The organism is Massilia sp. GER05 (genome assembly GCF_052056005.1).
GTDB classification, from domain to species: domain Bacteria; phylum Pseudomonadota; class Gammaproteobacteria; order Burkholderiales; family Burkholderiaceae_D; genus Telluria; species Telluria orientalis.
Map to the genome: position 1 here is coordinate 6,067,491 of NZ_CP178858.1, position 57,671 is coordinate 6,125,161.

Sequence of the window (57,671 nt, forward strand, 5' to 3'; positions counted from 1 at the left end):
ACCCGAACCCGAGACCCCGCCGCCGCAACCCGCGCCGAAAGCCGTGGAGCCGCCGCCCGTCGTCGAAAAGCCGCAGCCGAAGGCGCCGGACATCGCCCTCGAGCGCGAGAAGAAACGCAAGGAAGAATTGAAGCGCAAGCAGATCGAGGAAGAGCGCGAACGCAAGCTTGAGGAACAGAAGCGCGCGGAACAGCAGCGCGCGGAAGAAAAGAAAGCGAAGGCGCTTGCCGAGAAAAAGGAACGCGAACTCGAAGAGAAGAAAGCCAAGGCCGACGCTGAAAAGAAAGAAGCCGAGCAGAAGAAAAAAGAAGAAGCGGAAAAGAAAAAGAAAGAGGAAGCCGAGAAGAAGAAAAAGGCGGCCGCCGAACAGAAGAAACTGGAAGCCGCCCGCGCCGAGGAAATGCGCCGCATCACGGGCGCGGCCGGCAATCCGACCAGCACCGGCACGGCCGAGAAATCGACGGCGCCGCGCATCGACAAGGGCTATACCGCGGCCATTACGGCCAAGGTAAAGGGCAATACGTCGTATGCGGGCAGCCTCGACGAACCGGGCAATCCGACGGCGACGTTCCGCGTCGAGCAGTTACCGACCGGCGAGATCATTTCGGTCAGGAAGATCAAGAGCAGCGGTGTGCCTTCATTCGACGATGCCGTCGAAAAAGGCATCACCAAATCGTCCCCACTGCCAAAGAAGAAAGATGGTACGGTAGAGCGTTCCCTCGTGATCGAGTTCCATATGAAGGATCTGCAGTGATCGCGTTCCGACCTTAACCATTGCTGAGAGAAACATGAAGAAACTACATACCCTGCTGTTTTCGGCCACCCTCCTGATGGGCGTGGCTGCACATGCCCAGCTGAAAGTCGAAATCGCCGGCGTGGGCAGCAACCAGATCCCGGTCGCAGTCGCGGCATTCGCCGACGAATCGGTGGCACCCGAACAGGTGTCCGCCATCATCCGCGCCGACCTCGAACGCAGCGGCGTGTTCAAGGTCATCGACGCGCGCCAGACCATTTCCGACACCGCCAACATCGACCTGGCCGCCTTCAAGGCCAGCGGTGCCGACGCGCTCGTCGTGGGCTCCGTGCAGCGTCTCGCGGACGGCCGCTTCCAGGTGCGTTATAAACTGCTCGACACCGTCAAGCAGTCGCAGCTGTCGCAACTGTCCGATGCCGTCACGGCGCGCAATACGCGCCTGGAAGGCCACCGCATCGCCGACGACGTCTACGAAAAACTGACCGGCGTGCGCGGCATCTTCTCGACCCGCATCACGTACGTGAAGCAGGACCCGGCCGCGCGCGACTACAAGCTCGTCGTGGCCGACGCGGACGGCGAAGGCGAGCAAGTCGCCGCGCACGGCCGCGAGCCGATCATCTCGCCGTCGTGGTCGCCGGACGGCACGAAGGTCGCGTACGTCTCGTTCGAACTGCGCAAGCCCGTGATCTACGTGCAGAACCTGGTGACGGGCCAGCGTACCGTCGTCGCCAACGAGAAGGGCAACAACTCCGCACCGGCCTGGTCGCCGGACGGCACGAAGCTGGCCCTCGCCCTGTCGAAGACCGGCAATACGCAAATCTGGATCGTGAACGCGGACGGCAGCGGCCTGCGCCGCGTATCGAACAGCAACGGCATCGACACCGAGCCGCAGTTCTCGCATGACGGCCAGTCGATTTACTTCACCAGCGACCGCAGCGGCGGTCCGCAGATCTACAAGATGAGCGTGAACGGCGGGCAGGCAACCCGCGTCACGTTCAACGGCAACTACAATATCAGCCCTCGTGTATCCCCGGACGGCAAGACGCTGGCGTGGATTTCGCAACGCGATGGGGGTTTTTCCCTGTATGCGATGGACCTGGCTTCCGGTCAGGAACAACGCTTGGCCGATGGGGCCACCGAACCGAGTTTTTCGCCGAACGGCAAATACATCATGTATGCGACGAAGGGTGGCGGGCGTACCGCATTGGCCGTGGTGTCGGTCGACGGACGTGTCAAGCAGCGCCTGAGCACCCAAGCGGGAAACATTCGGGAGCCCAGCTGGGGCCCGTTTATGAAGTAAAAACTTTTGACCAGGAGAAAAACCATGCGTAATGTAAAAAGTGTAGCGTTCATCGTGGCTGCTGCCGCCCTGCTGTCGGCATGCTCGTCGACCAAGCTGCAGGAAGCCCCGAAAGTCGAAGAAAAGCCGGTCGCTCAGGCAACGCCGCCGGCCGAACCGGCACGTGAAATCAAGCCGGTCGAAACCGGCAGCGTCGATCCGCTGAATGACCCGAAAGGCGTTCTGGCGAACCGCAGCGTGTACTTCGACTTCGACAGCTACGTTGTCCGTGACGACGGCAAGCCGGTCGTCGAGAACCACTCGGCTTACCTGACCAAGAACAAGCAGCGCAAGGTCCTGATCCAGGGCAACACCGACGAGCGCGGCGGCACCGAATACAACCTGGCCCTGGGCCAGAAGCGCGCCGAAGCCGTGCGCAAGTCGATGGCTGCCCTGGGCGTGTCGGACAGCCAGATGGAAGCTGTTTCGCTGGGCAAGGAAAAGCCGAAGGCCACCGGCCACGACGAAGCTGCCTGGGCTGAAAACCGCCGCGCGGACATCGTCTACCAATAATCGGGACGCTGTCTTGCCTGCCTGAGAGCTGGCGCTCCCAGCAGATTTGACAGCGGGGCGGGATGCGGTGCAGACTGCATCCCGCCCCGTTTCCATTTGGATTCCCTGGGAGCGTCGACAAACCTGCTGCGCGTTGCACTGCCGTCCTGCGATGCTCGCTGTACTGCTCGTACAGCTGCGCTTCTCGGCCGACATTGCGGCCGCTCGCAACGGTTTTTCGAGGCTCCCTTTAAGTTTAGAAAGAGTCATGATGATCAAACTGTCCCAGTTCCGCCTCGCCGCCGTCGCCCTCGCCCTGACCGCCTGGCTGCCCCTGCAGGCAAACGCCGGCCTGCTCGACGACGATGAAGCCCGCAAGGCGATCCTCGACCTGCGCGCCAAGGTCGATGCACTGGCACGCGACATCAACGCCCGCGTCGACACGAAGGCCGACAAATCGATCGGCGTCGACATGCTGAACCAGCACGAACAGACCATGCAGGAAATCTCGCGCCTGCGCGGCCAGGTCGAAGTCCTCGCGAACGAGGTCGCCAACGCCCAGAAGAACCAGAAAGACCTGTACGCGGATCTCGACGCCCGCATCAAGAAACTCGAACCGCGCCAGGAAACGATCGACGGCCAGACCGCCGAAGTCCTGCCGAGCGAAAAGAGAACCTACGACGGCGCGATGGACCTGTTCAAATCGGGCGACTACAAGGCCGCCGCCGGCGCCCTGCAGGAATTCGTACGCCGCTTCCCCGACTCGGCCTATGCCGCCAACGCCCAGTACTGGCTCGGCAACGCCTATTACGCGCAGCGCGACTACAAGAACGCGATCGCCGCCCAGGAAGCCGTCGTCGCCAACTACGGCACGAGCGCGAAGGCCCCGGACGCCATGCTCAACATCGCCTCCAGCTATACCGAGCTGAAGGACAAGAAAAACGCCAAGAAGGCCCTGCAGCAGCTCGTGTCGAAGTTCCCGGACTCGGCCGCGGCGCAGGCAGCCAAGGACCGGCTGGCGGCGCTGAAGTAAGCCGTTTGACACGACCGCAGTTACCCCATATAATCTTGCTTCTTTCGGGTCGTTAGCTCAGTTGGTAGAGCAGCGGACTTTTAATCCGTTGGTCGCTGGTTCGAGCCCAGCACGGCCTACCAGAATTCAGCAGTAGCAAAGCAAGGCGTTACGAGTGATCGTGACGCCTTTTTTGTTTCTTCAGCAGTCTCTCTGTTACCACATCGTGATCCGTCATGTGCCGGCGCAGGCGCGCGTACCGCGGCACCGATACCTGCATCAGCAACGCGTCGTACAGAAGGGAGCACGATCCACTTCACGACCGACACCGGCCCGCCGCCGGGCTCCAGCCCTCGGCTAAGGCTTGGCGGCCTCCTCCTGCCACGTCGCCGGCAGCGTCTGCAGGTCCCCAACGCTCCGCTTCAATGCTTCGGCTGGCTGCTCCCGGTGGCAGCGAATGCGCGCATTGGCCACTTCGCGCGACCACGCAAAAACTTGTGTTTTGTCACTGTTTACTCGCAATTAAATAACTACAGTCAGGAAGTTCGTCGCAAGTTCAGACGCGCGCTAACAGCCACTTCGAGCACCTCGAATTCAACAATGCGCAGCTCAACGAATGAGTAACTACGATGACTGACCTGCAAGCACTGCTGGAAGTTCACCAAAGCACCCGCCTGTTGCGCTTGTCGTTCCCGAGGAACGACGGCCCGCGAGTCAAGTTGATGGTGAACCGGTTCGAAGGCACGGAATACCTATCGCGCGACTTCGAATTCAAGGTGGAACTCCTGAGCGACGACGGCAGGATAGAACTCGAGGCGATGCACGGCAAGCTGCTGTGCGTCTCACTAGTACAGGCGGACGGCAGCCTCCGTCCCTTCACCGGTTATGTCACGTCGTTCAAGCTGGTCAAAACCGATGGTGGCATCGCGTTCTACGAGGCCGTGCTGACGCCGTGGCTGGCGTACACGCGCCTGCGTCGTAACAATCGGCTGTTCCATGCCAAAAGCCTGCGCGAGCAGGCGGAGACGATCTTCGCTGGCTACAATGGACTACCCGCGTGGGAATGGGAAGTCACTGCCGAACAACCGCAGTTCACGATGACCACGCAATGGGACGAAACCGACCACAACTACCTGTGCCGGCGTTGGGAATCGGCGGGCTACAGCTATTGGTACGAACACAGCCGCGAAGGCCATACGCTCAGGATCTGCGACGACACCCGCGCCGCGCCGCCGATCGATGGGTCGTCGCCCGGTATTCGCTTTCACCGCGCCGGTGGCGCGGTCGAAGAGGATGCGATCGGCGAGTGGAGCCCGCTGCGCCAGTGGGCGTCCGGACAAACGGCGGTGAGCGGCTTCGACTTCAAGAATCCGCGCCCGATACATGCGGACACCGTCACCATCAACCAGCAAGGCGATATTCCGCAGCTGGAGGTGCATCGCTACGAGGGGCATTACGGATTCAAGCACCAGTCCGACGCCTACCGGCTTTCGCAATTGCGCATGGAAGAAATCGAAGCCCGCGGCAAGCTGCACGAAGCACAAGGCAACAACCGGCGCGTCGCCGCAGGCAGGTGGTTCAGGCTGCTCGACCATTTCAGCGAAAGCGAAGACAGCGAATTCCTGATCCTGGAAGTGCATCACGAAGCCAGCAACAATTACCTGCAAGGTAAGAATGCGCGCGCCGAGTACAAGAACCTCCTGCTCTGCCAGAGCAAGGCCTTGCCCTGGCGGCCGGGACGCGGCTTCAACAGCACGGATACCAGACTGCTGGCCTTGCAGACCGCCATCGTGGTCGGCCCGGAAGGCCAGGGCAGCCTGAACGTGGACCAGTACGGGCGCATCCAGGTCAAGTTTCACTGGGACCGGGACGAAAGCGGTAGCTGCTGGGTACGCGTAAGCAGCAACTGGGCCGGCGGCGAGAAAGGCTTGGCCAGTCACCCGCGGGTCGGCTCGGAAGTGATCGTGCAATGGCTCGACGGTAATCCCGACCATCCGATCGTGACCGGCTCGGTGTACAACCAGAGCTATATGCCGCCGTGGAAGCTGCCCGAACAGCGGGCGCTGACCGGGCTCAGAAGCCGTGAGCTGACGGCCATCGGCGGCAACGCGCCCGGAGGACGCAGCAACCACCTGGTGCTGGATGACACGCAAGGGCAGATCCAGGCGCAACTCAAGAGCGACCATCTTGCCAGCCAGCTCAGCCTCGGTCATATCAACCGCATCGAAGACACTGCTGGACGCAAAGGCGCGCGCGGCCAGGGCTTCGAGCTGCGCACCGACGGCCGCGGCGCGGTGCGCGCGCAGCAAGGCCTGCTGCTCAGCACCGAAGGGCGGCCGAACGCCCAGGCCCATATCACGGACATGGAGGAGACGCTGGAGCGCATGGCGCAGGGCCAGGCGTTGCACGACAGCCTGTCGCAGGTGGCACAACAGGCGCAGGCGCACCAGCCCGGCGACCAGGACCAGGTGACCGACGCGCTGCAGGCGCAGGTCGACGCCATCAAAGGTCAGGGAGGCACGCCGGCGCAAGGCGAGTTCCCGGAATTCCAGGCGCCCCACCTGACCCTGGCCAGCCCCGCCGGCATTGAAACCACCACGCAGGGCTCCACTCATCTGATGAGCGTGGAGCATTCTGCCCTGACCAGCGGCGGCCATATCAGCCTGAGCGCTGGAAAGAGCCTGCTGGCCAGCGTCAAGGAAGCGGTGCGCCTGTTTGCCTACAAGGCCGGCATGAAGCTGGTGGCGGCGAGCGCCGACATCGATATCACCTCCTTGAAGGACAGCGTCAACATCCTGGCCAAGCTCAACATCACCCATACCGCCAACCGGATCACGATCACGGCAAAGGAAGAGGTGGTGATCAACGGCGGCACCAGCTTCAGCCGCTGGAACGCATCGGGGATCGTTCATGGCACCAACGGCATCTGGCGCCAACACGCGGCGAACCATAGCTTCGACCCCGGCAAGAGCGAAGGCACGCCGGGCTTGCCGCAGACCGTAAAGCTACCGCCGGGGCAGCTCGACCTGTATCACCAGTACGTGAATCAGGAAGGCGGCAGGAAGCAAGGCGTCCAGCAAGGCGACTACACCGTCATCGACGCCGAAGGCGGCGTCCACCGCGGAACGCTCGACGGCAACGGCTTTGCCAGCGTGGCCGGCCTGCCGATGGGAATGGCCACGGTCAGCTACGGCAAGGATCCGCGCGATCCGTGGGATGAAGGCAGCTACTTCGGCCGGGGAACCGAATGGCCGGCCGTCGCGCTGTCCGAGGCTGGCGCCGATGCGGCGGCCACGGCTGACCGGCCAACGTCGGTGCCAAGGGCGCAGAACCCCGGACTGCTCGCCGACGCCAAAGGTGCGGCAGCCAGCCTCACCGGCGTAGCCGGCAACTTCGGCGCGATCGCGCAAGCCGCGAAACAAGCGGCAAGCGTCGTGCGGTCGCTGCAAAAAGGCGGCGCGCAAGCACTGCTGGCACCGATCGGGCACGCGACCCTGAATGCCTACGGCGCGTCAAGTCGCTGCAAGCCTGCCGCCGCCGTTGCGTCGACCCTTGGTTTGCCCGGATCGCTGCCGCGCATCGGCGCTGAAGTCCCGCCGTCAACTTTGAAAACATCCACCGTATAAAAAAACTTCCATGACCGAACCCACGCAAGCCCCGTCCAAGCCGGCCGAACGCGTGCCGGAAGTCGCAGTCGCTCCACTCAGCACGATAGACCAGCAAGACATTGGCGCCGCAGCCGCCGCTTTTGACAAATGGTTGCGCAAGATCAGCTATGACTACGTCACGTTGGAGCGCCTGAGCACGGTCGCCGGTAGCCTGCCGGTGATCGGCAACATCATGGCGTTGATCGACGCCATCATGGACATGGTGGGGGTCATCCAGAAGTACATCGCCAAGAAAGAAATTGATTTCCTGGAATGGGTCAGCCTGGGCATCAACTTGATCGGCGTGGTTCCGTTTCCGCCGACGATGAGTGCCGCCCGCATGAGCCTGCGGCCCGCGCTGCACCTGGTCCGGCAAAAGCTGGCGCTGGGCGTCAAGGATATTGGCGCCGCCCTGATCGAGGTGCTGATCGCGCACCTCAATGCCACGCTGGCGGGAAAGATCGAGACCTTTATCGATGGTGCGATGGGCAAGCTGGCAGGGATGCTGGACGATTGCGCCCACCTTGCCGACGGCATTGCCGACGATCTGATCAAGATCCTCAACCGCTGCATCGGCAAGGAACCGCTTTTCGACGTGGCGTCCCCTGCGGAAGTGGAAGACAAGCTGTACGACCCCAAGGTGAAAAGCAGCTGGCGCCGCATGCTTGGCGCCCTTGGCCGGCAGTACAAGAAGGCCGCGAACTACGCTGTCGCCGCGGCAGCCAGCCACCTGCCGCAGAGCGCAATAGCGGGCGTGACCGGTATCATCGGTCACTTGACCGACTTTAAGCCGGCGTTTCGCAGCAAGCTCGCCGCTCTGGCCGACGAACAGGCGCAGATGAGCATCCGGTGGATAATGATGCGGCTGCGCGACGCGGTCATCAAGCATAAGAAGCGGCATCCGGTGCTGGTCCCGTCCGCCAAGGGCGCGCATCACAACAAGAACAACCCCGGCCACGAGCTGGAGGCTGTCAGCCATCAAAGCCCAGTCAAGGGCGACGCTAACGTTTGCAAGCTGTGCCCCGCACCCGGCGGGACCGCACGTTCGATCAGCTTCGCCACCGGCGCCGAAACTTTTACACATACCGACTTCGTACTGGATGCGCCGCTCCCCATCGAATGGAGCCGCACCTACCGCAGCCAGCTGACCGCCTTTGACGGCGGCCATCTCGGCGCACGCTGGCTCACGCCGTACAGCACCCGCATCGACGTCGTTGGCCAAGGCAAGCCCGCTGCCCTGCTCTATCACGCCGCCGACGGACGCAGCCATCGCTATCCGTGGCTGGGCATCGGCCAGCGCCACTACGACCCGGTCGAGCAAATCACGCTCACCCGCATGAGCATCAACCTCCTCACGCTCGACTTCGGCAAGCCGCTGCCGCAAGGCGAACCCAGCCCATGGCGCGAAACCTATGAGCTGGCCGACACCGTGCGCGCCAAGGCCGCCGACCTGGGCAAGGAGCATTTCCGTCTGATCGCCGTACACGCCCGCGACGGCGCCGCGCTTGGCCTGCGATATGACCACGTTGTCGCCGGCGAGCAGGTGCTCAGCGACATCATCAGCAAGCAGGACGAGACCATCGTGGCCCATGCCGGCACCCAGGTCGACGCCGATACGGGCCACATCCGCGCACTGTGGGAAATCCGGGACGGCAAACTGGTGCGCCAACTTGCCGCCTACGACTACGATGTCCACGGCGACCTGATCCGCGCGCAGGACGAGAACGCCGCCTCGTGGCACTACCAGTACGACCGACACCTCGTCACCCGCTACACCGACCGCACCGGACGCGGTATGAACCTCGCCTACGACACCAGCATCGACAGCGGCGCCCGTGCCAAGGCGATCCGCGAGTGGGCCGACGACGGCAGCTACGACACCCGGCTCGAGTGGGACAAGAACATCCGCCTGACCTACGTCACCGACGCGCTTGGCCACGAGACCCGCTACTACTACGACATCGCCGGCTACACGTACCGCGTCGTGCATCCGGACGGGCGCGAGGAATGGTTCTTCCGCGATGACGCCAAGAACATCGTCCGTCACGTTCACACCGACGGCAGTAGCGAGCATTTCCGTTACGACGAACACGACAACCTGCTCACGCACACCCGTGCCGACGGCAGCCAGGTCCACTTCGAGTATGACGACCAGCACCGCGTCACCGGCATCCTCGATGGCGAAGGCGGCACCTGGAAGCGTGACTACAACGTCCAGGGTCATCTGGTCGAGGAAACAGACCCGCTCGGCAACAAGACCCAGTACGCGTACGACAAGGCCGGCCGGCCCGTCGAAGTCACCGATGCCAAGGGCGGCGTCAAGAAACTTGCCTATACGCCGGACGGCCAGCTCGCCAGCTACACCGACTGTTCCGGGCACAGCAGCCATTGGGAATACGATGACCGCAAGCGTCTGGTCAAAAGCATGGACGCCGCCGGCAATGTGACCCGCTACCGTTACACGCCGCTCAGCGCCGAAACGCTGACGCAGGCACACGGTGAAGGCGGTAACCATCCCGGCCAACTCGAAGCCGTCATCCACCCCGACGGCAGCGAAGAGCAACTGCGCCACGACGCCGAAGGCCGGCTGCTTGCGCACATCGACGCACTGCAACGCACCACCGCCTACCGCTACACGGCGGCCGGACTGATCGCGAGGCGCACCGACGCGCTGGGACATAGCCTGGATTACCAGTGGGATGCGTTCGGCCGCCTATCCGCACTGGAAAATGAAAACGGCAGCGTCTATCGCTTCCACTACGACCCGGTCGGTCGCCTGCTGCAGGAACAGGGTTTTGATGGCAAGACCACCGAGTACCGCTACGACGAAGCCAGTGGCGTGCTGGCGGAAACCGTCGAAGCCGGCCTGACCATCCGCCTCGACTTCGACCCCACGGGTCGGCTCGTGCAACGCCGGGCCGCAGCGCCCGGCCAGTCGGAGCAAATCGAAACATTCGCCTACAACGCCAACGGCCAGCTGGCCGAAGCGAAGAACGAACACGCCAGGCTGCAATGGTTCTACGACGCCGCCGGCAACCTGGTCCGCGAGCACCAGCATTACCAGGGGCCTTTCCATCCCGACAGGCGCACCGCGGTCTGGCACCACCACTACGACGAACTCAATCAGCGCACCGGCACCACCCGCCCCGACGGCCACCGCGTCGAATGGCTGACCTACGGCGCAGGCCACGTGCACGGCCTCCTGCTCGACGGGCAGGACCTCGTCTCCTTCGAGCGCGACGCGCTCTACCAGGAAACCGGCCGCACCCAGATCAACGGCCTGTTGCAAACGATGAAGTACGATCCGGCCGGACGCCTGATCGAACAGCAACTTGGAACCATCGCACAGGTCAGCCAGAAGGACCGGGATTTCTACGCCGACAAGTATCGCCCCGACGTCCAAGCCGGCATGCAAGCCGCGATCCTGCGGCGCTACCGTTACGACCCGTCCGGCCAACTGACCAGCCTGGAAGACAGCCGGCGCGGCCGCGTCGAATACCGCTACGACCCGGTCGGACGGCTGCTGGCGGCAAACAGCGTGTTGGGCCATGAAACCTTCGCGTTCGACCCGGCCGGCAACGTCCAGGTAGCCGATATCGCGCAGCAGGAACCCATGGCCCGTCATGCCCCGCTGCCAAAGCTGCTGGACAACCTGCTCAAAGAATATGCCGGTGTCAGCCACCGCTACGACGAACGCGGCAACCTCGTGGAACGCGTGCGGAACGGCAAGCGGTCCGAATATGAATGGGATGCGTTTAACCGGATGACCCGCGCCACCACTTGGCATGGCGTCACCACCTTTGCCTACGATCCGCTGGGACGGCGTGTTGCCAAGCACAGCCAGGTGATGGAAGGCACTGTGTTCCGGGAGATGACCCGAACCATGTACGGCTGGGACGGCGACACGCTGGCGTTGGAAAGCAGCGTGCATCACGGCTACGCGCCAAGCGAACGAACGGTGCACTACGTGTATGAGCGCGACAGCTTCGTGCCGTTGGTGCAGGCCAGTCGAAGCCAGGCACTTCGGCTGGCGCCCACCACCGATGTGAAGGCGCTGATGGCGCGCAACGGCGGTAAGTACGACATTGCGCTTGATCCGCTATGGAATGGGGAGTACGAGGAGGAAGCCGAGCCGTTTGGGAAGGAAGAGATCGGCTTCTACCAGTGCGACCATCTGGGCACGCCGCAGGAGTTGACGGATTGCGAGGGCCAAGTCGCTTGGTCGGCGCAATACAAAGCGTGGGGGCACGCGAAAGAGGCGATCAGCGCTGCGGCGTATAAGGCCGGGATACGCAATCCGATCCGGTTTCAAGGACAGTATGAAGATGCGGAAACGGGGTTGTTCTATAACCGCCACAGGTATTACGATCCCGATACGGCGCGGTATTTGACGCAGGATCCCATTCGTCTTGTAGGCGGCACGAATTTCTATATATACCCGATCCCAACAGGTTTTATAGATCCGTTAGGTTTAGTTCGCACCCGACTAACTGATCCACCTCCCGGCAGTTTATCCGATTTGGAGACACGTTGCTGGTACATAAAGCAAGAATCAATGATTCCATGTCAAATTGATCGGAGTAAGTCACTTAAGCAACAAGCTAGACAGGCACACAAATTACGGAACGAAGCCCGAATTAGAGCCCGGCTGTTGATGGAAGATCGTCAAAAAGCGATTGGCCTTTACACTGGTACGACTACTGGAAAACCTGAGCCAATGTTGACCTGGACACAAGCTATAGCAAAAGCCGACGGGAAAGGCAAGACAGGTGCTGAAGCTTACGAATACATTATGGGAGCCGCACAGAACTCACGGGGAAGCATTAATAAAAATGTGATAGGAGATGCTGACTGCGGGCAAATACTGGCATCAATACAAAAGAAATTTAGCTGCAATTGAGGTCGCGTATGAAATATATAAAATCTGTAGAGCAAGGCGGGGTAAAACGTTTCGCCATCAACGAGGACATTACCTTGGACGAATTTAGATCATTAATGAGCAAGCTTTCTTCCGCCTTAGGCTCCACTATTGAATGGATCAGTATGCCAGAAGCTGAGGTAGCGAAGATCAAATTGAACAATGGTGAAATTTACGCGAAGCTGGATTTTGATTATGGAATGGACTTTATCTGTGAGGGGCTGGACGAAAACGAAGTCTCAAAAACTGAAACAATCCTATCGACCCAGTAGTTATTTCGAAATCTGCAGGCCTAAAGGAAACGCTGAATAAATAGCTTGCGCGTCCGATTCGATGCGTCAAATCCAGCGTCGGACATCACGACGGTTTAAATCCACCTCGTTATACACAACCCGACAGTATTCCCATTTCGCGTAGCGTTTTGAGTGTATTAGCCGAGGCACGGACATCGCGCAAGCCCTCCCAAATGGATTTGGCACCGGGCTCACCGTCGCCTTTCCTGGCGAGGAATCCGCCCGCACGGGCCACCATGCGCAGCACGTCATTCAGGCTGGGCGTTGGCCGCGCCAGCTTATTGTTGAGCAGATAAGCGGCCCGGATCTCGTCAGGATCAAAGAACAGGCGGGCATCCAGGTCCGGGCAGGTACGTCCCATCCTCATCAGGTAAGCAATGCGCCAGGCCGCAACCAGATACAGGGCCAGGGCGCGCTCGATGCGCTCGATCGTGCCCAGTTGAAGCGCCTCCACCTTGCAGCCGTTCTTGAGGACGTTGAACAGCATTTCGATTTCCCAGCGGGCGCGATACCAGTCGATCAATTCGGCGACTTCCGCGGCACTATTGACGCTGCGATTCGTCAGCAACCGCCATTCGATCGGCTTGACGCCGGGCGGAGCGTCGATCTCGCGTGCGATGAGACAGGTCACCGTCACGATTTTACGGTTGCCGGCATTCAGTTCAACACGACGCGCGCACAGTTGCTGGCGCACGATGCGGGCTTTGGTGCCTCCCCGCGGGGCCAGGGCGAATTCGATTTTGCCCAGCGACGCGCCTTCGGTGACATGCGGCCACAGCTTGTCGCTGTTGGGCAAGCAACGCTTGTGCGCGGCGCGCACCAGCCAGTCGACCGGGCAGTCCAACCGCTGCGCCCGTACCATCAAGGGCAGCATGTCCACCTCGCGGTCGGCCACATACACAAGGCGGGTCGCGGGAAGGCGCGGCGCCAATTCCGCCAGCCGCTCGTAGCCTTCGATCCAGCGCAGGCTTTCCTTTGGTCCGCCGCGCTGGTCGCTGGCGTTGCGCAGTTCGCGAGCCCACATCCATACGTCCAGAATGCCCAGCGGCTCGCGCGTCGTCGTCACCGCGTAGGTCGGGTGCACATACATGCCGCGCTACGCTTCGTAGCTGAGCGGCCCGAGACCGCGCGCCTGTTGTCCGTTGAAGTCCAGTTCGGTCGTATCCTGCAGACACAACACCACTGCCTGCCCGGCCATTATCTATTCCGTTTGCTGCCAGTGCGGCTCCAGGATCGCCTGCCAGTCGACGCTGGCATTGTCAAAAAAGCGGTACGCCGCCATCGTCTCGCCCCAGCCATTACACGCTTTCGGCACGCTCGCCGTCGGTGTTGCCGCCATCGTTTCCATCAGTGTCCTCGCTCGCCGGTTCAGGCGCGCATCGCCCAGATCGAGTTGCCGGAATCCTGTTCAGTCCACGCCGATCCGTTCGCCAATTGCGCCACGCAAAAGACGAGAGTAAACGCGATTCCGCTGGCGTTTACAAGGGCCGTGCGACGTCAATGGCGGACTTGTGTATAACGAGGTGGTGTCAAAGGGGGGCTCGGCAAAAGGGCACAATGACGCTGTTCAAGTGGCACATACGGGCAACACCCGTAACGCGCGGCCGATGCGAACACAAGTACAAGCGTTCGTCGTTAAAGAAGACATTTGCGTCGCAAAGGGCACATCTCTTGCCAATCCTCATTTGGGAACGGGCGGAGGTTCACAGATTTTCATTGAAGATGGCGATAAACCAAAACTGACTAAGGGCCCCATTTTAAAATTCGCGAAATGACAACATTAAACATCTACTTTTCTTCAGACAACGGCGTCCTGTGCACCGATGATCAGGTATTGGTCTTCCCAGGACTTGAACGATCGGAATTCGACCGTGGCCTTGGACAGCACATGAATGGCGGAAAGTCCGCCCCGGATTACGTCGTGTATGGCCCCATGTCAGTTGTGGTGTGGGGGCAACGCTTCTTGGTTGGCCTCAGATTCTTCAAAGACGTCGTACAGGCGGTCACGCTGACGCTCGAACAGGACCGAGTGGCCGCCTTGGGTTATGAGGCCACGGAAAAAGACCTTCTGGCCGAGAAGAAAACACTTACAACAGTCATCTCCAAGCATCTCGCGTGCTTGCCTTCATCGACATCACTCGGCGCCGATGTGTTCGAGTTCCCTTGGGGGGGCATAGTTTCGAGAGCGGACCTGAAGTCGACGTGGTGTGGCATCGTGGTTTGGTATAAATAACCGTGCGTCTTTGGGGAGTGTATGGTTGCAATAGTCCATGTCCACGTCCCGTACGATGACATTCGTAATCATAAGAAAATAGTCCGATGGCATTTTAACCGTCGAGTCGTTAATACATATTGCTAAATTTGATTTGAAACAAAGTCGGGTTTTGATAGCATGCGAGAAGTCTTTAAAGATAATTTTGCGAGCAGCAATCCAAGCATGGTCTCCTTAAATTCCTGTGAATGGAGACAGGTCACATTCTTTATGGTACTAAGCAAGGCGATCTAAGTCTAGAATTACATTTCGGCACAACTCGAATGAAACAATTTAAATTATGACAAGTAGAATAATGAGCAGCATTTCTGACAAAGTCTGTGATCCTTCTCGTTTTGCGAACTGCTTTTCCTAATTTATGATGCGAGTAGGCTTTCTTTGCCTGCTCGGCGGGATGAATGCTTCAGTGCGCATCTGATCCGGGGAGTTGAATAGACCCTATGGGTCTGCGGAAGAAGAACAAAAAGCAGCTTGCCCTACATATAGTGGAACGCCACGTGGTAGCGCGAGAAATAATCACGTGATAAGAAACAGCAGAAGCGACTCCAACTATTCGTTAAAGGCGTTTATGATCAGACGGGACTTGACATGTAGAGGCCAGTTAGTGTGAGTCAGCCCGGCATGGCCTGACTGCTCAGTTGCATCTATTCTTTACGTCGGTTTCTGTTGTCAACGGCGATTGAAAACTGATACAGATTTCGTCATGCCAGCGATTTAAAACTGATACACCGCCGTCGCCGAACACCGTCCGTGTTCAGCCCAGTTCTGCAACGTCGTTCCCCCTCATCATTCCGGCCTGTCGCTGGTGTTTCAAGCGATAGCTTTCCCCTGCAATCGGCACGATATGCGCATGGTGCAGCAACCGGTCGAGCAGGGCCGCAGTCAGCGTCGTGTCCTGCGCGAAGGTCGTGTCCCATTGCCCGAACGGCAGGTTGCTGGTCACGACCAGGCTGCTGCGCTCGTACATGGCCGCGATCACCTGGAAGAACAAATTGGCCTGTTCCCGGTTCATCGGCAAGTAGCCGATCTCGTCGATGATCAGGAGCCGATATGCCTTGATCGCGCGGTGCATCACCGCCTTCAGATTGTTCTGCGTGTGCGCCGTCGTCAACGCCAGCAACAGGTCGGCTGCCGTCGTGAAGCGCGTCTTGATGCCGGCCTGCGTGGCCTTGTAACCGAGGGCCATTGCCAAGTGCGTCTTGCCCACGCCGCTGGGGCCGACCAGTACCACGTTTTCATGCCGTTCGACGAAGCCCAGGCCGGCCAACTCCTCGACCTGGCTGCGTTTGACGCCCTTGGCAAAGTCGTAGTTGAACTCATCCAGCGTCTTCACTGCCGGGAATCCGGCCAGCCGGGTCAGCGTGCTTTGCTTGCGCACATTGCGTCCAGCTACTTCCTCCCTCAGCAAGCCTTCCAGGAAGTCGCTGTAGGCCGTTCCCTGCTTGGCTGCCTTCTGGGTTGCGGCGCTGTAGCCCTGCGCCACGAACGGCAGGTTCAGGCTCTCGCACAGCGCCGCGATCCGCTCATGCTGCAGATTCATGCCACCACTCCTTCCGATACCCGCATCAGCAGCGCGTCGTAGACCTGCAGCGGATGCTGTACCGGAGAAGGTTGCGCGATCCGCTCCACCACTGCCGCCGGCCGTGGTGCCGCAGGCGCCGTTACTGCCGGTTGCGGCCGGGCTGCCGCAATGTCTGCCCGCCACGGTGCTGGCAGTGGCTGCAGGTGCTCCGACTCCCGCTTCAACGCCGCGGCTGGCGGCTCCCCGGTGGTGCCGTGGATGCGTGCATTGGCCACTTCTTGCAACCAGTGAGCCACTTCCACGTTGGCCGTTACGACATCAAGCTTCTGGCCGCTCTGCGCCAGCCGGCTCACCAGCGGCACGTAGAACGAACGGCGCAGATAACCGTTGAAGCGTTCGACCTTGCCCTTGGTCTTGGCACGGTACGGCTGGCACAGCTTGATCACAAAGCCGCTATGCCTGGCATAGTCCAGGAAGCCGGCATGGAAGCGGTGCTCGCCTTCGCCGTAAGCGTCGCGCTCCAGTACCACCGTCTTCATGTTGTCGTACAGGACCCGCCGCGTCACGCCACCGAAGGCAGCGAAAGCGCGCTCGTGGCAAGCGATCAGGGTTTCCACCTTCATGTTGCTGACGAACTCCACATAGCTGGCCCGGCTAAAGCCGAGCGTGGCGCAAAATGCATACAGCGGCGCGCTGCCCTTGCGGAACTCGACCCAGTCCACCTGCAGCTGCTCGCCCATCGCCGTCTCGAAACGCACCACCGGATCTACCGGCGGCGTCGGGCGCAGCGTGCGCATGAAGGCGCGCAGCTGGCTCATGCCGCCTTCGTAGCCGCGCGCTGCGATCTCACGGTACAGCACCGTGGCTGGAATCGTATCGGGCTGGGCGGCCTGCTGCCGATCCCTCAGATACCGCTCGAATTGCGCCAGCTTCGTCTGGCGCTTGACCTTGCGCTCGTACTTCGGCACGGCCTCCAGAGCCAGATGCCGGCGCACCGTGTTCACTGCGCAGCCGACTTCAGCGGCAATCTGCCGAAGGCTCAACCCATGCTTCTTCAGTAGCTTGACTTCCACGTACACCTCTTTGGGTTTCAAGGCCGCTCCGCAAAGCGGCCATCTTCTCAAATCGGTGTATCAGTTTTCAATCGCTGCCTGTATCAGTTTACAACCGCTGCTGACATCTGTCGGCGGTGTATAGCCGAGCGGCTTCAGCCGGCACGGGTGGGCGTACCAGGAAACCCATCCCTGCGTAGCTAGCTCGACAGCCTTCCGCTTCGCCTGCGTGTACACGGTGGTGGTAGCGAGGCTGGCACGACCGTGGACCTCGTGGAGCACGTGCATGTGCATGTGCATGTGCATGTGCATGGTCCTGTCCACGGTCCGTGTGGAGAAGCACTGCCAGAGGCGTCAGCCAGCGACGCGCGTGCCATGCCACGCTTACGTGATCAGTAAGAATTCGGCGCCGCCGCTGTTTTCGCTCAGTTCTTCGCGCCAGTAGTGAGGGACGTTCGCTGCGCGCCATGACGCTCCTTGCCGCGGCGCCCGGCGAGTCGCGTGGAATCGCTCACACATGGTGACGACGACGCTGCCCGGATGGGGCCACCCGGTATCCGAGATCGAAACAATCCAATTGCCCGCCGCGAGCTCCTTGATCAGCGCGCTGCGCAGTCCGGCTGGTAGGCGCCATGCCAGGTTAAGCCAACCTTGCTCATCCGTTGGCACCCTTCGCTCCAGCAAGACGATCATAGCTGAACGTTCCTTGGCAAGTCGCGAGGGAAGCCACGTGTCCGGCGGCGTACAGTCGAAAATCTGGGAATCGCCTACGCTTTTGTTTTTCCACATACGCTTGCCGCCACTTTCGATGTGTTCCTGGCCGAGTTCTGCCCCGCAATCCGTCACGTTATCCATTCGCTTATGGCGCAAAGATAGCATCTCAATAAAAAAGATGTCTTGAGAGAAATAGTCGCAAGCGCCGGCATATCCAGCGTCGCGAACTCGATCATGACACGCCGCTGGTGCGATCACGCCGGTTCGTGTGGGACCACATGATGTCGACTTGGTGAGCCCGACGATAAGCCAGGTCGTCTAAGGCGTGGCGGGCGGGCCGGCCTCCTACACCGACATGTAGAGCCAATCACCGTAGGCCGAGAGCAGACACGGCCAGCTCACTATATGACGTACTGGTGGCATGACGAGTGATGGTCGCATCATTTTTGTTTTGCATTCCGCTCATGCCGTCATGGCCCGCAACGCCTCGAAATCGTCCGGATTACGTTTGATCCTCTCCGCTGCCGAGTAAATCTTGCGGTAATAGATCCCGTTCCGCACGCCGCGATAATCCATGTACGCTTCCACGATCGGATCCGCCCGCTTTTCGCGCCTGGCCCGGTCGATCAACGCCTGCAGATAGCGCGTACCCATCTGAATATTGGTGGCCTCGTCGATGAACGCCGGGCTCGCGTGAAATGCATCCGCTTCGGCATACAGCGCAGGCTCCGCGCAGCGCTGGGTGGCCGGCTTGCACAGGTTGTCGAGCCGGAACAGTTCGCGGTTCGCCACCTTCAGCAACTGCATCAGCCCACGCGCACTGCTGCCTGCGGGCTGGGCGCAAGAGTCGAAGCGCGATTCCATGTAGATCTGGCAGACGATCACCTCGTCCGGCAGGCAGGAGCGGTTGTTCTCGTGCACGAGCCGGTGGATCTCGCGCAGGCGCGCGAGGGGTTCGGTGCACACCATCTGGTCGGCCATGTCGTCACCTGTCTCGTTACGTCATGCGCTTCATGGTCTTACCCGTACCGCATGAGCAGTTTGCGCTCGCTCAGGCGGGGTGGTCGATTGAACTCAAGTATCCTTTAGCCCTGCCCTCGATAATTTCCGTTTGGAATGCTCCCGTTCCGCCACCAAGGAATCCGACTGCCATGCCTCCCCTCGACCTTTCCGATACCCTCGTGGTCGGCATCTCCGCCACCGCCCTGTTCGACCTGGCAGAAGCCGACGCTATCTACAAAGCCAGATCCATCAAGAATCCCCAGAGCGCACTGGAGGAATACCGCGCCTACATGCTCGAGCGCGAGAACGAGCCGTTGCGCGACGGCACCGGCATGGCCCTCGTGCGCGCCCTGCTCGGCCTGAACCGCTATGCGCCGTCCGAATCGAAGCCGCTCGTCGAAGTCGTCGTCATGTCGCGCAACAGCCCGGAGACCGGTGTCCGCGTCTTCAACAACATCCGGTCGCGCGGCCTGCCGATTTCGCGCCATGCGTTCACCGGCGGCGAGTCCGTCGTCGATTACCTGGACGCCTTTGCCGTCGACCTGTTCCTGACGACGAATGTCGAAGACGCCCAGCGCGTGATCGATGCGCAGGCCTGCGCCGCCGCGGTCCTGAAGCCGCCGCCGCACGCGGCCGAGGCGCCGCCGGAAGACCAGGTGCGCATCGCCTTCGACGGCGACGCCGTGCTGTTCGACGATTCCAGTGAACTGGTCTACAAGACCGAGGGCCTCGACCGCTTCCACACGATCGAGGACGAGAAGCAGAACGAACCGATGAAGGACGGTCCGTACGCGATCCTGCTGCGCCGGCTCGCGCGCCTGCAGGAACGGCTGCCGTTCGGCGCGGACGTGTCGCCGGTGCGCATCGCGATCGTGACGGCGCGCAGCGCGCCGGCCGAGATGCGGGTCATCAATACCCTGCGCCACTGGGGCGTGTACGTGAACGAGATCTTCTTCCTCGGCGGCGTGCCGAAGTCGAAGGTCGTCAAGGCATTCCGCGCGCACCTGTTCTTCGACGACCAGGACCTGCACCTGGACCCGGCCGCGCGCCACGTGCCGTCCGGACGCGTGCCCTACCGCTCGGACTCGCCGCTGTTCTCGCCGTTGCCGCTCGACCTGATCGCGGAGCCGCCGGTGCTGGTCGAAAAAGTGGAAGCCAGCTGACCCGGAGCCGCCGCTCCACGTACTTCAAACCGGGCGGCGGCCACCGCCCGGCCATCTTCTCCCACCAGCTTCACTTCATGCTCGCCCGGCAGCGGCGCCCACGTGGCGCCCCTGTCGGCCGGGCCGGCATCCGCGCCGTCGAGTTCCCAGCGCAGGCCCGCGCCGCCGTAGGCGCGCAGGCTCACGCGCTGCAGCGGTGCCGGGATGTCCGGATCGAGCGCGATGACACTGTCCGCGGCCGGATACACGATGCGCGGCGCGCGCTTCGCCGGCGGCAGCATCTCGACCAGCGCGACTTCCGTGCCGCGCACGAACCATTCGCCGCGCTCGGGCTCCACGGCCGGCGCGAAGCGGACCGTCTGGCGCACGATGCCCGGCGGGGCGGCGGGCGGCCGGCTCGGGCGGTCGCGGTGCAGGTAGTCCATCACGTCGCGCCACACGGGCGCCGCGCCCGACACGCCGGACACGTCCCACATCGAGCCGCCGTCGAAATTCCCGACCCACACGCCGACCGTGTAGCGGTCCGAAAAGCCCACGCACCAGTTGTCGCGCATGTCCTTGCTGGTGCCCGTCTTGACGGCGCTCCAGAATCCGGTGGCGAGTTCGTTGGAAAGGCCGAACGTCGTGCTGCGGGCCGCGCGGTCGGACAGGATGTCGGCCACGATGAAGCTGGCGCGCGCATCCAGCACGCGTCGTTTGCCGTCCTGCACGCCGCCGTTCGCGAGCGTGCGATAAGCGTGCGCGAGTTCCAGCAGGCTGACGTCGCCCGAGCCCAGCGCCAGCGACCAGCCGTAGAACTCCGGCGCCTCGGTCAGGCTCGTGATGCCCAGCTGCCGCAGGCGCTCGTGAAAGCGCTCCAGTCCCGTCAGCATCAGCGTGCGCACCGCGGGCACGTTCAGCGAGCCGGCAAGGCTCGTGCGCACCGACGCCGCATCGCGGTACTGGTGGTCATAGTTCTGCGGCACATACAGGCCGCCGACGGTCGGAATGTCGACGGGCGTGTCGTCCAGCAGCGACGCCGCCGTCAACTGCCCCCGTTCCAGCGCCAGCTCGTACAAGAACGGTTTCAGCGTGGACCCGGCCTGGCGCAGCGCCGTCACGCCATCCACTTCGCCGGCGCCGCCGTTCGCGACATACGCCAGCACGTCGCCGCTGGCGTTGTCGATGACGATCACGGCGCCGTCGCCGACGTTGCGTTCGGCCAGTTCGGCGAGGTGGCGGCGCAGCGCGGCGACGGCAAAGCGCTGCAAGCTTGCGTCGAGCGTGCTGCGCACGACGCTGCCCGAACTGGAGCCCACTGCGCCGCCGAGGCGCCGCACGAACTGCGGCGTCACACCCGTCGGCGCGGATACCGGCGCGGACGCGGTGCGCGCGAACGCCGCGTCGACTTCCCACTCGATGGCCGCGCAATCCGTGCGCGGTTCGAGCTCACCCGCGAGCTCGCGTGCGAGCGCGCAGGCGCGCCGGGCGACCGTCCGCGGCGGCGCCGTCGGTGCGCGCAACAGGCTCGCGAGGATCGCGGCCTCGCCCGCGTCCAGCCCGGACGGCGCCTTGCCGAACAGGTTGCGCGCGGCGGCGCCGATGCCTTGCAGCTCGCCGCGATAGCTGGCCAGGTTCAAATAGGCTTCGAGGATCTGGCGCTTGCTCCAGCCGGCTTCCAGTTCGCGCGCGGCGAGCGCCTGGTCCCATTTGCGCGCCCACGTGCGGCCCTTTGACCGCGGGGCCAGCTTCGGATCGAGCAGGCCCGCGAGCTGCATCGTGATCGTCGACGCGCCCCGCGTGCGCTGCTGGCCGCTGCTGAACAAATTGTCCCACGCAGCCTTGCCGATGGCCTGGAAGTCGATGCCGCCGTGCTCCATGAAGCGCTGGTCCTCGGCCTGCAGCACGGCGCGGCCGAGCGTGGGCGAGATGTCGTCCAGCGCCACCCAGCCGAGCCGCCGGCCCGCCATGTCCACGCGCACCGTGGCGAGGGTCTCGCCGTGGCGGTCGAGCAGCGTCGTGTCGGACGAGCGCCAGGCTGCCTTCACTTCCTGCGGCGTCGGCACGGCGGCATGCACCGGCATCGCCAACAGCAGCAGCAACCAGAACACATACTTCATCACTGCACCGTCATCCCCGCGTTCGGCACTTCGCCGAACATCTCCGGCGCGTACATGGCTTCCACGCGCGTGGTGGGCAGCGCGAAGCGGCCCTCGTTGTTCAGCCGCACCGTGTACTCGACGGTGAAGCGGCCCTTCGGCACCCATTCGTAGTACGCGCGGTAGCCGGTGTGCAGGCGCTCCTCGAACGCCGGCCACGTCCAGCCGGTGCGGCGTTCGCCGGCCGTCGCGATCTGCGAATCGCGGCCCAGGCCCGAACCGAGCACACTGGCGCCGGCCGGGATCGGATCGTCGACGACGACCCACGTCATGTCCGATTGCGCGTCGATGTCGAGGTGGACGCGGTAGACGTCGCCGCGCGACCACGTGCCCTTGACCTTCTGTTCGACCGGCGTGACGGTGCGTGCGATGCGGTAGCCGGACGACAGCGGCGCCTTCAGCGGCACGGCCGCGAGGCTCTGGACCGTCGCCCAGGGCTTGCCGCTGCCCAGCTGGCGCATGGTCAAGGTGCCACGGCCCTGCGGCCAGGCCTGCAGCACGGTCGCCGGCACGGTCCCGGTCCAGCTGACGGGTTTTGCATCCGCGCCCGTGACGACGAGATTGGCGCTGCCCGTCACCGGCTCGCGCTCGTAGATTTCGGAGAAGCGCTTGAGCGCGACGGTGCCCCAGGCGTTGGCCGTCGTCGTGTCCCAGTGGCCGTGCTGCTGGCGGCCCAGGGCGCCGCGCGCGAGGCGGCCGGCGTCGACCTTCCACGCGGGATCGTCCAGCGTCGCCAGCAGCAGGCGGTTGGCGTTGACGTCGACGGACGTCATGAGCCACCACCAACCGTCCGCGCGCTCCGTCGAAAAGCCCATCGTCGTGCCTTGCAGGTTCAGGCGCGCGCGCAGGACCTGGCCGGCCTGCGCGAGGCGCTGGTCGCGCTGCGGCAGCGCCGGCGTGCGTTTCAGGATCAAATACCAGTCGATGACGGCGGACGTGGGCCACAGGTTCGGCCGCACCTCGATCGAGTCCAGCAGGGCCGGCTGAATCTGCGTGTCGCGCGACAGCGCTTCCAGCGCCGCCAGCTTGCGCACGGCCAGTTCACCCGTCGCGCGGCCGCTGCCGCGCACGATCTTCCCTTCGACGAACGCGGCGAGGCCCGCTTCCATGCGGCCGCGCAGCTCGTCGGGAATCGCGTAGCCCGCTTCATGCGTCACGGACAGCACATAGGCCGTGAGCACGTCGCTGCCCTGGTCCATCGGCGCGAAATACTTGACGAGACCATCGCCGTCCAGGTGCGACGGCAAGGTCGTGACGACCGTGTCCCACATCGCCTTGTCCTGCAGCGCCACGGCGCGCGACGTGCGCTGTTCGAAGCACGTGTACGGGTACGCCGTCATGTAGTCGCGCACGCCCGGCAGGTCGCTGCCGAGGCGCGCCTGCAGGGTCGTGCGGATGCCGCCGCGTCCCGGCAGCGCGTCGGCCGGGCGCTCGACGGGCATCGTCTTCGTGCCGTCGATCTGCACGAGCGTCGCCTGCAGGGTGCGGACCGGCACGGCGACGTTCACCTGCTGCGTGACGCGCATGCGGTCGCTCGCGCCCTCGCCTGCCGCCATGACGTCCCACTGCAGCTTCGCCGCGCCTGCCGGCACCGCATAATCCCAGCCCGCTTCGCGCGATTCGCCCGGCGCGAGCACGATGTCCTGGCGCGGCAGCGCCTGCGCCTCGCCGCCATCGGCCGTCACGCCGGCGTCCAGGCGGATGGCCAGCTGCCGTTCGGACGCGTTGCGCAGCGTGAACCCGGCGCGCAGGCGGTCTCCTTCGCGCACCTGCGGCGGCAGGCCGGAGACGAGCATCAGGTCTTGCGACGTGCGGATGTCCGTGCCGCCCGTGCCGAACCGGCCCGCGCCGCTGCTCGCCACGGCGACGACGCGGAACGACGTCAGCGAATCGTTCAGCGGCACGTCGACTTTCGCCTCGCCGTTCGCATCGAGGACGACCTTGCCCTTCCACAGCAGCAGCGTCTCGAACAGTTCGCGCCCGGCGCCGCGGCCGCCGCCCCCGCCGTGCGGGAACGCCTTGCGGCCGAAGTGGCGCTTGCCGACGACCTGCATCTGCGCCGTCGACGTCTCCACCTGCAGGCTGCGCTCGTGCATCATCGTCTCGAGCAGATTCCAGCTCGTGTTGGGCATCAGTTCCAGCAGGCCGGCATCGACGGCGGCCACGGCGACTTCCGTACCGGCCGCCGGCCGCGTGCCGTCCGGGTCGCGCACGCGGATGGTCACCTGCGCACGTTCGCGCACCTTGTACACGGGCTTGTCGGCCGCGACGTCGACCTTCAGTTCGTGCCCCTTCCAGCCCACGCGGATCGGCGCGATCCCGAGTTTATAGGCGGGCTTGCCCAGGTCGACGAGCGCCGTCGGCTGCACGCCCGCCACGCGCCCGCGCACGACGAGGGCCGACACGAACACGTTCGGCGCATAGCTCGCTTTCACGGGAATCGAGATCGTCTGGTCGCGGCCGGACAGGCGCCGCACGTACGTGTCGAGGATGCCCTCGCGCTCGACGGTCACGAGCACGGTCGCGCGGCGGAACGGGCTGCGCACCTGGAAGCGCGCCTGCTCGCCCGGTTCGTAGCGCTTCTGCGCCGGCAGCAGGTCGATGCGGTCGTGGTCCGCGTTCGCGAACCACTGCTCTTCATCGCCCGCCACGTAGACTTCGCGATGGGTGGCCGCCACGCGTTGCTGCGGATCGGTCGCTCGGGCGCGCAGGATCAGGTCACCGTCGGCGGGTGCCTTCACGTCGCACACGAGCAGGCCGCGCATGTCCGTCGTGCCGCTGCACGCCTCGCCGATGCGCTTGATCTCGGCGCTGTGCTCGTAGGCGTAAAAGCCGCCGACGAGACGGCGCCGGTGCGAATACGTCGCGCGCTTGAGCAGGTCGACCGTCACCGGCACGTTCGCCACCGGCTTGCCGGCGACGTCCAGCACGACGGTCTGGAATTTCAGCGCATCGCGGCGCAGCAGCCAGCCATCGGGCTTGATGCCGACGACGTACGCGGATGGCCACAGCGGCACGCGCGTGGAGACCGTCAAGGTCTCGCCGTTGGCGTCTTGGTACGACAATTCCGCCAGCAGGCTTTTCGGGCGCTCGATCGCCGGCAGCTTGTCGACGACGATGCGCGCGCCACCCGCGCGGTCGAGCTGCAGGCTCTGCGTGCGCGCCACTTCCTGGCCGGGCGTGCCTTCCGATGCCGTCTCTTCCTCGCCCTCGCTACCCTGGTCGACGACGCCCTCACGCACATCGCCCGCACCCAGCGCGAACTCGTCGTAGTCGGCGAACTGCACGCCGGTATCCTGCACGACGCTGCGCAATTTCACCGGTGCGAGACCCGCCGGGCCGCCGGACAAATAGCTCACCTGCGCATCGAGCGTGACGGCCCGCGGCGCCACGGCGGGTTGCTTCGGTCCCGCCAGTTGCGCCTTCATCGTCGGCACGCGGAATTGCTCGACACGGAAATCGCCCGCCACCTGGCCGCCGATCAGCACGTCGTAACCGCCGAGCTTCGCTTCCGCCGGGATCGCCCACTCGCCTTCGGCGCTGCCGTTCGCGTCCCAGCGCAGCGGGAATTCGACCTTTTCGCCGCTGCCCTGGTGGACGAGGAAGCCGCGCGCCGGCAGCGCCGTCTTGTCCGTGCCAAGTTCCTGCGCGCGCCAGTCGCGGAGCGCCGATGGCGCCGGATCCTTCGCGCGCACGAAGGCAAAACCCTGCTGCGTGCGGCGGCGCAGGTAGTGCTTCATGTGGACGGTTTCGCCGGCGCGCAGCAGGGTACGGTCGAACACGGTGGCGACGATGCGGCTGTCCTCGTCGCGGCTGCCCGTGGGCAGGTTGAAACGCCATGCCTCGATGCCCTGCTGCCAGTCGGACAGGGTGAACGTGAAGTCGTCGCCGCGCGCGGCCGTCACGACGTAGATGTCGCCTTCCTTGCAGCGCGCACGCGGGAGCGCCTGGCGGATGCGCGCGATGCCGGCGGCGTCGCTCGTGCCGCTCCACAGCAGCCGCGCGCCGCAGTCGCGCACTTCCACGCGGGCGCCCGCGACGGGCTGGCCCTTGTCGAGCGACGTCACCCACACGAGCGACGATTGCGCGCCGAGCTTGAAGTGCGCGGCGAGATTCGTGACGAGGGCCGCGCTGCGCACGTAGGCCGTGCGGCCCTTCGGATTCAGCGCGGCGCCCAGGCGCGGGCTTTCCAGTTCGACGGCGTAGAAGCCGGGCTGGCGCAGCGGGATGCCGATCACTTCGAACGCGCGCCGGCCGAGCGGTTTCGGGAGCGTGAAGCGCTGCAGCGCGTCCGGCCTGGCGCCCTTGAAGATCGACACCTTCAGTTGATCGCCTTCCGGCTGGCTGGGATTCAGCCCGCCATGCGGCCCCGCGACCTTGCGCAGCCACGTGAGCACGTCGGCGGTGCGGCTGGCGTCGAGGCGCATGGCGACGCCGTTCGTGTGCACGCGGCCTGCCAGGCGCGCCTCGACGTTGCGCACGGTGACGGGCAGCAGGCGGTCGCCGTTCGCCTCGATGATGCCGAACGGCGCCGCGAACTTGACGAGCGGCGGCTGCTCGCCCGTGCGCACGGCGAGCGGAAAGCGGCCCGCGTTGACGAGGGACCGGCTCGCATCGTCGCGCAGGTCGGCCGGCAGGTGCAGCGTGAATCTTGCCTGTTCCGGGAACGGCCCCGGCACACTGGCCTGGTCCACGAACTCCGGCGTCCGCCCGCCTTCCTTGTCGATGCGCGCCGGCCAGCGCTTGCCGCCGGGCCCTTCCAGGTAGACCCTGGCCGCGTCGGCCGCGCGCACGGGCGCGCTGAAGTCCACGCGCATCGGCTGGAACGGAATGCACTGGGACCGCGCGTTGACTTTCTCGCAGTTGAAGCGGGCCGTGAAATCGGCGCGCGTCTTGAACGAGAGCGTCTGGTCCTCGGCCGTCGCGATGCCGTTCGGCGCAGCCACGCCGGCGCCCCAGACGAGCGCCACGTCCGCGTTCGACGGCAACGTGCGGCGGCATTGCAGCACGACGATGCGGGCCAGGCGGCCGGCCTTGTCGTCGGCGCGCAGCTGCGCGTCCGGGTATGGTCCGATGTCTTCCTTGCCGCGGTCCTCTGCGACGATTTGCCGGACGAACCAGCGGGACGTAGCCAGCACCTGTGCGCGCTGCTCGCCCTGCACCAGGGTCACGCCGATCTTGTCGCTGGCGCCGTCCGCGCGGCACCACGCCTGTTTCAGGATGCTGTCGGCCGACGCGGGCGCGGACAGCGCGAGCACGAAGGCCTGTTTCTCGTCGATGCCGGACGCCCCTTCGCGCGGCAGCGTTTCCAGCACGGCCGGGCCGCCCGTGGCAACCGTGAATGCCTGTGGCCCCGCCAGCGGCTGGCCGGCCAGGTCGCGCACGTTGGGTTTCAGCGTGAAACGGCAGCTCGTGGCACCCGGCAGGTCGCGTTCGAAGTCATAGCTCCACGTCTGCGCATCGACCCAGCGGCCGCTGCCCGGCACGGCGCACGCGACGTCGAACGGCGTCTCGGCGCGCAAATCGCCGAACGCGACCATCGGCTGCGAAAAACGTGCCACGGCCTGGCGCACGCGCCGCACCTGCCCTTCGGGCGAAAAACCGGAGACAGCGGTCTGCGCCCACGCGCCGGACCAGCAGCACAACAAGACGAAGCACAGCAGGCGGCGCAGGACGGCCATGGTTTCTCCCGGGAGATGGCGGACGGACGACGGCTGAGTGTTGCAAACTCGGCTTGCAGTGTCAACAACGTTTAACAATTGCAACACATCGTGAGCGTCATGCAAACGTGCATGATTGGATATAGAATGCGGATCTTATATTTCCTGTACGCATATAAGACCATGAGTCTTCCCCTGATCCTGAACCTGGCCATCGCCCTGGCCGCGTGCGGCCTGCTGTACGTCATGCAGCAACGCCACCTGTCTTTCACGAAACGCGTGTTCACGGGCCTCGGCCTGGGCATCGTCCTCGGCGCGGCGTTCCAGGCGTTCTACGGCAACGGTTCACCAGTCATTGCACAGACGAATGCGTACCTCGACATCGTCGGCACGGGCTATGTAAAGCTGCTGCAGATGATTATCATGCCGCTGATCATGGTCTCCATCATCCAGGCCATCCTCAAGCTGCGCGATGCCTCGTCGCTCGGCAAGATCAGTGCGCTGACGCTCGGCACGCTGATGGTCACGACGGCCATCGCCGCCTCGATCGGCATCCTGATGGCCAAGCTGTACGGCCTGTCCGCCGTCGGCCTGACGTCGAGCGCGGCCGAAGTCGCGCGCGGCCACTATTTAGAAGGCAAGCTGGCGACGGCGCAGGATGTGTCGCTGCCGACCATGATCCTGTCGTTCATTCCCGAGAATCCCTTCCTCGACATGACGGGCGCGCGCAAGACGTCGACCATTGCCGTCGTGCTGTTCTCGATCTTCATCGGTGTGTCCGCCACGGGCATTGCCGCCAAGAAGCCGGACGTATTCGAAAAGTTCAGCGAGTTCGTCCACGTCGCCCACGTGATCGTGATGCGCATGGTGACGCTCGTGCTGCGCCTGACCCCGTTCGGCGTGTTCGCCCTGATCACGCAGGTGCTGGCGAGCTCCAGCGTGCAAGACATCCTGAAGCTGATCGGCTTCGTGGCGGCATCGTACAGCGCGCTGATCCTGATGTTCGGGGTGCACCTGCTGATCATCGCGGCCGTGGGCCTGAACCCGGGCCGCTACGTAAAGAAGATCTTCCCCGTGCTCGCCTTCGCGTTCACGTCGCGCACGTCGGCCGGTTCGATCCCGATGAGCGTGCAGACGCAGACCGCGCGCCTCGGCACGCCGGAGGGCATCGCCAACTTCGCCGCGTCGTTCGGCTCGATGATGGGCCAGAACGGCTGCGCCGGCATCTATCCGGCGATGCTCGCGGTCATGATCGCGCCCACCGTCGGCATCGATCCGTTCACGAGCAGCTTCCTGTTGCCCCTGGTCGGCATCGTCACCATCGGTTCCGTCGGCGTGGCCGGCGTGGGCGGCGGCGCCACGTTCGCCGCCCTGATCGTGCTGTCGGCGCTGAACCTGCCCGTCGCGCTGGCGGGCCTGCTGATTTCCATCGAGCCGCTGATCGACATGGGCCGCACCGCCCTCAACGTCAGCGGGTCCATCACGGCCGGCACGTTCGCCAGCCGCGTGCTCGGCCAGACCGACATGACCGTGTTCGACAGCGACGCCGAAGTCAACCTCGACAGCGAGGAGCAAGTGGCGTAAAGGTGGTGCAAACCTTTCTCCTGTCCACGTAAGAGCCCGCCTACACGTCGTTTTGGCACACGTTTTCGTCCGGAATCGTGCGCGGAAATCCCGCCGAATCCGTCTATGATCGCGTCATGTCAAAATCACAAACGGTCGGATGATGGATCAAAAGTGGCCACAGGAAATCTGGCTCGTCAGGCACGGGCAAAGCGCCGGTAATGTCGCGCGCGATGCCGCCGAAGCGGCGGCGGGCCTGCTCATCGACATCGCCGAGCGCGACGTCGACGTGCCCCTGTCCGAGCTGGGCGTGCGCCAGTCGCAGGCCCTGTCGGGCTGGTTCGCCGCGCTGCCGCCCGGCAGCCAGCCGAACGTCGTGCTGCATTCGCCGTACGTGCGCGCCGCCGAGACCGCCAATATCCTGATGCAGCGCCTGAACCGCGACGAGTTGCTGGCCGTCCACGCCGACGAGCGGCTGCGCGAAAAGGAGTTCGGCATCCTCGACCGCCTGACGGTGCGCGGTATTGCCGAGAAATATCCCGAGCTGCATGAGCAACGCCACCACGTCGGCAAGTTCTATTTCCGCCCGCCGGGCGGCGAGAGCTGGTGCGACGTCATCCTGCGCCTGCGCAGCGTCCTCGACACCATCACGCGCGAGTACCCGCGCGAGCGCGTGCTGATCGTCGCGCACCAGGTCATCGTCAATTGCTTCCGCTACCTGATCGAGCGGATGGACGAGGCGACGATCCTCGAGCAGGACCGCGCCGGCGATGTGCCGAACTGCTCCGTCACGTCCTACGCGTTCGATCCCACGCTGGGCAAGCGCGGCAAGCTGGCCGTCCGCCTGGTCAATTTCGTCGCCCCGCTCGAAGCCACCGGCACGCCGGTCACGGTCGCCAAAGACCAGCCCACCGCCGCCAAGGCCTGAGGTCCTTTCATGACGCTGCACACCCATGCCCGCCCGCGCGACGTCGATACGAGCCTGCTGCGCAGCTGGCCGCTGCCCGTGCCCTCGAACGACGCCGACAAGGAAGACCGCGGCCACGTGCTCGTCCTCGGCGGCTCGCGCGAGATGCCGGGCCCCGTGATCCTGGCCGCGACGGCAGCCCTGCGCGCCGGCGCCGGCAAGCTGACCATCGCCACCGGCCGCAGCGTGGCCCAATTGGTAGCGCTCGCTATTCCGGAATCGCGCGTGCTGGGGCTGGCGGAAAACGATGCCGGCGGCTTCACGGTCGAAGCCGTGGCCGCGCTCGATCCGCTTGCGGACAAGATCAGCGCCATCCTCATCGGCCCCGGCATGCGGGACGAGGTCGCGACGGCCCGCCTCGTGCACGCGCTGCTGCCGCGTCTCGACGGCACCGACACGAACGTGTTGCTCGACGCCGAGGCGATGGGCGCGGTGTTGCATCCGCCCGTGGGCAACCCACCCTTCCGCTTCAACGTGCCGGTCCTGTTGACGCCGCATGCGGGCGAGATGGCCCACCTGACCGACATCGCGAAAGACGAGATCGGCGCGGCACCGGACCGCCATGCCATCGAAGCGGCCCAACACTGGAACGCCGTCGTCGCGCTGAAGGGCGCGCGCACCGTGATCGCGGCGCCGGGCGGCGAACGATGGCAGCACGAAGGCGGCAACGTCGGGCTCGCCACGTCCGGTTCGGGCGACGTGCTGGCCGGCATCATCGCGGGGCTCGCGGCGCGCGGCGCCACGCTCGCGCAGGCCGCCGCCTGGGGCGTCGCGCTGCACGCGCGCGCGGGCGAGCGCCTCGCCGAACGCTTCGGCAGACTGGGTTACCTGGCGCGGGAATTGTGCGACGTCATTCCCGCCCTGCTCGAACAGGCCGCCGGCGACAGCGCCGATGCGGCGTCACGACCATCCGGCAGCTTCGCCGGGGGACAAAGGGTTGAACGATGACGGTTCGGCTCTTATCCAATCCGCATGTGTCGAAGTTGCAGGCGGCACGGCGGAACAAGGGAGACTCCGGTTTCCCAAAGCAGAAGGCGTGCAATCCGACGAACCGGCCGGCACGCTGCCGGTCAAATGCTGACAGTCGGATTCGTACGCCACCGGGGCCGCGTATTGCGTCGGTTCCCTGATGGTTCACGCTTGGACCGCATGGTCCATCGGGAACCCAAGCCCCGCCTCACTTCCAGTGCTCACCGGGAGACGGCGGTAAACGATAGACGTGAACGAGGAGTAAAACAAATGAAAGCTCTTAACAACGCATCGAAAATTCTGTTTGCTGCAGCCCTGATGGCCAGCCTGGCCGCTTGCAAGAAGAATGACACCACCAGCACGACCGGTACCGGCGACACGTCGGCCACCGCGCCGAGCAGCAGCTCCGGCACCAGCGGCACGACCGGTGCCACCGGCACGGGCACGACGGGTGACACCACCGGCACCGGCACCGGAGCGACCGGCACGATGGGCGGCGCAACCGGCGCGACCGGCACCACCGGCGACACCGGCACGGGCGCAACGGGCACCGGCACCACCGGCACGGGCGCAACCGGCACCACCGGTACCGGCGCAACGGGCACGACCGGCGGCACCGGCTCGTCGGGCACGTCGGGCACGTCGGGCACGACCGGCAGCGACACGTCGGGCACCGGCACCTCGGGGACCGGCACCTCGGGCCGCTGATCGCCGTGGCGCACCGGCCAAGGGTCGGGAACGGCCCTTGGCACCGGCATGCACTGGGCGCGGCGGATGCGGCCCTAGTGCATGCCGTGACACGATGAAAAAAAAAGACCTGCGGGGCAGGTCTTCTTGGGCCTGCGCTTGCAGGCCCTTCTCATTGCATGCCGGCCGCAGCCGGCACCACACCGTTACGCCGTCGCCGGGCGGCCGCGGCCGGTAGCGAAGCGGCCGGCCTTCACGATCAGGCGGAAGACCAGGCGCACGAGCACCAGCGTGAAGATCGCTTCGACGAAGGTCATCACGAACGCCGGCAGCGCCGTGAAGCGGGCCGCGCGGCGGTGGAACTTGGCCACCATGCGGTCGCGGGCGATCTCGATGCTGTCGTAGAAGGTCGGGACGACCAGCAGGGTCAGCACGGTCGACGTGACCGTGCCGCCGATGATCGCGATGGCCAGCGGCTGGTAGAACTCGCCCGAGTCGCCCAGGGCCAGCGCCACCGGCAGCATGCCGGCGATCAGCGCGAACGTCGTCATCAGGATCGGACGCAGGCGGGCGCGGCCGGCGGCCATCAGCGCGTCTTCGCGGTCCATGCCTTCCGCTTCCCGGGTACGGGCGGCGTCCAGCAGCAGGATCGCGTTCTTCGCCACGAGACCCATCAGCATGATGATGCCGATGAAGCTCATCAGGTTCAGCGTGCCGTTCGTGAGCAGCAGCGCGACGACGACGCCGATCAGCGACAGCGGCAGCGACAGCATCACGGCGAGCGGCGCCGTGAACGAGCCGAACTGCATCACCAGGATCAGGTACATGAGGCCGATACCCGAGACCAGCGCGATCGTCATCTGCGTGAACACCTCCTGCTGATCCTTGCTCTGGCCACCCAACGACAGGCCATAGCCCGGCGGGAAGTCCATCGATTTCGCCAGCTTGAGGGCGTCGTCCATGACTTCGCCATTCGAGCGGCCCTGGGCATTGGCCGACACGCGCACGACGCGCTTGCCGTCCTTGTGCTCGATCGCGGACGGACCCTTGCCCATCGTGATCTTGGCGATCTGGTCCAACGGCACCATCATGTTGCTGCCGGTGACGGCGATCGGCAGGCGCTCGATGTTCTCCAGGCCCACGCGGTCTTCCGGCGCCAGGCGCACGGCCACGTCGCGGGTCTCGCCCGTCGGGTCGACCCAGTCGCCGACCTCGATGCCGGCGAACGCGACGCGCAGCGCGGTGGCGGCGTCGCCGACCGAGATGCCCATCATGTTCGACAGGCCGCGGTCCAGCTCGATCTGCAGCTCGTCCTTCGGATCCTGCTGGGACAGCGTGACGTCCACGGCGCCCGGCACCTGGCGCAGCTTGTCCATGTACGCGTTGGTCAGGTCCATCAGCTTGCGCGAATCCGAGCCGGTGAATTCGATCTGCACGGGCTTGCCGTTGCCGTTCAGGTCGTCCGTGACCGTGTACTCGGCACCGACGAGGCGCGCGATCTTGTCGCGCAACTCGACGGCGATCTCGGAGGCGCTGCGCTTGCGTTCGCCGCGCTTGCCGATGTCGACGTAGATGCGGCCGCCGCCCGAGTTGATCGAGGCGTTCGTGTCCTTCGTCTCCGGCATCGTGCGCGCCAGCGTGGCCGCTTCTTCCATCTTCATGCGGGCATAGCCCACCGACGACGACGCCGGCGTACGCACTTCGATCAGCAGCTGGCCGCTGTCCTGCTTCGGCAGGAACGACGTGCCGCCGAACTTGCCCTGCAGGCCCAGCGCCGCGACGAGGCTGGCGACGGCGATGATGGCCATCCAGCGGCGGTGGTGCAGCGCCCAGGCGATCACATGGCCGTAGCGGTTGGCCTGGTGATCGAACCACGTGTTGAAGCGCGCGAGATATTTCTCGATGCCCTTCTTGGGCGCATGGTGGTGGCCCGGCGGGTCGCCCCAGTAGGCGGACAGCATCGGGTCGAGCGTGAACGAAATGAACAGCGACACGATCACGGAGCAGGCGACCGTGAGTGCGAACGGACGGAACCATTCGCCCGAGATGCCCGGCATGAAGGCGACGGGGATGAACACGGCCATGATCGAGAACGTCGTGGACGCGACGGCCATGCCGATCTCCGCGGTACCCTCGAGGGCGGCCGTGCGGCGGTCGGAACCGTTTTCCATGTGGCGGACGATGTTTTCCCGCACGACGATCGCATCGTCGATCAGCACGCCGATCGCGAGCGACAGGCCCAGCAGCGTCATGAAGTTCAGGGTGAAGCCGCACAGCCACACGGCGATGAACGCGGCCAGCACGGACGTCGGCAGCGACAGTGCGGTGATCAGCGTGGAACGCCACGAGTTCAGGAAAGCGTACACGACGAAGATCGTCAGCACGGCGCCGAACACGAGCGATTCGATGACGTTGTTCAGGCTGTCCTGCGCGTCTTCGCCGCCGTCGTACGAAATGTCCAGCTTGGTGCCAGCCGGCAATTCCTTGCGGATCTGCTCGATTTCCGCGCGCACCTTCTTGGCGATGCCGACGGTCGATCCTTCGCGCGACCGCACGATCTGGATACCGACGTTGGGCTTGCCGCTGCGCATCGACACGCTGTCGATGTCGGCGAAGCCGTCCTTGATGTCGGCCACCTGGTTCAGGCGCACGACGGTGTCGCCGTTGCGCTTGACGACCACCTGCGAGAAATCTTCCGGACGCTCGATGCGGCCGACGAGGCGGATGCCCTTCTCGTCCAGTTCGCTACGCACCTTGCCGACCGGCGCGTTCGTGTTCTGGCGCGACAGCGCATTCGTGACGTCGCTGACGGAAACATTGTATTCGCGCAGCTTTTCCGAATGGAGCAGCACGGACAGCTCACGGCGCAGCGAACCGTTCACCTGCACGTTGGCCACGCCGTCGATCGCACGGAAGCGGTCGGCCAGCTGGTCTTCGGCCAGGCGCGAGATCTCGGCATGGCTCTGCGTGCTCGACGACAGCGCCAGGTTCATGATCGGCTGGGCGGACGGGTCGACGCGGCGCAGCACCGGTTCGCGCATCTCGATCGGCAGCTTGTAGCGGACGGACGCGATGGCGTTGCGGACGTCGTCCGACGCCTCGATCAGGTTGCGCTTGAAGTCGAAACGCAGCACGATCGTCGCGCTGCCCTCGTTGGCGTACGCGTTCACCTCGGTCACGCCGGTGATGGCGAGCATCTGCTTCTCGAGGCGTTCGATGAGTTCGCGTTCGGACGTTTCCGGCGACGCGCCCGGATACGGGATCGTCACGACGATGATCGGAATCTCGACGTCCGGGTTCTGGTTCACGCGCAAGTGATTGAGCGCGAGCAGGCCCATGCACATCATGCCGATGATCAGCACGAGTGTCGCGATGGGCTTCTTGACACTGAAATTGGACAGGAACATGGTGGTTAATCCCGCTTATTTACCCTGGGGTGCGCTGTTGGTGGCGCTGTTGGCGGTACCTGCGGCGCTGGCGACGCGCGCAGCGGCCGCCATCTCCACCTTCTGCCCATCCTTCAGGGTCGAGCCCGGGTGACGCAGCACGGTGTCGCCGGACGCCAGGCCATTCTTGATTTCGAAATTGCCGGTGCGCGGATCGCGCGAACCCACCGTCAGGTCGATCTTCGCCAGCTGGCCGCCCTTCACTTTCCAGGCATACGTCTTGTCGCCGGCCTTGACCATCGCGGATTCCGGCAAGGTGATCGCGTCGGACAGGACGGCGTCGATGCGGCCCTCGGCATACAGGCCGGCCACGCGCGGACGGGCCTCGTTCGTGAAGCCGACGAGCACCTCGACCTGGCGCGTGATGTCGTTCGCGGACGGGTCGATGCGCTTGACGATGCCGGTGAACTTTTGCTCGCCGTAACCGTTGACGCGGAAGAAGACCGGCTGGCCGACCTTGACGGCGGCGATCTTGTCGGCCGACACGCGGCCTTCGAAGCGCATGCTCGTCGGATCGATTACCTTCAGCAATTCCTTGCCGATGGCGGCCGTGTCGCCGGGGGAGACTTTACGGTCGGAGACGATACCGTCGAACGGCGCGCGCACGACGGTGCGGGTCACCTGCTGCTGGGCGGCCACGAGGCGTGCCTTCGCGGCGGACAGCTCGCTCTGGGCACTGTTGCGGCGCACTTCGGCGTCGTCCAGCGCCTGGGCGGACGTCATGCCGGACGCGCGCAGCGTCTTCAGGCGCTCGAGGGCGCGGTTCGACTGCTCCAGGGCCTGGGAGGCGGCGCGCTGGGCTTCCTGGGCGGACATCAGGCTGTCGCGGATCGACGTCTCGTCCAGCTTGACGAGCACGTCGCCTTTCTTGACCGGGTCGCCGTTCTCTTTCAGGACCTGCAGCACGATGGCGGAGACTTCCGCGCGCAGGTCGGCCTTGCGTTCCGGCTGGACCGAGCCCGTGATCACCGGACCGTTCGCGAGCGCACTGCTCTGCACGGTCAGGACATCCTCGGGAGCGACGAGCAGCTGGACGGCCTTGCCATCCTTCTGCTTCGCATCCGCCTGCGCGTTAGCGGCGTCGGGCTTTGCAGGGTCCTTGTCATGTTTGCCGCACGCACTGAGTGCGGAAGCAATAGCAAGGAAGATTATAGTTTTGCGCAGCATTTCTTGGTTCCCCCGAGGATGGACTCGTTACCTGTAAAAATAAGAATATAAAAGGCCAGCGCGCAGTATCGAATAGGCGGTCTTGACCGTCAATTGACGTTTCGGCAAAGCGCGGTTTTGGTGGGATGAACTGCAGATAGGCGGGATGAAATGCGTTTGGCCGAGGTTGAAATGCGCGACAAAACGGACAGGCGGCGGACAGGCGGCGGACAGGGCGGACGTCCGCCGCCTGGTGGCTGCTTACTGGACGAGCAGGCGATACACCAGGTTCCCCATCAGAATCCCGGTCACGATCCCCCCGCCGATCTCGACGAGCGTATGCCCCATCCGCTCGCGCAAGGTCGTGTGGCCGGCTTGTCCCGCGGCCAGGCGGTTGATGGCGGCGGCCTGGCGGCCGACGTGCTGGCGCAGGCTGTTGGCGTCGATCATCACGATGAAGCACAGCGTGACGGCCACGCCGAACGCCGGATGGCCGATGCCCTCGCGCAGGGCGATCAGGGTTGCCATGCTGGTGACGGTGGCGCTGTGGTTGCTGGGAAAGCCGCCATTGCCGACCAGGTTGAACGCCCAGCGCCCCTGGCGCGCACTGTTGATGAGGAATTTGATCGGGCCGACCACGAGCCAGGTCAGCACCGGGGTGACCAGATAAGAGACATCCATGTGAAATCCATTCAAGGGGAAACGGGAGGCATGACGCCGGGCGGCATTATGGCAGATGCGATGTCACGTGAGCAATTCACGCTGTGGCGATCGATGCGCCCGCCAAAGCGGGAAACGGGTTAATATGCGCGGTGTGGTCATTCAGACAATGCGTAGATAAGAACTGGAGAGGTACATGCAACATTTCAGGTTGTCGTTCGTCGTCACCGCCGTCCTGCTGGCGCTGGCCGGCTGGTGGGGCTTTTCCCACGGTGGCAGCGCCGGCCTCCTGCAAGCGCTGTGGATCGCCGCCGTGCTGGGCGTGCTCGAGATCTCGCTGTCGTTCGACAACGCGGTCGTCAACGCGTCCGTGCTGCGCAACTGGAACGCATTCTGGCAAAAACTGTTCCTCACGGTCGGCATCGTCGTCGCCGTGTTCGGCATGCGCCTGCTGTTCCCCCTCCTCATCGTGTCGGTGGCGACGGGCCTGGGCCTGATCGACGTCTGGCACATGGCCGTCAACAATCCGGACGAGTACGCCCGCAACCTGACGTCGCGCCATGCCGAAGTGGCCGCGTTCGGCGGTGCATTCCTGTTGCTGGTCTTCCTCAACTTCCTGTTCGACGAGGAAAAGGAACTCCATTGGCTGGGCTGGATCGAAGAAAAGATCGGCAAGTACGGCTCGGAAGGCTTCGCCATCCTGCTCACCCTGCTCGCCGTGTTCGGCTGCATGAGCCTCGTGCCGCAGGAGCGCAAGCTGTCCACGCTCATCGCGGGCGTCGTCGGCGTGCTCGTGTACGTGGGCGTGAACTGGTTCTCCGGACTGCTGGAGGAAGAAGAATCCGACCCGGCCGTCGGCAAGCTGATCTCGCAGGGCAGTATCGGCGGCTTTTTATACCTGGAAGTGCTGGACGCGTCGTTCAGCTTCGACGGCGTGATCGGCGCGTTTGCCATCACGAACGACGTCGTCGTGATCATGCTCGGCCTCGCCATCGGCGCCATGTTCGTGCGGTCGCTGACCGTGTTCCTCGTGCACAAGGGCACGCTGGAAGAATTCGTCTTCCTCGAGCACGGCGCGCACTACGCGATCGGCATCCTGGCCCTGATCATGTTCGCCAGCGTCGAGTACGAGATTCCCGAATGGTTCACCGGCCTGTCCGGCGTGGCCTTCATCCTGGTATCGCTGTGGTCGTCGATCCGCTACAAGAAGCGCGAGCAACTCGAGTCGGCGACCTGAAAACCCGTAGACATCAATAGAAAGGAAGCAAGATGGCGATCAGTTTGCAAAAAGGCGGCAACGTCAACCTGTCCAAGGAAGATCCGAACCTGAAAAAGGTCATCATCGGCCTCGGCTGGGATCCCCGCGCGACCGACGGCGCCACCTTCGACCTCGACGGCAGCGCCTTCCTGCTGCGCGGCGACGGCAAGGTGCGCGGCGATGCCGACTTCATCTTCTATAACAACCTGCAGTCCAGCGACGGCTCCGTCAAGCACACGGGCGACAACCGCACGGGCCAGGGCGAAGGCGACGACGAACGCCTCATGGTCGACCTCACGCGCGTGCCGCCCGAGGTGGAAAAGATCGCGTTCGCCGTCACCATCCATGAAGCGGACCAGCGCCGCCAGAGCTTCGGCCAGGTCGCCCGCGCCTTCATCCGCTGCCTGAACGCGGACGGCGAGCGCGAGATCGCCCGCTACGACCTGTCGGAAGACAGCTCGACGGAGACGGCGATGATCTTCGGCGAGCTGTACCGCTATGGCAGCGAGTGGAAATTCCGCGCCGTGGGCCAGGGCTATAACGGCGGCCTCGGCCCCCTCGCCCGTTCGTTCGGGGTGCAGGTCTAAGATTAGCCTAATTGACAATCCGGGCGCCCATGTCAGAATGGGCGCGCTTCGTCACGCCCCGTTACCTTACCTTACTCCGACCATGCCCAAGACCCTGCCGCGCCGCGCCATCGCCATCCTCGCCTCCGTCGTCATCGCCGCCGTGGCGCTGTTCGCCCTGTACACGTGGATCGTGCTGAACTGGTCGTACTCGGAAGGCGAACGGGCTGGCTACCTGCAGAAACTGTCGCGCAAGGGCTGGCTGTGCAAGACCTGGGAAGGCGAGATCCTGCTGTCCAGCATGCCGGGCGCCATTCCCGAGCGCTTCAACTTCACCGTGCGCGACGAGAACGTCGTGCGCCAGCTGCAGGCGGCCATGGGGCAGCGCGTGCAGCTGACCTATTCGCAGCACGTCGGCGTTCCGAGCACCTGCTTCGGCGAGACCGGGTACTTCGTCGACAAGGCCGTCGTCGGCGGGTCGAATCCGGTGGCCCCCAGCAATATGTGATGCGTTGTTGCGTCCATTTTGTTAAAGAAATGTTATACGCAAACATTTCTGTTGCGGGCCACAAGTCCCTGCCCTACACTCTCCTGAGAAAGCAATACGACAGGAGACGACATGCAACAAAACCCCATCCGTAAAATCGTCATCGTGGGGGGCGGCACGGCCGGCTGGATGGCCGCGGCACCGCTGGCCCAGCGCATGGGCCAGCGCTGCGAGATCGTGCTGGTGGAATCGCCGGACATCGGCACGATCGGGGTGGGCGAAGCGACCTTGCCGACGATCCGCTTCTATAACGCGGCCCTGCAGCTCGACCACGCGGACTTCATCAAGAAGACCCAGGCCAGCTTCAAGCTCGGCATCGAATTCAAGGACTGGGGCCACGTCGGCAACCGCTTCTTCCACGGCTTCGGCGACTTCGGTCCGCCCATCAACGGCATCCAGCCGCACCACTACTGGCTGCGCCTCGCGCGCACCTTCGATCACATGCCGGCCCTGGAAAACTGGTCGATGGCATCGGTCATGGCGCGCGAGAACAAGTTCACGATGCCGAACGACGCGCAGCCGGGCGCCACGGACGCCTATTCGTTCGGCTACCATTTCGACGCCGGCCTGTACGCCGCCTTCCTGCGCGATTACGCGATGGCGCGCGGCGCCAAGCGCGTCGAAGGGACGATCACCAGCGTCGACCAGCATCCGGAAACGGGCTTCGTCACGGCCGTGCGCCTGGCGGATGGCCGCACGCTCGACGGCGACCTGTTCATCGACTGCTCGGGCTTCCGCGGCCTGCTGATCGAAGGGGCAATGAAGGCCGGCTACGACGACTGGAGCGAGCACCTGCCGTGCAACAGCGCCCTCGCCGTCCCGTGCGCGCGCGTCGAACCCCTGACGCCGTACACCCGTTCGACGGCCAAGGGCGCGGGCTGGCTGTGGCGCATCCCGCTGCAGCACCGCACCGGCAACGGCCACGTGTACAGCAACGCGTTCACGACCGACGAGAAAGCGCGCCAGGACCTGCTCGACGGCCTCGACGGGGCCGCGCTGGACGAGCCGCGCCAGCTGCGCTTCGTCACCGGCAAGCGCAAGAAATCGTGGGTCAAGAACGTCGTGGCGATGGGGCTGTCGGCCGGCTTCGTCGAACCGCTGGAATCGACCAGCATCAGCCTGATCGAAACGGCGATCGGCACCCTGATCGAACAGTTCCCGGACCGCGATTTCCGTCCCGAGCTGGCGGACGAATTCAACCGGATCATCGGCAGCCGCTACGAGTCGATCCGCGACTTCATCGTCATGCACTACAAGCTGACGAAGCGCGACGACACGGAATTCTGGCGCTATTGCGCGAACATGACGATCCCCGATTCGCTCGCGCACCAGATCGAACTGTTCCGCGAGACGGGCCGCGTCGCGATCCTCGACCGCGACAGTTTTCTCCTCCCCTCGTTCGTCGCGATGCTGGTCGGCCTCGGTGTCGAGCCGAAGCGCTACGATCCGTTCGTGGACGATGTCGACATGCGCCAGCTGCACGGGCACTTCGCGGGACTGCGCGACCTGATCGTGCAGACGGTGGCGAAGATGCCGGGGCACGGGGCGTATCTGGAGAAGAACGCGAAAGCATAAGCTGGTAGGGTGGGCACCACGTGCCCACGCGACGTACGCGGTTAGTTGGCGTTACGCGTGGGCGGAGGCCGCCCACCCTACGAAGCTCGGCAGCCGGCGATCACTCGTGATCGCGGTCGGCCCGCTGCTTGGCCACCGCATCCGCGAGCCGCAGCGCCGCCTGCACTTTCGAGGGCTGCTGCGAGAACCGCCCCAGCACCTCGCGCGCGAGGTCTTCCGATTCGGCGCGCTGCTTGGCTTCGGCCTGGCGCGCCTCGATCTGTTCGCGCAGCGCGGCCAGTTCCGCCACCTGATCTTCCTGGCGCACGGATTCCAGCTCCACGAGGCGCTTCTTCGCCTCCGCCATTTCCTGCGTGGCAAGCGCCGTCTTGCGCTGCATTTCCGCCGCCAGCTGGGCGTTCGCGAGCAGCGCGCGCTGGGCGTCGCGCTTGTCGATCGCGGCCTGCGCCGCCGCCTGCTCGGCCGCCTCGCGCATCTTCGCCAGCTGCGCGCGCTCCGCTTCGGCGGCGGCGCGGGCTTCCGCCGCGGTCACCGCGGCGCGCTCGGACGCCATGCGGGCGGCGGCCGCTTCGTTGGCGCGCACGTCGGCGGCTGTCTGCTGCTGTTGCGACGACAGCTTTTGTTCCAGCAGCAGCAAGGCGTCGTGCGCGGCATCGGCGGCGGCGCGTTCGGCCGCCAGCAATTCTTCCGTCAACGCCTGCTGGCGGCGTTCATGGGCGGCGCGGTCGGCCTGCGCCTGCGCCAGTTCGGCCGCGCGGGCGGCCTGCTCGCGCTGGGCGTCGGCGATCGCCTGCTCGTGGTCGGCCTGGCGCGCCGCCTGTTCCGTGATCGCGCGCTGGGCCTCGATTGCAGCCTGGCGCTCGGCGGCGGCGCGCTGCTCGTGCCCGGCCTGCGCGGCCAGCAGCGCCGCGTGTTCCTGTTCGGCGGCCACGCGGCGCGCGTCGAATTCGGCCTGCCGGGCCGCCAACGCGTCGCGCTGGGCCTGCAGCCGGGTGGCGTGCTCCCGTTCGGCCGCGGCGAAGCGCGCTTCCGTCTCGGCGCGCAGCGCGGCGATCTCGCGCTCCTGCGTTTCGAGCCGTTCGGCCAGTTGAATCGTTTGCTCCTGTTCCGCGGCGGCGCGGGCTTCGGCGGCGGCGGCCAGCGCGCGTTCCGCCTCGATGCGGGCCTGCTGGCGCGCCAGCGCCTCCTGCTCCGCCTGCACGCGCGCCTGTTCGGCCTGTGCCAGCGCCTGCGCCTGCGCGGCGCGTTCCTCCGCCAGCCGCGCCGCTTCGCGCTCGTGTTCGACCCGCTCCGCCTCGGCCGCGCGTTGCGCCTCGGCTGCCGCGTTCTGCGCGGCGCGTGCGGCGGCGGCCGCTTCAGTCAAGGCTGCGCGCTCCTCGGCCAGCTGGCGCTCGCGCTGCTGGGTGTCCAGATCGCGCTGCGCCGCCTCCTGCGCGACGCGGTCGGCTTCCATCCGCAGGCGCGCCTGTTCGGTGGCTGCGCGCTCGGCGTCCAGGCGGGCCTGGCTTTGCTGGGACTCTTCCTCTTCCGCGGCGGCGCGGGCCATGGCCACGTCGCGCAGCTTGCGGTCCGCTTCGATGCGGGCTTCCGTCGCGGCCAGGATGCGGGCTTCGGCTTCGCGCCGCGCGGCGGCGGCGTCGGCCGCCATCTGTTCCAGGCGTTCGCGGTGGATGGCCGCGTCGCGCAATTCCTTCTCCGTCTGCAGGCGCATGCGCAGCGATTGCGCGGCCGTCCGCTCCGATTCCACCTGGGCCAGCGCGATGGCTTCCCGTTCCTGTTCGATGTGCGCGAGGGCGCGGGCTTCCTCGATTGCGCGTGCCTCCGCGGACGCGCGCGCGAACGCGGACGCGAGCGCCACCTGGTCCGCGCGTTCGCGCTGCTGCGCCAGTTCCAGTGCCTCGGCTTCGGCCTGCGCCAGTTTCTCCGCGGTCTGGCGCGCGGCCCGCTCGGCCCGTTCGCGTTCGCGCGCGAGGATCGCCACACGGGCGTCGGCGCTGGCGCTGTGGTGCACTTCCTCGCGCGCCGCATGCACGGCCGCCACGCGTTCGGCCGCCTGCAGGCGCGCCTGTTCGGCGTGGATCGCGAGATCGTCGGCGTCACGCTGGGCGCGGGCGGCGATCTCGGTATCGATGCGCGCCTGTTCCGCCGCGCGCTTGCGGGCATCGTCCTCGGCGCGGGTGCGGGCTTCGGCCGCGATGCGGATCTGCGTGTCCGATTCGACGCGGGCGCGCAGTCCCGCCGTCTCCTGGCGGATCGCTTCCAGGCGCTCGGCGGCGGCCTTGGCGGCGGCACGCAGGGTTTCGATACGGTCGCGGTTCGCCTCGATCGCCTCTTCCGACGCCTGCGCGTTCGCGAGGGCAGCGGCCGCCGCTTCGGCGTCGATTGCGGCGCGCTCCTCGGCCAGGCTGCGCGCACGCGCTTCCGCGTGGGCGCGGTTCTCCGCCGCCACCGCCGCCTTCGCTTCCGCCTCCACGCGCGCGATGCCTTCCTTGATCGCGCGCTGTTCCAGATGCTCGCGCTGCGGCTCGACCTGCGGCGCCGCGTGGTCTTGCGCGGCGGGCATCAGGTCGATCGTGAAGTCGGCGTCGTCTTTCTGTGCGGATGGATCGGTGCGGTCGGCGTCGGTCATGGATGGCTCGTCAAGTGGCTTTTGCGGACCCGGGCGAGTCCGCACTTAATTATGCGACACGGTTCTGTTTCGTGTCACGCCGAGCTGAATCGTAAACCTCTGTCAATTCCGGCGTTAGACCGGGAACAACGGCGGTTCATCCATCAGCGCCACCTGCTCGCGCAATTCGAGGATGCGGTCTTGCCAGTAACGCTGGGTATTAAACCAGGGAAATGCCGCGGGGAACGCCGGATCGTCCCAGCGCATCGCCAGCCACGCCGAATAATGGATGAGCCGCAGCGTGCGCAACGCCTCGACGAGGTACAGCTGGCGCGGATCGAATTCGCAGAAGTCTTCGTAGCCGGCCAGCACGTCGGCCAGTTGGCCCACCATCTCCTGGCGCTCGCCCGACAGCAGCATCCACAGGTCCTGCACGGCCGGGCCCATGCGGCTGTCGTCGAAGTCGACGAAGTGCGGACCGTCGCCCGTCCATAGCACGTTGCCCGCGTGGCAATCGCCGTGCAGGCGCAGCAGGGACAGTTGCCCGGCCCGGTCGTAGCAGCGCGCGACGCCGTCCAGGGCCTGGTCCAGCACGCTCGTATAAGCGGTCAGCAATTCGGGCGGGATGAAACCGTGGCCGATCAGCCAGGCGCGCGGCTCCCTGCCGAACGTGTCGAGGTCGAGCCGGGGCCGCTCCGCGAACGGCTTCACGGCGCCTACCGCGTGGATGCGGCCGATGAAGCGGCCGATCCATTCCAGCGTGGCCGGGTCGGACAGCTCCGGCGCGCGGCCGCCGCGGCTGGGGAAGACGGCGAAGCGGAAGCCGCCGTGCTCGTGCAGCGTGCGGCCGTCGAGGACGCGGGCCGGCACGACCGGGACTTCCTGGTCGGCCAGTTCCTGCACGAATGCGTGCTCTTCGAGGATGGCGGCATCGCTCCAGCGTCCGGGCCTGTAAAACTTCACGACGACGGGCTGGCCTTCTTCGCGGCCCACGCGGTACACCCGGTTTTCGTAGCTGTTCAGCGCGAGCAGGCGGCCGTCGCCGCGCAGGCCCACACTGTCGACGGCATCGAGCACCATCGCCGGATCGAGGCGCGAGAAGGGATGGCCGGAGGTGTTATCAGAGGGATTATCCATCCCGCCATTGTAAGGTTTTCGCCGGCCAGGAGGCGGAAGCGTTACACTGGCGCCTTCAACGCAAGGGAAACAGAAACAATGCAACTCGACCAACCCCTCTCCGAAAAAGAATTCGACGACCTCGACAACTTCCTCCTGTCCGATCGCTGCTCCGACGACGCGATGACGATGGACACGCTGCACGGCTACCTGACCGCCATCGCGATCGGTCCGGAAACCATCATGCCGGCCGAATGGCTGCCGCGCGTGTGGGGCGAGGAAGGCGCCGTGCCCAAGTGGAAAAACCCGAAGGAAGAGGAACGCATCGTCAACCTGATCATGCGCTTCATGAACGAGGTGCTCGTCACCTTCGAGGTCGCGCCGAAGGAATTCGAGCCGCTGTACGTCGAGCACCACATCAACGGCGAGACGCTGATCGACGCCGAGGCGTGGTGCTGGGGTTTCTGGGAAGGCATGGAACTGCGTCCCGGCTCGTGGGAAGAAATCTGGGACTCGGAAGCGGGGCCGCTGATGCGCCCGATCTACCTGCTGGGTGCCGACGAGATCGACGAAAGCGAGCTGAAGGAAGTCGAGGACCCGAAGAAGGCGCACAAGCTGGCGCTGGAGATCGAGGCCAACCTGCCGGGCATCCACCGCTTCTGGCTGCCCCGCCGCAAGGCCGCCGTCGAGACGGTGCGCCGCGACGAGCCCAAGGTCGGCCGCAACGACGACTGCCCGTGTGGCAGCGGCAAGAAATACAAAAAATGCTGCGGAGCCGATGACTAAAACCGGGGTCAGAGCCCGGTTCTAGGCAATTTCCCAAAATCGGGCTCTGACCCCGGTTCGCAATCAGGCCGCCTCGGCCAGGCGGCTTTCGAACAGCGCGGCCAGCAGGTCCGACTGGCTGACCACCCCCAGGAACACCGCCCGCTCGTCCACCACGGGAATGTGGTGCAACCCGCCGTTGCTCATCAGCGGCACGAGCGTGGCGATCGGTTCGTCCTTGCTGACGACCGCGACCTTCGTCGACATCAATTCCCCCACCGTCCCCGCCCGTTCCGGCCGCACGCCCAGCACGTGGGCGAACAGGCCGCGCAGGCGTTCGCCCAACGTCTGGTAATCGTCCAGGCCCGCATGGTGCAGGAAATCGCCCTGGCCGATGATGCCGGCCACGCGGTGCGACGCATCCAGCACCGGCAGCGCGTGCAGGTTGTGGTGGCGCAGCAGGCGCCACGCTTCGTCGAGCGGCATGGTCGGCGTGGCGGTCACGACGTCCTTCGACATGATCGCGCCGCAGTTCACCGTGCCGAAGCGGCGCGCGTAGGCGCGTTGCTCCGTCTGCAGCAGGATGTCTTCCAGGTCGTCGCGGCTGACGTCCAGCACCTGGCCGTAGCGGGCCAGCACGGCATCGAGGTCCTCGGCGGTAAAGCCCAGGCGCGCCATCGGGGCCGGATCGCGTGTCGCGTGCGCGGCCTGTTGCGCCGTGCGCAGCGCCGATTTCTGGTTGTGCGGATAACGCCGGCCCGTCAGGTTGTTGAAGACGAGCGCCGCGAGCACGATCAGCGTGGAGTTCAGGCACACGGGCAGGAACGCGAACTCGAAGCCGGCCGCGTGGATGGCCGGGCCGCCGAGGACGGCCGTCAGCGCGACCGCGCCGCTGGGCGGATGCAGGCAGCGCAGCAGGAACATCACGAAGATCGCGCAGGCACCCGCCAGCGGGGCCGCGAGGGCCGGGTTGGCGACGCTCTTGGCGCAAATGATGCCGATCAGCGCGGAAATCGTGTTCCCCCCGATCACCGACCACGGCTGGGCCAGCGGGCTGGCCGGCACGCAGAACAGCAGCACGGCCGATGCGCCCATCGGCGCGACGAGGGCCAGCGGCCCGATGCCCGAGCCCCTGGTCAGCATGTCGCTGAGGATCGCCGTCACGAACAGCCCCACGAGGGCCCCTGCCACCGCGCGCATGCGTTCCCCGCGCGGCACTGTATTCGGTTGCGGTACGAACGAGCGCAACCATTCCAAACTGTGTTCCAGCATCATTCCTGTCGATTGTAAAAGAACGGCAACGCCGGGGCATCGCACGCTTTTGCTAAAAAAATGTATCACGTTATGATATATTATTTGGTTCCCGAAGCCAACGCCCCTTGCACAACAAGCCAGTGAAAGACGAATCCCCCCCGCTGTCCAAGACGGATTTCGCCGCATTGTCGGAATTCCGCTACCAGATGCGGCGCTACGAGCGCTTCTCCGAAAACGCCGTGCAGGCCGAGGGCATCACGCCGCTGCAATACCTGCTGCTCCTGCACATCAAGGGTTTTCCCGGACGCGAATGGGCCACCGTCGGCGATCTGGCCGAGCGCCTGCAGGCCAAGCAGCACGGCGTCGTCGCGCTCGTCACGCGCTGCGAAGCGGGCGAACTGGTCGTGCGCCGCACGAATGCCGAGGACCGGCGCCGTGTGGAAGTGCACCTGCTGCCCAAGGGCGAGGCGCTGTTGACGCGGCTGGCCGCCGTCCACCGCGCCGAGCTGCGCGCCCTGCAGGGCGTCTTTACTATTCCTAATCTTGCATAACAAAATGAAAACTGCCACGCACCCCTCCACGCCGCGGCGCGATTTTTCAGGCGACGCCAGCCTGCTTCGCATCGCCGCCCTCGCCGCCGTCATCGGCGCGCTCAGCACGGTCGCCGCGCACGTCCTGCTGGCCATGATCCGCTTCTTCACGGACCTGTTCTTCTATGGGAAATTCTCGTTCGCCGAGCTGTCTCCCGCCGACAATACCCTGGGCCCGTGGGTCATCGGCATCCCCGTGATCGGCGGCCTGATCATCGGCCTGATCGCCCGCTACGGCACCGAGGCAATCCGCGGCCACGGCATTCCCGAAGCCATCGAGGCGATCCTGTTCAAGCGCAGCGCGATGTCGCCGAAGGTCGCCGTGCTGAAACCGGTGTCGTCGGGCATCGCGATCGGCAGCGGCGGCCCGTTCGGCGCGGAAGGGCCGATCATCATGACGGGCGGCGCGATCGGCTCGCTGATCGCCCAGCACTTCCACCTGACGGGCGGCGAGCGCAAATCGCTGCTCGTGGCCGGCGCCGTGGCCGGCATGACCGCCGTGTTCGGCACGCCGGTGGCCGCCGTGCTGATGGCCGTCGAGCTCCTGTTGTTCGAACTGCGTCCGCGCAGCCTGCTGCCGGTGGCGACCGCGTGCGCCGTGGCCGGCTTCCTGCGTCCGCTCGCGATCGGTTCCGGCGCGCTGTTCCCGGTCGCGACGGCTCCCGTCGCACCGATCGCCCTCCTCTCCTGCCTCGCGGCCGGCATCGCATGCGGCGCGCTCGCGTGGCTGATGTCGACGGCGCTGTACCGCGTCGAGGACGGCTTTCACCGCCTGCCGATCCACTGGATGTGGTGGCCGGCGCTGGGCGGTCTCGTCGTCGGCATCGGCGGCTACTTCGAGCCGCGCGCGCTGGGCGTCGGCTATGACGTCATCGGCGATCTGCTGCACAACCACATGGTGGCCAGCGCCATCGTCGGCCTGCTGGCGGTGAAACTGGTGATCTGGCTGATCGCACTCGGTTCCGGCACGTCCGGCGGCGTGCTGGCCCCGCTGCTGATGCTCGGCGCGGGCCTCGGCGCCCTGCTGGGCCCGTACCTGCCGGGCGCCGAACCCGCGCTGTGGCCGCTCGTGTTCATGGCCGCCACGCTGGGCGGCATGATGCGCGCACCCGTGATGGCCGTCGTGTTCGCGTTCGAGCTGACGCACGACGCCAACGCCCTGCTGCCGCTGCTGGCCGCCGCGGCCGGCGCCTACGGCTTCACGGTGCTGACGATGGGCCGCTCGATCCTGACCGAAAAGATCGCCCGCCGCGGCCACCACATCTACCGCGAATACGGCATCGATCCGCTCGAGCGCCACAGCGTGGCCGAGGTGATGAGCACGGACGTCCACTACATCGATGCCGATGCCACGATCAGTGAGGTCCTCGCCACGCAGTTCGGCCCGGGCCAGAAGCACCGCGGCTTTCCCGTCACGCGCGCCGGGCTCGTCGTCGGCATGGTCGCGCGCGACACCCTGGACGGCCATCCGCCCGCGATGCGCGTCGGCGACCTGTTCGGCGCCAATCCACCGCTCGTCGCCCTGCCCGGCGAAACGTGCCGCGCCGTGGCCACGCGCCTGGCCGTGCACGGCATCGAGCGCCTGCCGGTCGTCGCGCAAACGGGGCATGCGCAACTGCTGGGCGTCGTCAGCCGCAGCGACCTGATCAAGGCGAGTGCGACCTTGCACGACGAGGAACACGAGCGCCGCACGTTGCGCACCCTGCCGCTGGTGCGCCGTCCTTGAGATAAGGCAAGCAGGGTCCAGCGTGTTGCTGAACAATCATGTACGATAAGCAACGCGCGTTCGCGCGTTGTGTCACCTAGAGAGGATAAGAACATGATCAAAGCACTCAAGCACACCCTGCTCGCCGCCGCCCTCGCCGCAGCCACCGTTGGCGCCCAGGCCGCCGCACCGATGGTCAAGACCCCGGCCCCCGGTTTCTTCCGCGTGATGCTGGGCGACGTCGAAATCACGCCGATCAGCGACGGCACCTTCGACCTGCCGATGGACCAGTTCATTCACCAGAAGCCGGAACTGACGCGCGCAGCCATCGCGAAGAACTTCCTGAAGCTGCCCGTCGAGACCTCGGACAACGCCTTCCTGATCAACACCGGCAGCAAGCTGGTGCTGGTCGACACGGGCGCCGGCGCGCTGTTCGGCCCGACCGTCGGCAAGTTCGTCAACAACCTGAAGGCGGCCGGCTACCGGCCGGAGCAGATCGACGAAATCTACATCACGCACATGCACGGCGACCACGTCGGCGGCCTCGTCAACAATGGCCAGCGCGTGTTCCCGAACGCCGTCGTGCGCGCCGGCAAGGCCGATGCCGACTACTGGCTGAGCCAGGCGAACATGGACAAGGCCCCGGCCGACAAGAAGGATTTCTTCAAGGGTGCGATGGCGTCGATCAACCCGTACATCCAGGCCGGCAAGTTCAAGCCCATCGAGAAGGATGGCGAACTGGTCCCGGGCGTCTCCGCCCAGGCCGAGCATGGCCATACGCCCGGCCACACCGTGTACGCGGTCGAAAGCCGAGGCCAGAAGCTCGTGCTGATCGGCGACCTGATCCACCTGGCGTCCGTCCAGTTCGACAATCCGCAGGTGACGATCGCGTTCGACAGCGACGAGAAGGCGGCCGCAACGGCACGCAAGAAAGTGTTCGACGACGCGGCCAGGAACGGCTGGCTCGTGGGCGGGGCGCACCTGCAGTTCCCGGGGCTGGGTCATCTCCAGACGCAGGGCAAGGGGTATCGCTGGGTACCCGTCAACTACACCCAGATGCGCTGAATGGCGTCGCGCGTGGGCACGGGGTGCCCACCCTACGATTCTGAATGCGTCGCGCGTGGGCACGGGGTGCCCACCCTACGATTCTGCATGCGTCGCGCGAGGGCACGGGGTGCCCACCCTACGATTCTGAATGCGTCGCGCGTGGGCACGGGGTGCCCACCCTACGATTCTGCATGCGTCGCGCGTGGGCACGGGGTGCCCACCCTACGATTCCGTCGAGTAGGGTGGGCGGCCCTCCGCCCGCGCGCCACCCGTGGGCACGGGCGAATCGATTCGTGCCAGCAGCGCCGCCAGCTCGTCCATGTCGACGGGCTTCACGAAGTGGTGATCAAAGCCCGCCTCGAACGCCGCGCGGCGGTCCTGTTCCTGGCCGTATCCCGTGACGGCCACCAGCACGATGCCCCCCGTCTGTGCATCCGCGCGCAGGCGGCGGGCCAGTTCGTTGCCGTCCATGTCCGGTAAACCGATGTCCAGCAGCGCCACGTCCGGCCGCTGGTGCCGCGCCCGCTCCAGCGCGCGGTGCGAATCGTGTTCGACGTAGACCAGGTAGCCGCACGCCTCCAGCAGCATGCCCAGCGTGGCCGCCGCGTCGACGTTGTCGTCGACCACCAGCACGCGCAGCGGGCGCCGCGCACCGTCCACTGTCCCGCCTGCGCCGGCACCGTCAGCGACCGGCGCCACGCGTGGGGAACCCCCTTCCATCAGCGGCAGCGCCACCTCGAAGGTACTGCCCTGCCCCAGCCCCGGACTCGTGCAGGCGACGGTACCGCCATGCAGCTCGACGAGGTTCTTGACGAGCGCCAGGCCGAGACCCAGCCCGCCCTGCGCGCGGTCGACCGAGCGCTCGCCCTGCGTGAACAGGTCGAACACGTGTCCCGTCAGCTCCGGTTCCATGCCGATGCCTTCGTCGTGCACCGTCAGCAGCAACCGGCCGCGCGCATCGTCGACCGTGGCCGCGACGTCGATGCGGCGGTCTTCCGGCGTGTACTTGGACGCGTTGTTCAGGAGGTTGGCGAGCACCTGCACGAAACGCGGCTTGTCGCCCAGCACCACGGCATCCGGGTCGCCGATGCCGACGGCAAGGTGCTGGCGGCGCGCCTCGAACATGGGGCGCACCTGCTCGATGGCCTCGTCGACGATGGCGCGGACCGCCACGGGCGCGCGCGAGCGTGACGAGGCCGCGCGTGACGCGCGAGACGTCGAGCAGGTCGTCCACGAGACTCGTCATGTGGCGCACCTGGCGGCCGATGATGGCGCTGCTCTGGCGCACGCGGGCTTCGTCCAGGCGGCCGATGCGCAGCAGGTCGGCGGCCGCGCTGATCGGCGCCAGCGGATTGCGCAGTTCGTGCGCCAGCATCGCGAGGAATTCATCCTTGCGCCGGTCGGCGGCGCGCAGCTTGTCCTCAGCCGCCTTGCGCTCCGTGATGTCGCGGAAGAACGAGACGAGGCCGCCATCGGGCGTCGGATAGGCGCGTACTTCGCACCAGATCTCGACGCCGTCCGGCGTGCGCTGGCGGTACTCGGCGGTTCCGGCCACGCGGTCGCGCATCACGCGGCGGTACATGCGTCCCGCGTCGCTGTCGATCGCTTCCGGCCACACGTCCCAGTGGTTGCGGCCGATGAACCCGGCCGGATCCATGTGCGCGATGCGCAGCCCGGCGGGATTCATCTGCAGGACGGTCCAGTCGCGGTCGAGCAGCATGAAGCCTTCCGCGATCGTGTCGAGGATCGTGCGGCCGCGGTCGCGTTCCGCGCGCAGGGTGCCCTGCACGCGCGCCAGGTCGACGGCGGCCCGGATGCGCTCGGCCGTGCCGCGGGCCAGCGCCACCTCGGCGTCGGTCCACGGGTGCGGCCGGTCCAGGCCCAGCACGAGGAATGCCTGCAGGCGTCCGCTCTTGCGCAGCGGGACGGCGAGGCAGGCCTGGATGTCCAGTGCGAGATAGGTGCCCTGGCGGGCGGCCGCGCGCGGGTCGGTGCGCACGTCGGCCAGCCGCACGATCTCGCCGGCGCGGCCCGCGTGCGCGAGGCCGGGGCCGAAGGCGTCGATGGAAAACGCGTGCCCGGCCACGCTGGCGAGGCCGGGCCGGTGCCAGTCGCGCGCGACGGCCAGCGTATCGAGCGCCTCGTCGACTTCGCCGTACAGCACGCGCGCCATGCCCAGCTCCAGTCCCAGCAGCGTGCAGCCGGTGCGGATGGCTTCGTCGGCGGACGCCAGCGGGCGCAGCGCGTCGGCCACCGTCAGTTCGAACGCGGCGCGGCGCTCCGCCTGCACGCGGTTCGTCGTCTCGATGACGGTGCAATACAGGCCCGCCACGCGGCCGTGGCCGTCGTGCAGGGGCGAGTACGAGAACGTGAACCAGGTCTGCTCGCGGAAGCCGTGGCGCTCCATCGTGAGCGGCAGGTCTTCGAAATACGCGGATTTATTGGACAGCGCGCGGTCGACGAGCGGCACGAGGTCGGGCCAGATCTCGGCCCAGACATGCTGGAACGGCGCGTCGAACGCGGCGGGGTGCTTGGCGCCGAGGATCGTGGCGTAGGCGTCGTTGTACAGGAAGCGCAGGTCCGCGCCCCAGGCGAGGAACATCGGGAACGCGGAGCTGACCGTCATCGACACGGCGGTCGCCAGTTCGGGCGGCCAGTCTTCCGGCGGCCCGAGCGGCGACGTGCGCCAGTCGTGCTCCTGCAGGAGACGCCGGACTTCGCTCTCTCCGCCGAGACCGGCAGTGGTACGCAGAATGTCAGCCATGGCCGATTCTCGCATACCTGGCGGCGGGGCCCATGCACGATTGCAACTTCGTGTCCGAGCCCACCCGAGGGATTTACAGTTTGATGAAATGCTCGCGGTAGTAGCGCAGCTCTTCGATCGACTCGATGATGTCGGCCAGTGCCGTGTGCTTCTGCGCCTTCTTGAAACCGGACGCCAGCTCCGGCTTCCAGCGGCGGCACAGTTCCTTCAAGGTGGACACGTCCAGGTTGCGGTAGTGGAAGAACGCTTCCAGCTTCGGCATGCCGCGCGCCATGAAGCGGCGGTCCTGGCAGATCGAGTTGCCGCACATCGGCGACTTGTTCGCCGGCACCCACTGCCTCAGGAAGGCGATCAGCTGTTCCTCGGCCTGGGCTTCGTCGATGGTCGACGCCTTGACGCGGTCGATCAGGCCCGAGCGGCCGTGCGTGCCCTTGTTCCAGTTGTCCATCTTGTCCAGCGTCGCATCGCTCTGGTGGACGGCGATCACGGGGCCCTCGGCCAGCACGTTGAGGTTGGCGTCCGTAACGACGGCGGCCACTTCGATGATGCGGTCGTTGTCCGGGTCCAGGCCGGTCATCTCCATGTCGATCCAGACGAGGTTGAATTCGTTCGGACGTTGGGTGGGCACTTCAGTAGTGGTAGCTTGTGACATAATTCTCTCTTTGCTTTAAAAGCTTTTAATCAGTCGGGGTCAGAGCATTAATTTGGCGAGGTCAGAGCGCAACCGTGAAAACCGTGCTCTGAACCCGCTGATCAAAAAAGGTGCTCTGACCCCGAAAAACAGGATTTTCTCACAGGCATAGAATGCTTTCATCCGCGTTTTCGGTTTTGTTCGTCGTCTTTCTCCTGCTCACGCTCGGCCTGCGGTACTGGCTGGCGCGCCGCCACATCCGTCACGTCCTGCGGCACCGCGACCAGGTGCCGGCCGAATTCGCCGCCAGGATTCCCCTGTCCGCCCACCAGAAGGCCGCCGACTACACGGTCGCCAAGACCCGCTTCGGGCTGTGGGCCGCGCTGTGGAACACGCTCGTGCTGACCGGTTTTACCCTGCTGGGCGGCCTGCAGGCGCTGTCGACGGCGCTGCTGCACGCGCTTGGCCCCGGTATGGTGCACCAGATTCTGCTGATCGTCGCGTTCGCCGTCGTCTCCGGTGCGCTCGACCTGCCGTTCTCGTACTACCGCCAGTTCGTACTGGAAGAGCGCTTCGGCTTCAACAAGATGACGGTCGGGCTGTGGATCGCCGATGCCGTCAAGGGCGGCCTCGTCGGCGCCGTCATCGGCCTGCCGCTGCTGTGGGTCGTCCTTACCCTGATGGACAGGACGGGCGCCCTGTGGTGGCTGTACGCCTGGCTCGTGTGGAGCGGCTTCCAGTTGCTGATGATGGTGTTGTACCCGACCGTCATCGCGCCGATCTTCAACAAATTCACGCCGCTCACGGACGACAAGCTGAAGGACCGCATCGAAGGCCTCATGACGCGCGTCGGCTTCGCGGCCAAGGGCCTGTTCGTGATGGACGGCAGCAAGCGCTCCGCGCACGGCAACGCTTATTTCTCCGGCTTCGGTTCGAATAAACGCATCGTGTTCTTCGACACCCTGCTGTCACGCCTGGCCCCGGAAGAGATCGAGGCCGTGCTGGCGCACGAGCTGGGCCACTTCAAGCTGAAGCACATCATCAAGCGCATCGGCGTGCTGTTCGCACTGTCGCTCGCGTTCCTCGCCCTGCTCGGCTGGCTCAAGACGCAGGTGTGGTTCTACACGGGCCTGGGCGTGCTGCCGCTGCTGGGCCAGTCGAACGATGCGATGGCCCTGCTGCTGTTCTCCCTCGTGCTGCCCGTGTTCACGTTCCCGTTCTCGCCGCTGACGTCGATCACGTCGCGCAAGCACGAATTCGAGGCGGACGCGTTCGCCGCGAGCCACAGCGATGCGCGCGACCTCGTGTCGGCCCTCGTCAAGATGTACGAGGACAATGCCTCCACGCTGACGCCGGACCCGATCCACTCCGCATTCTACGATTCGCACCCGCCGGCCTCGGTGCGCATCCGTCACCTGCGCCTGGCGGGGGCCGCATGAGCCTGATCGACCGCCACTGCGTGCACGGCGCGCCCGCGCTGGATGACGCGACGATCCAGTCCTTGTTGACCGAGGTGCCGGACTGGCGCATCGACGGCAACCGTCTCCAACGCGAATTCGTGTTCCGCGACTTCCACGAGACGATGGAATTCGTGAACGCCCTCGCCTTCATGATCCACCGCGAAGACCACCACCCGGACCTGACCGTCGGCTACCGCCGCTGCGCGGCGTCGTGGACGACGCATTCGGCCGGCAACCGCCTGTCCGACAACGATTTCATTTGCGCGGCCAAAGCGGACGCGCTGTACGCGGGACGGGCCGGCGCATGAGCAAGCATGAATTTACAGGGACGATCGTCGCCGCGCACGGCCGCCACTACCTGGCCGACGTCGACGGCGAATTCCTCCAGTGCGTCACGCGCGGGAAAAAGACCAACGTGGCGGTGGGCGACATCGTCCACCTGAAGCGCACGTCGAACGACCAGGCCGTGATCGAAAAGATCGCCGAGCGCACGACCTTGCTGTACCGCTCCGACCAGTACAAGAGCAAGCTGCTGGCGGCGAACATCAGCCGGCTGTTCATCGTCATCGCGACGGAACCCAGCTTCGCCGACGACCTCGTGTCGCGCGCCCTCGTCGCCTGCGAGGCGGCCGGCGTGGACGCCCACCTCATCCTGAACAAGGTCGACCTCGAGCCCAACCTCGCCCGCGCGCGCGAACGCGCGAGCCTGTACACGCGCCTCGGCTACCCGCTGCACGAAGTGTCGGCGAAGACGCATCCCGACGACACCGTCGCGGCATTGACGCCGCTGCTGCAGGACCAGTCTTCCATCCTGATCGGCCAGTCGGGCATGGGCAAGTCGTCGATCGTGAACCTGCTCGTGCCGGACGCCGACATCGCCGTGCGCGAAATCTCGGAAGCGCTGGACACCGGCAAGCACACGACGACTTTTACGCGCCTGTACAAGCTGCCGGCCGGCGGCACCCTGATCGACTCCCCGGGCTTCCAGGAATTCGGCCTGTACCACCTGACGGAAGGCATGCTGGAACGGGCGTTCGTCGAGTTCAAGCCCTACCTGGGCGGCTGCAAGTACTACAACTGCCGCCACCTGGCGGAACCGCAGTGCGCGGTGCTGCAGGCGGTCGCGGACGGCAAGATCGCGAAGCTGCGCCACGAGCTGTACGCGCAGCTGCTGCACGAGTCCGCGCAGACGTTGTACTGACAACTTTTCCGCTTGGCTCCAAATGCAATTTCCCGGAAAGCAAGCAAAAACGCTTATAATCCAAGAGATTATCGTATCTCAGGCACAAAAATGGCTGGCACGACTCCCACCAACATCAAGCATTTCCTGCAGTTCTCCGACTTCACCCGCGACGAGTTCGAGTACCTGATCGAGCGCGCGACCGTCATCAAGCGCAAGTTCAAGAACTACGAGATCTACCACCCGCTCGTCGACCGCACGCTGGTCATGGTGTTCGAAAAGAATTCCACGCGCACGCGCCTGTCGTTCGAAGCGGGCATGCACCAACTGGGCGGCGCCGCGATCTACCTGAACACGCGCGACAGCCAGCTGGGCCGCGGCGAGCCCGTCGAGGACGCCGGCCAGGTCATGTCGCGCATGTGCGACATCATCATGGTCCGCACGTTTGGCCAGGACATCATCGAGCGCTTCGCGGCCAACTCGCGCGTGCCGGTCATCAACGGTCTCACGAACGAACACCATCCGTGCCAGGTGCTGGCCGACATCTTCACGTACTACGAGCACCGCGGCTCCATCGTCGGCAAGACGGTGGCGTGGATCGGCGACGCCAACAACATGCTGTATTCCTGGCTGCAGGCGGCGGAAGTGTTCGGCTTCCACCTGAACGTCTCCACGCCGAAGGGCTACGACATCGATCCGCAGCTGGTCTCCACGAAGAACTACACCTTCTTCGAGAACCCGTCCGACGCCTGCGCCGGCGCGCACCTCGTCAACACCGACGTGTGGACGAGCATGGGCTACGAAAAGGAAAACGCCGAGCGCCTGAAGGCATTCGACGGCTTCATCGTCGACGAAGCGAAGATGGCGCGCGCGAGCGGCGACGCGCTGTTCATGCACTGCCTGCCCGCGCACCGCGGCGAGGAAGTATCGGCCGGCGTCATCGACGGTCCGCAATCCGTCGTCTGGGACGAGGCCGAGAACCGCCTGCACGTGCAGAAGGCGCTGATCGAATACCTGCTGCTGGGCCGCATCGAAGATAAATAATCGCACGACCACGACCATTGAGCCTGATCGTCGGCCCGCCGAGGGCCGGCTGACCATCATCCCCCTCCACATCTGACACCACTGGAATCTCCATGAGCGACATTAACAAAGTAGTCCTCGCCTACTCGGGCGGCCTCGATACCTC

At 65.3% G+C, this 57,671-nt stretch carries 40 protein-coding genes, 1 tRNA gene and 3 pseudogenes (2 of these 44 cut by a window edge); 27 read left to right on the forward strand and 17 right to left on the reverse strand.

Features of this window, described 5'->3' with window-relative positions; translation table 11 throughout:
• The 8 genes from tolA to ACL58G_RS26895 all read left to right on the forward strand — a co-directional run.
• Nucleotides 1-754, forward strand: partial view of a cell envelope integrity protein TolA gene (tolA, locus tag ACL58G_RS26860; RefSeq protein ID WP_440963732.1) — the 3' portion only. 239 nt of this gene lie to the left of the window's left edge; the window shows 754 of its 993 coding nt (coding positions 240-993); its start codon lies off the left edge, out of view; its stop codon occupies nucleotides 752-754.
• 34 nt (nucleotides 755-788) lie between these two features.
• Nucleotides 789-2,054, forward strand: coding sequence for a Tol-Pal system beta propeller repeat protein TolB (gene tolB, locus ACL58G_RS26865; protein ID WP_413387479.1), 1,266 nt, complete (start codon nucleotides 789-791; stop codon nucleotides 2,052-2,054).
• A gap of 24 nt (nucleotides 2,055-2,078) precedes the next feature.
• Nucleotides 2,079-2,606 carry a peptidoglycan-associated lipoprotein Pal gene (gene pal / locus ACL58G_RS26870; RefSeq protein WP_371767975.1) on the forward strand — a complete coding sequence of 176 codons (528 nt, stop codon included), beginning with the start codon at nucleotides 2,079-2,081 and terminating at the stop codon, nucleotides 2,604-2,606.
• Between the two features lie 250 nt (nucleotides 2,607-2,856).
• Nucleotides 2,857-3,618, forward strand: coding sequence for a tol-pal system protein YbgF (ybgF, locus tag ACL58G_RS26875; protein ID WP_413389076.1), 762 nt, complete (start codon nucleotides 2,857-2,859; stop codon nucleotides 3,616-3,618).
• A gap of 46 nt (nucleotides 3,619-3,664) precedes the next feature.
• Nucleotides 3,665-3,740: transfer RNA gene (locus ACL58G_RS26880), tRNA-Lys, on the forward strand.
• A 486-nt stretch (nucleotides 3,741-4,226) separates the two neighbouring features.
• Nucleotides 4,227-7,223, forward strand: a complete 2,997-nt coding sequence (locus ACL58G_RS26885; protein ID WP_440963733.1) for a type VI secretion system Vgr family protein — start codon at nucleotides 4,227-4,229, stop codon at nucleotides 7,221-7,223.
• Between the two features lie 10 nt (nucleotides 7,224-7,233).
• Nucleotides 7,234-12,144 (forward strand): RHS repeat-associated core domain-containing protein, encoded by a 4,911-nt coding sequence (locus ACL58G_RS26890; RefSeq protein ID WP_440963734.1) that lies wholly within the window; start codon nucleotides 7,234-7,236, stop codon nucleotides 12,142-12,144.
• Between the two features lie 8 nt (nucleotides 12,145-12,152).
• A complete protein-coding gene (locus ACL58G_RS26895; RefSeq protein WP_440963735.1) occupies nucleotides 12,153-12,434 on the forward strand; it encodes a hypothetical protein in 282 nt (93 codons plus the stop codon).
• A gap of 109 nt (nucleotides 12,435-12,543) precedes the next feature.
• On the opposite strand, the pseudogene ACL58G_RS26900 reads toward ACL58G_RS26895, so the two are convergent.
• Nucleotides 12,544-13,842 (reverse strand): annotated as a pseudogene (locus ACL58G_RS26900) (IS4 family transposase).
• Between the two features lie 384 nt (nucleotides 13,843-14,226).
• Between ACL58G_RS26900 and ACL58G_RS26905 the strand changes: the two are divergent.
• The gene (locus tag ACL58G_RS26905; RefSeq protein ID WP_440963736.1) at nucleotides 14,227-14,688 is read left to right on the forward strand and encodes a hypothetical protein; all 462 of its coding nucleotides are present in this window, start codon (nucleotides 14,227-14,229) and stop codon (nucleotides 14,686-14,688) included.
• Between the two features lie 793 nt (nucleotides 14,689-15,481).
• Here ACL58G_RS26905 and istB read toward each other — a convergent pair.
• The 4 genes from istB to ACL58G_RS26925 form a co-directional block, all read right to left on the reverse strand.
• A complete protein-coding gene (gene istB, locus ACL58G_RS26910; protein ID WP_413382469.1) occupies nucleotides 15,482-16,267 on the reverse strand; it encodes an IS21-like element helper ATPase IstB in 786 nt (261 codons plus the stop codon).
• The gene (istA, locus tag ACL58G_RS26915) at nucleotides 16,264-17,343 is read right to left on the reverse strand and encodes an IS21 family transposase (RefSeq protein ID WP_440962794.1); all 1,080 of its coding nucleotides are present in this window, start codon (nucleotides 17,341-17,343) and stop codon (nucleotides 16,264-16,266) included. Before istA ends, istB begins: the two co-directional genes overlap by 4 nt.
• A gap of 342 nt (nucleotides 17,344-17,685) precedes the next feature.
• Nucleotides 17,686-18,273 carry a hypothetical protein gene (locus tag ACL58G_RS26920; RefSeq protein ID WP_440963737.1) on the reverse strand — a complete coding sequence of 196 codons (588 nt, stop codon included), beginning with the start codon at nucleotides 18,271-18,273 and terminating at the stop codon, nucleotides 17,686-17,688.
• 204 nt (nucleotides 18,274-18,477) lie between these two features.
• Nucleotides 18,478-18,996: a lytic transglycosylase domain-containing protein gene (locus tag ACL58G_RS26925; protein WP_440963738.1), complete on the reverse strand. Its 519-nt coding sequence runs from the start codon at nucleotides 18,994-18,996 to the stop codon at nucleotides 18,478-18,480.
• Nucleotides 18,997-19,166: 170 nt separating this feature from the next.
• On the opposite strand from ACL58G_RS26925, the gene ACL58G_RS26930 reads away from it, so the two are divergent.
• Nucleotides 19,167-20,180, forward strand: a complete 1,014-nt coding sequence (locus ACL58G_RS26930) for a 5'-nucleotidase (RefSeq protein ID WP_413387475.1) — start codon at nucleotides 19,167-19,169, stop codon at nucleotides 20,178-20,180.
• Here ACL58G_RS26930 and pbpC read toward each other — a convergent pair.
• Nucleotides 20,090-22,279: a penicillin-binding protein 1C gene (gene pbpC / locus ACL58G_RS26935; protein ID WP_440963739.1), complete on the reverse strand. Its 2,190-nt coding sequence runs from the start codon at nucleotides 22,277-22,279 to the stop codon at nucleotides 20,090-20,092. The two genes, ACL58G_RS26930 and pbpC, sit on opposite strands and share 91 nt — an antisense overlap.
• Nucleotides 22,279-27,999, reverse strand: a complete 5,721-nt coding sequence (locus ACL58G_RS26940; protein WP_440963740.1) for an alpha-2-macroglobulin family protein — start codon at nucleotides 27,997-27,999, stop codon at nucleotides 22,279-22,281. The genes pbpC and ACL58G_RS26940 overlap by 1 nt, the downstream gene beginning before the upstream one ends.
• A gap of 162 nt (nucleotides 28,000-28,161) precedes the next feature.
• On the opposite strand from ACL58G_RS26940, the gene ACL58G_RS26945 reads away from it, so the two are divergent.
• The 4 genes from ACL58G_RS26945 (at nucleotide 28,162) to ACL58G_RS26960 (ending at nucleotide 32,185) form a co-directional block, all read left to right on the forward strand.
• Complete coding sequence (locus ACL58G_RS26945; protein ID WP_413387472.1) at nucleotides 28,162-29,562, forward strand: L-cystine transporter; 1,401 nt, start codon at nucleotides 28,162-28,164, stop codon at nucleotides 29,560-29,562.
• 142 nt (nucleotides 29,563-29,704) lie between these two features.
• Nucleotides 29,705-30,469, forward strand: coding sequence for a histidine phosphatase family protein (locus tag ACL58G_RS26950; protein WP_440968134.1), 765 nt, complete (start codon nucleotides 29,705-29,707; stop codon nucleotides 30,467-30,469).
• Between the two features lie 9 nt (nucleotides 30,470-30,478).
• Nucleotides 30,479-31,456 (forward strand): NAD(P)H-hydrate dehydratase, encoded by a 978-nt coding sequence (locus tag ACL58G_RS26955; RefSeq protein WP_440963741.1) that lies wholly within the window; start codon nucleotides 30,479-30,481, stop codon nucleotides 31,454-31,456.
• Between the two features lie 291 nt (nucleotides 31,457-31,747).
• Nucleotides 31,748-32,185: a hypothetical protein gene (locus ACL58G_RS26960; RefSeq protein ID WP_413387470.1), complete on the forward strand. Its 438-nt coding sequence runs from the start codon at nucleotides 31,748-31,750 to the stop codon at nucleotides 32,183-32,185.
• Between the two features lie 185 nt (nucleotides 32,186-32,370).
• On the opposite strand, the gene ACL58G_RS26965 is transcribed toward ACL58G_RS26960, so the two are convergent.
• From ACL58G_RS26965 to ACL58G_RS26975, 3 genes are all read right to left on the reverse strand, one after another.
• Nucleotides 32,371-35,571, reverse strand: coding sequence for an efflux RND transporter permease subunit (locus ACL58G_RS26965; protein ID WP_440963742.1), 3,201 nt, complete (start codon nucleotides 35,569-35,571; stop codon nucleotides 32,371-32,373).
• A gap of 15 nt (nucleotides 35,572-35,586) precedes the next feature.
• Entirely contained in the window at nucleotides 35,587-36,777 is a 1,191-nt protein-coding gene (locus ACL58G_RS26970; RefSeq protein WP_413387468.1) for an efflux RND transporter periplasmic adaptor subunit, read from the reverse strand.
• A 240-nt stretch (nucleotides 36,778-37,017) separates the two neighbouring features.
• A complete protein-coding gene (locus tag ACL58G_RS26975; RefSeq protein WP_371761626.1) occupies nucleotides 37,018-37,437 on the reverse strand; it encodes a divergent PAP2 family protein in 420 nt (139 codons plus the stop codon).
• 175 nt (nucleotides 37,438-37,612) lie between these two features.
• Between ACL58G_RS26975 and ACL58G_RS26980 the strand changes: the two genes are divergently transcribed.
• From ACL58G_RS26980 to ACL58G_RS26995, 4 genes are all read left to right on the forward strand, one after another.
• Nucleotides 37,613-38,653, forward strand: coding sequence for a DUF475 domain-containing protein (locus ACL58G_RS26980; protein ID WP_440963743.1), 1,041 nt, complete (start codon nucleotides 37,613-37,615; stop codon nucleotides 38,651-38,653).
• Between the two features lie 32 nt (nucleotides 38,654-38,685).
• Complete coding sequence (locus ACL58G_RS26985) at nucleotides 38,686-39,261, forward strand: TerD family protein (RefSeq protein ID WP_259452037.1); 576 nt, start codon at nucleotides 38,686-38,688, stop codon at nucleotides 39,259-39,261.
• Between the two features lie 82 nt (nucleotides 39,262-39,343).
• Nucleotides 39,344-39,748, forward strand: a complete 405-nt coding sequence (locus ACL58G_RS26990; RefSeq protein ID WP_413387465.1) for a hypothetical protein — start codon at nucleotides 39,344-39,346, stop codon at nucleotides 39,746-39,748.
• Between the two features lie 111 nt (nucleotides 39,749-39,859).
• Nucleotides 39,860-41,362: a tryptophan halogenase family protein gene (locus tag ACL58G_RS26995; RefSeq protein WP_440963744.1), complete on the forward strand. Its 1,503-nt coding sequence runs from the start codon at nucleotides 39,860-39,862 to the stop codon at nucleotides 41,360-41,362.
• A gap of 100 nt (nucleotides 41,363-41,462) precedes the next feature.
• On the opposite strand, the gene ACL58G_RS27000 is transcribed toward ACL58G_RS26995, so the two are convergent.
• Entirely contained in the window at nucleotides 41,463-43,991 is a 2,529-nt protein-coding gene (locus tag ACL58G_RS27000) for a hypothetical protein (RefSeq protein ID WP_440963745.1), read from the reverse strand.
• Between the two features lie 114 nt (nucleotides 43,992-44,105).
• Nucleotides 44,106-45,107 (reverse strand): serine/threonine protein kinase, encoded by a 1,002-nt coding sequence (locus ACL58G_RS27005; protein WP_413387462.1) that lies wholly within the window; start codon nucleotides 45,105-45,107, stop codon nucleotides 44,106-44,108.
• A gap of 78 nt (nucleotides 45,108-45,185) precedes the next feature.
• Between ACL58G_RS27005 and ACL58G_RS27010 the strand changes: the two genes are divergently transcribed.
• Entirely contained in the window at nucleotides 45,186-45,872 is a 687-nt protein-coding gene (locus ACL58G_RS27010; RefSeq protein ID WP_413387461.1) for a UPF0149 family protein, read from the forward strand.
• A 63-nt stretch (nucleotides 45,873-45,935) separates the two neighbouring features.
• Here the strand turns inward: ACL58G_RS27010 and ACL58G_RS27015 are convergent, their stop codons facing one another.
• Entirely contained in the window at nucleotides 45,936-47,126 is a 1,191-nt protein-coding gene (locus ACL58G_RS27015; protein ID WP_440963746.1) for an HPP family protein, read from the reverse strand.
• A 185-nt stretch (nucleotides 47,127-47,311) separates the two neighbouring features.
• Between ACL58G_RS27015 and ACL58G_RS27020 the strand changes: the two genes are divergently transcribed.
• The 3 genes from ACL58G_RS27020 to ACL58G_RS27030 all read left to right on the forward strand — a co-directional run bounded on the left by ACL58G_RS27020 (nucleotide 47,312) and on the right by ACL58G_RS27030 (nucleotide 50,465).
• Nucleotides 47,312-47,656, forward strand: coding sequence for a MarR family winged helix-turn-helix transcriptional regulator (locus tag ACL58G_RS27020; protein WP_156403887.1), 345 nt, complete (start codon nucleotides 47,312-47,314; stop codon nucleotides 47,654-47,656).
• 4 nt (nucleotides 47,657-47,660) lie between these two features.
• On the forward strand, nucleotides 47,661-49,421 hold the full coding sequence (locus ACL58G_RS27025) for a chloride channel protein (RefSeq protein WP_440963747.1): 1,761 nt from the start codon (nucleotides 47,661-47,663) through the stop codon (nucleotides 49,419-49,421).
• A 93-nt stretch (nucleotides 49,422-49,514) separates the two neighbouring features.
• Nucleotides 49,515-50,465, forward strand: coding sequence for an MBL fold metallo-hydrolase (locus ACL58G_RS27030; protein ID WP_440963748.1), 951 nt, complete (start codon nucleotides 49,515-49,517; stop codon nucleotides 50,463-50,465).
• Between the two features lie 204 nt (nucleotides 50,466-50,669).
• Here ACL58G_RS27030 and ACL58G_RS27035 read toward each other — a convergent pair whose 3' ends face one another.
• The 4 genes and pseudogenes from ACL58G_RS27035 to orn all read right to left on the reverse strand — a co-directional run bounded on the left by ACL58G_RS27035 (nucleotide 50,670) and on the right by orn (nucleotide 53,863).
• Nucleotides 50,670-51,146: a response regulator gene (locus ACL58G_RS27035; RefSeq protein WP_440968137.1), complete on the reverse strand. Its 477-nt coding sequence runs from the start codon at nucleotides 51,144-51,146 to the stop codon at nucleotides 50,670-50,672.
• An 81-nt stretch (nucleotides 51,147-51,227) separates the two neighbouring features.
• Nucleotides 51,228-51,572, reverse strand: a pseudogene (locus tag ACL58G_RS27040) (sensor histidine kinase); the annotation flags it as partial.
• A gap of 133 nt (nucleotides 51,573-51,705) precedes the next feature.
• Nucleotides 51,706-53,226: pseudogene (locus ACL58G_RS27045) on the reverse strand (PAS domain-containing protein); the annotation flags it as partial.
• Between the two features lie 58 nt (nucleotides 53,227-53,284).
• Entirely contained in the window at nucleotides 53,285-53,863 is a 579-nt protein-coding gene (gene orn, locus ACL58G_RS27050) for an oligoribonuclease (protein ID WP_413387456.1), read from the reverse strand.
• Between the two features lie 152 nt (nucleotides 53,864-54,015).
• On the opposite strand from orn, the gene ACL58G_RS27055 reads away from it, so the two are divergent.
• The 5 genes from ACL58G_RS27055 to ACL58G_RS27075 all read left to right on the forward strand — a co-directional run.
• A complete protein-coding gene (locus ACL58G_RS27055; protein ID WP_413387455.1) occupies nucleotides 54,016-55,281 on the forward strand; it encodes a M48 family metallopeptidase in 1,266 nt (421 codons plus the stop codon).
• The gene (locus ACL58G_RS27060; RefSeq protein ID WP_440963749.1) at nucleotides 55,278-55,610 is read left to right on the forward strand and encodes a 4a-hydroxytetrahydrobiopterin dehydratase; all 333 of its coding nucleotides are present in this window, start codon (nucleotides 55,278-55,280) and stop codon (nucleotides 55,608-55,610) included. Before ACL58G_RS27055 ends, ACL58G_RS27060 begins: the two co-directional genes overlap by 4 nt.
• A complete protein-coding gene (gene rsgA / locus ACL58G_RS27065; protein WP_440963750.1) occupies nucleotides 55,607-56,503 on the forward strand; it encodes a ribosome small subunit-dependent GTPase A in 897 nt (298 codons plus the stop codon). Before ACL58G_RS27060 ends, rsgA begins: the two co-directional genes overlap by 4 nt.
• A gap of 90 nt (nucleotides 56,504-56,593) precedes the next feature.
• Nucleotides 56,594-57,526 (forward strand): ornithine carbamoyltransferase, encoded by a 933-nt coding sequence (gene argF / locus ACL58G_RS27070; RefSeq protein ID WP_413342953.1) that lies wholly within the window; start codon nucleotides 56,594-56,596, stop codon nucleotides 57,524-57,526.
• Nucleotides 57,527-57,618: 92 nt separating this feature from the next.
• Nucleotides 57,619-57,671, forward strand: the 5' end (the start) of a protein-coding gene (locus tag ACL58G_RS27075) for an argininosuccinate synthase (RefSeq protein ID WP_413387452.1). Its footprint extends 1,180 nt past the window's final position; only the first 53 of its 1,233 coding nucleotides appear in the window; its start codon is at nucleotides 57,619-57,621; its stop codon lies beyond the right edge, outside the window.

Excerpts from the sequence above, each read along its gene's own strand:
- ACL58G_RS26895 (WP_440963735.1), top strand. The coding sequence starts at position 12,153 with ATGAAATATATAAAATCTGTAGAGCAAGGCGGGGTAAAACGTTTCGCC.
- ACL58G_RS26945 (WP_413387472.1), top strand. The coding sequence starts at position 28,162 with ATGAGTCTTCCCCTGATCCTGAACCTGGCCATCGCCCTGGCCGCGTGC.
- ybgF (WP_413389076.1), top strand. The coding sequence starts at position 2,857 with ATGATCAAACTGTCCCAGTTCCGCCTCGCCGCCGTCGCCCTCGCCCTG.
- ACL58G_RS27015 (WP_440963746.1), bottom strand. The coding sequence starts at position 47,126 with ATGATGCTGGAACACAGTTTGGAATGGTTGCGCTCGTTCGTACCGCAA.
- ACL58G_RS26965 (WP_440963742.1), bottom strand. The coding sequence starts at position 35,571 with ATGTTCCTGTCCAATTTCAGTGTCAAGAAGCCCATCGCGACACTCGTG.
- orn (WP_413387456.1), bottom strand. The coding sequence starts at position 53,863 with ATGTCACAAGCTACCACTACTGAAGTGCCCACCCAACGTCCGAACGAA.
- ACL58G_RS26925 (WP_440963738.1), bottom strand. The coding sequence starts at position 18,996 with ATGGCCGACCAGATGGTGTGCACCGAACCCCTCGCGCGCCTGCGCGAG.
- pbpC (WP_440963739.1), bottom strand. The coding sequence starts at position 22,279 with ATGAAGTATGTGTTCTGGTTGCTGCTGCTGTTGGCGATGCCGGTGCAT.
- ACL58G_RS26950 (WP_440968134.1), top strand. The coding sequence starts at position 29,705 with ATGGATCAAAAGTGGCCACAGGAAATCTGGCTCGTCAGGCACGGGCAA.
- ACL58G_RS26890 (WP_440963734.1), top strand. The coding sequence starts at position 7,234 with ATGACCGAACCCACGCAAGCCCCGTCCAAGCCGGCCGAACGCGTGCCG.
- ACL58G_RS27025 (WP_440963747.1), top strand. The coding sequence starts at position 47,661 with ATGAAAACTGCCACGCACCCCTCCACGCCGCGGCGCGATTTTTCAGGC.
- ACL58G_RS26985 (WP_259452037.1), top strand. The coding sequence starts at position 38,686 with ATGGCGATCAGTTTGCAAAAAGGCGGCAACGTCAACCTGTCCAAGGAA.
- ACL58G_RS26955 (WP_440963741.1), top strand. The coding sequence starts at position 30,479 with ATGACGCTGCACACCCATGCCCGCCCGCGCGACGTCGATACGAGCCTG.
- ACL58G_RS26905 (WP_440963736.1), top strand. The coding sequence starts at position 14,227 with ATGACAACATTAAACATCTACTTTTCTTCAGACAACGGCGTCCTGTGC.
- istB (WP_413382469.1), bottom strand. The coding sequence starts at position 16,267 with ATGAATCTGCAGCATGAGCGGATCGCGGCGCTGTGCGAGAGCCTGAAC.
- ACL58G_RS26975 (WP_371761626.1), bottom strand. The coding sequence starts at position 37,437 with ATGGATGTCTCTTATCTGGTCACCCCGGTGCTGACCTGGCTCGTGGTC.
- ACL58G_RS26980 (WP_440963743.1), top strand. The coding sequence starts at position 37,613 with ATGCAACATTTCAGGTTGTCGTTCGTCGTCACCGCCGTCCTGCTGGCG.
- pal (WP_371767975.1), top strand. The coding sequence starts at position 2,079 with ATGCGTAATGTAAAAAGTGTAGCGTTCATCGTGGCTGCTGCCGCCCTG.
- ACL58G_RS26995 (WP_440963744.1), top strand. The coding sequence starts at position 39,860 with ATGCAACAAAACCCCATCCGTAAAATCGTCATCGTGGGGGGCGGCACG.
- ACL58G_RS26940 (WP_440963740.1), bottom strand. The coding sequence starts at position 27,999 with ATGGCCGTCCTGCGCCGCCTGCTGTGCTTCGTCTTGTTGTGCTGCTGG.
- ACL58G_RS27000 (WP_440963745.1), bottom strand. The coding sequence starts at position 43,991 with ATGACCGACGCCGACCGCACCGATCCATCCGCACAGAAAGACGACGCC.
- ACL58G_RS26960 (WP_413387470.1), top strand. The coding sequence starts at position 31,748 with ATGAAAGCTCTTAACAACGCATCGAAAATTCTGTTTGCTGCAGCCCTG.
- ACL58G_RS27055 (WP_413387455.1), top strand. The coding sequence starts at position 54,016 with ATGCTTTCATCCGCGTTTTCGGTTTTGTTCGTCGTCTTTCTCCTGCTC.
- ACL58G_RS26970 (WP_413387468.1), bottom strand. The coding sequence starts at position 36,777 with ATGCTGCGCAAAACTATAATCTTCCTTGCTATTGCTTCCGCACTCAGT.
- ACL58G_RS27005 (WP_413387462.1), bottom strand. The coding sequence starts at position 45,107 with ATGGATAATCCCTCTGATAACACCTCCGGCCATCCCTTCTCGCGCCTC.
- ACL58G_RS26930 (WP_413387475.1), top strand. The coding sequence starts at position 19,167 with ATGCCTCCCCTCGACCTTTCCGATACCCTCGTGGTCGGCATCTCCGCC.
- argF (WP_413342953.1), top strand. The coding sequence starts at position 56,594 with ATGGCTGGCACGACTCCCACCAACATCAAGCATTTCCTGCAGTTCTCC.
- ACL58G_RS27060 (WP_440963749.1), top strand. The coding sequence starts at position 55,278 with ATGAGCCTGATCGACCGCCACTGCGTGCACGGCGCGCCCGCGCTGGAT.
- ACL58G_RS26990 (WP_413387465.1), top strand. The coding sequence starts at position 39,344 with ATGCCCAAGACCCTGCCGCGCCGCGCCATCGCCATCCTCGCCTCCGTC.
- ACL58G_RS27030 (WP_440963748.1), top strand. The coding sequence starts at position 49,515 with ATGATCAAAGCACTCAAGCACACCCTGCTCGCCGCCGCCCTCGCCGCA.
- ACL58G_RS27010 (WP_413387461.1), top strand. The coding sequence starts at position 45,186 with ATGCAACTCGACCAACCCCTCTCCGAAAAAGAATTCGACGACCTCGAC.
- rsgA (WP_440963750.1), top strand. The coding sequence starts at position 55,607 with ATGAGCAAGCATGAATTTACAGGGACGATCGTCGCCGCGCACGGCCGC.
- ACL58G_RS26885 (WP_440963733.1), top strand. The coding sequence starts at position 4,227 with ATGACTGACCTGCAAGCACTGCTGGAAGTTCACCAAAGCACCCGCCTG.
- tolB (WP_413387479.1), top strand. The coding sequence starts at position 789 with ATGAAGAAACTACATACCCTGCTGTTTTCGGCCACCCTCCTGATGGGC.
- ACL58G_RS27020 (WP_156403887.1), top strand. The coding sequence starts at position 47,312 with ATGCGGCGCTACGAGCGCTTCTCCGAAAACGCCGTGCAGGCCGAGGGC.